A 57671-nucleotide genomic window follows, 5' to 3' on the forward strand; every position below is an offset into this window, starting at 1 on the left:
GAAGACATCGGCATCGCGCGGCGGGTCCAGCCACTGGGCGAATTCGATGAAGATACCGAACGCGAGGCAAGCCAGCGCTGCCCATAGCCGTGCACGACGATTCCGATAGACATTCCCCCACCAGCCCATCAGGCAGGTGAAGGTAGTTGCGTGCAGCAGCTTGTCGCCGTACGGAAAGGCCAGCGTGATATCCGGATTCGGCGTCAGCGCCATCCACAGCGTCCAGCCCATGATCAGCGCACCCAAGGCAGCCCAGGCAGCATGCCAGCGCAGCCGTCCAGACGGCTGAACGCCTGCGCCGTTCTTCAAAGCCGGCCGCCCTGGTCCGCTGCCAGCAACTCGACCGGCAGGGGTAACGCATCCAGCCCACGTGCCAGCAACATCGCCTGGAAACGCTCGCCCATCTGGTCGGGCAGCATCAGGCGCTTCACCTGCTGGGACAGCCGGTAGCGGGCGTGTTCGTCGCTCGCCTGCTCGTGGGCATTCTCGAACACCTGCTGCAAACCGGCGCCGATCAGGAACTGCGCCTGCGGCAGATACGCCGCCACCGCGAAGTCGGCGCTGTTGCCCGCCTCGGCCAGCGCGGTGAAATCCACTGACGCGGTCAGGTCATTCAAGCCGGGCAGGAACAATGGATCGTTGTGCGCGTGGTGGCGGTAGTGCGCCATCAAGGTACCGTCCTCGCGCTCGGGCAGGTAGAACTCGCGGCGCACATAGCCATAGTCAATGAACAGCATCACGCCAGCCGTGAGGGAACCGGCCACCGCCTGAATCCAGTACGGCAATTGCGGCAGGACTTCCGAACGGTAGCCATCGGCGAACTCGGCACCCAGATCGCGCTCGACGTGACGCACGGCGCCGGATACCAGCGCGTCGGCGGGTCGATCGGCACGCTTCAGTCGACCCTCGCCGTCCAGCACCACGTATTCCTCATAGATTTCGCCGTCGCGCACGCTGAAGCGCGTGGCCGGCAGCGCGTCGATCACCTCGTTGGCGAACAGCACGCCGTGCCAGTCCTGCTCCGGCGGACGATCCAGCCACTGCACCCGGGCGTTGAGTTCGGCAGGCAAGTTCGCCTGCAGCCGTTCGCGCTGACGTTCGCGCAGGTCGGCGCTCGGCTCCAGGATCAGGTAGTGCCGCGGCAGCGTGCCGGCGGCAGCAAGCGCTTTCAGTGCGGATTCTGCAAACGCACCACTGCCACCACCGAGTTCGAGGAAGTCCGCCTGTTCACCCAGCATCGCCAGCACCGGCTGCACCGCATTCACCACGCAACCGGCGAACAGCTCGCCGAGTTCCGGTGCGGTGACAAAATCGCCGGCCTCACCAAATTTGGTGCGGCCGGCGCTGTAATAGCCCAGGCCTGGGGCGTACAGACAACGCTCCATGTACTGCGCAAACGGCATCGGACCGTGCGAGGCGATCTGCTCGCGCAGCAATTGCAGCAGATGGTTGGAGTGCGCGCGCTCGTCGGCGCTGGCTTCGGGTAAACGGCTTTTCATGCTTGCGGCTCTGGATTTCAGCGCCGCAAGGATAACGGATGAGGCCAGGGAACCCGCGTGATGGTTGCGGCAACCATCACGCGGGCTTGGTCAGAAGTTCTTTTGCAGGCTCAGGTAAAGCCCACGGCGCGGACCGAATTGCGGCGCGCCAACACCGATGCCGCTGCCGTCGCGCAATTCATAGGTGCGATCCAGTGCGTTGATCATCGCCAGTTGGGTATGCAGTTTGCCGAAGCCGTCGAATACAAAGTCGTGCGAGACGTTGAGATTCAACTGGAAGTACGCCGGCAGCGACGCGCCGTTCGGTACCGCGCCGTCCTTGCGCAGACCGCTGCCAAACAGGGAGTCGGCACCAACCCGTGTGCTATCGCTCAACGCGTAGTTCAAGCCGCCGGACGCGGTCAGCTTCTGGTCGTGATCAAGGAAGATGTAGTGATCGTTGACCCACGCGAGGTCGTCCGGGGCGAAGTTGTACTGGCTGGTGATGATGCGCTTGCCGATGGCCTTGCCCAGCGAGGCGTTGAAGTATGCCGACAATGGGCCCTGCTCATAGTTGGCCGTGAACTCCACGCCCTTCACCCGACCCGCTGCGTAGTTGAACGTGGCATAGACCAGCGCGGAGCCGAACTGACCTTCATCCTGCAGGCGCTGCACCTTGCGGTAGTAGGCATCCACGCCGACTGTCCAGGCCGAGCCGAGGTTCTGCGAGATACCGGCGTCGAAATAGTCCGAGCGTTCGGCCAGCGGCGTGTTGTTGCCGGTATCCGCCACCGCATTGGTGGTGCCATCGAACTTCGCGATGTTGGTGCTGGGGATCATCTCGGTCGCCGGCGGCGTGAAGTAGCGCGAGTAACCGGCATGCACCACGGTACTCGCGGTGGCCTGCCAGACCAGGCCCATGCGCGGACTCAGTTGACTCTCGCTGCGCGCCAGCTGGTAGCGATCGCCGCGCAGGCCTGAGTTCAGCGTCCAGTTCTCACCGATGCTCCACTCGTCCTGCACATAGGCCGACCAGGTTTTCGCGGTGAGCCGACTGGCGTCGCGAATATTGATCGGTGTGGTGCTGACCTGCGCGCCGCCGGCGTCGGCCGGAAATACCCAGGCATTGTTGCCGCTGGCAGCACGCTCGAAGCTGCCGTAAACACCGTAGCGCAAGGTGTGGCGAGCGCCCATCGGCGTGGCGAAATCCGCCTGCAGGGTGCTGGCGCGGTTGCGGCGGGCGATGTCGGAAGCGACACCGTTGAACATCAACTCGCCGATCCGGTCCGGCGTGTAGGTCAGGCTGCTGTAGCGCTGGCCAAGCGACACTTGATAGTCCGTCGCCCCCAGCTTGCCTTGCAGCGCGAGCACGCCAAAGCGGGTGTTCTCGCGCTGGCGCTCGTCGAGCGTGGCAGAGTTGAAATCGACCGTGTCGAGGTAGCCGAACGCGGGCGTCTGGCCAGGGTTGTCAGGAATCTGGAAACGGTTGTTGGCCATGCCGAACAGCAAGCTCAGCCGTGTGTCATAGTCGATCAGGTAACTGATGTCGCCGAAGCCCTTCACCTGATTGGTGTGGTCGTGGATCGGTTTCTTGCTGGCGGTGGGATTCTCGATGCCGGCATCGTTCTGCATGGTGTTGCCGGTAAGAAACCAGCTCCAGCGATCGTTGCTGCCCCAGATCGACGCATTCGGATTCAGCGTAGCGTTGCTGCCGCCGATGATGCCCACGCTGCCGCCATTGCCAAGCTCATGGCCGCTCCTGGTGGTGATGTCGACCACCGCGGCCGTGCGCAAGCCGTACTGTGCCGGCAGGGCACCATCAAGCAGCTTCACCGTATGGATCGTGCGTGCATCGAGGCTTTGCCCGAAGCCGCCGATCGACTCGGGGATGATCACGCCGTTAATGCGGTACTGCAGGTTCGCGTGATCGCCACGCACGTGCAGGCCGCCATAGGAATCCTGCACCACACCCGGCGCCTGCAGCAGCACCTGATTGAGCGGTGTGGAGGCGCCCAACGGCAACTGGGCGATCGCCTTGTGATCGATCACGTACTGGCTGCTGCCGGTACCCGGTGACAGCGCGTTGCGCGCCTGATCGAGCGTACCTGAGACCGAGATGGCGTCCAGATTCTGCACCTGGGGCGGCTGGTTGCCGCTGTCGCCGTCAGTCGGATCGTTGCCGTTTACGACGCGCGCAGCGTCCCTGATGGAGGGCACCTCGGCGGCATGAGCGATCGGCGTGGCCAGCGCGACGGCAAGGCTCAGGGCAAGCAGGGAGTGTTTCATCGGCAGTTCCAACATCGGCAGTTCGGTTATATCGTTATGTTATAATATATCATATCGAGCGTCGATTCAGCGGCATGTGACGCCATGTCCTGGTCGGGAGGGCTGACGCATTGAGCCCCGCTTCACACGCACTGCCTAGACTGGCGAGGATGCAAGCGGCGCGTCTGCGCCTGGTCCACCGGGAGTGCACATGAGCAAGTCACCCAGCCAGCAGGTTCCCGCGGTCATCGTTCCGGTCGAACCGGGACGGATCACCGCAGCGATTCTGGATTTCGTCAGCGAAGTGCCCGACAGCAAGGTCGGCAGCAGCAAGGAGCCCGCCAACGAAGCGCGAAGGCTGGCCAACCGCGCCGCCCAGCGTGCCGCGTTGACCGCCGGCTCACTGGCGTTGCCGCCAGGCCCGCTGGGCTGGCTGACCCTGCTGCCCGAGTTGATCGCGATCTGGAAGATTCAGGGCCAGATGGTCAGCGACATTTCCGCCGCCTACGGTCGCCACGCCACGCTGGGCCGCGAGCAGATGATGTGGTGTCTGTTCCGGCATACCGCCGCACAGGCGTTCCGCGATCTGGTGGTGCGCATGGGCGACCGGCTGATTTTCCGCCGGATGTCGTTCGGTGTGGCCGAACGCGTAGCGAAGCAGGTCGGCATCAAGATTACCCAGCGCACACTGAGCAAAGGCATCTCGCGCTGGCTGCCGGTGATCGGCGCGCTCGGCGTCGGTGCCTATGCCTATTACGACACCGGACAAGTCGCCAGCACCGCGATCGAGCTGTTCGAAAGCGAGGTGACGATGGCCGAAGAAGGCGATGCCGCCATGGCGGAAGCCGACCAGCCCAGACCCAAACCGAAGACCAAACCGAAATCCAGTAAACGGATCGTGGACAAACTGGTCGACAAGGCGGTAACCGGCGCAGCCCATAAGGTCGCCGGCGCGGCCCGCAAGATTGCCACCAGGAAGCGCACCAAGAAGCCGGAATAACCACGCCGCGCGGGTGACGCTGGCGCAACTTTGCGGCAAGCTGCGGGCTGGATATCTGCCGGAGCCGCCGCATGTCACTGTCACATGATCACCACGGCGCGAGATCAAACAGCGCGGGTCGACCGGTTGCGCTGATCACCGGCGCCGGCCGCCGGGTTGGCGCGGTGATTGCGCGCAGCCTGCATGCAGCAGGCTATGACCTGGCGTTGCACTATCGCCAATCCGCCAGTGACGCGCAGGCGCTGGCCAGCGAGCTGGAAGCACAACGTAGCGGCAGCACCTTGCTGCTGCAGGCCGAACTCGCCGACCTGCCGGCACTGCCGCGTTTGATCGAGCAGCTGCTGGCGCACTACGGTCGGCTCGACGCGCTGGTCAACAACGCCTCGGCGTTCTTCCCCACACCGCTGGGCACGGCCACCGCCGAGCAGTGGAACGAGCTGTTCGCCTCCAACGCACAGGCGCCGTTCTTCCTCAGTCAGGCAGCCATCCCGGCGCTGCGCGCAGCGCGCGGTGGCATCGTCAACCTGATCGACATCTACGCCGAGCGTCCGTTGGCCAACCATCCGATCTATTGCATGGCCAAGGCGGCGCTGGCCGCGATGACGCGGTCGCTGGCGCTGGATCTGGGCCCGGAGATTCGCGTCAACGGCGTCGCCCCCGGCGCGGTACTGTGGCCGGGAGAAGGCAAGGCCTATGCCGACCAGCAGGCGATGCTGGCGCGCACGCCGCTGCAGCGCGCTGGCTCACCGGACGACGTAGCCAGCGCCGTGCTGTGGTTGTTGCGCGATGCGCCGTTTGTGACCGGGCAAATCCTCAACGTGGACGGCGGCAGAACGCTGTCGGTGTGAGTTTCCTGCAGCGTTCCGCAACGGCCGGCTACTTCCGCTTCGGCGCAAACGCCTGCTGCAGCAGCGACTGATCGAAGCCGACACTGGCATCGCCGGCTTCGGCGTAGCGGTACAGCGCGGCGGCGTAAATACCCTGCAAAGACGCCTGAATCAGCGCAAGCAGGATGAAACCCAGCACCACGATCACCGCAGCCACCACGATGGCGGGCACCGATTGCATCGCCACGGCGCCGCCGATCAGAACCGCACTCAGCACCACGGCCAGGAACATCAGCAGGCCGAACACCACCCCAAGGCCACCGTTGCCGATCAGGTTCTCACCCCAGCTGCGTTTGAGCAGCTCCACGCTTTCCTTCACCGCGTCGATCGGGCCGACCTCTTTGCTGGCCAGCACCGGTACCACCAGGAAGGTGGCCACCGTCCACGCCAGGCCGATGAAACCGACCACCAATCGACCGATCAGGCCCAGGCGTTCCTGCACCATGCGCAGCAACAGGCCAACCGTGGCGGCGATCAACGCGTAGCCGAAGATCTGCGGCAATCGCGCCCGCGCCAGTGCCAGCCCGGCGCTGACGCTGGTCGGCTCGCCACGCAGGTGCATCAGCGCCACGCCGGTCAGCGCGGTCTGGAAAAAGATGATCACGAAGTACTGCACCAGATAGAACGCGAACGTCAGCAGGTAGGTGCCGACCGACATGCGCTCATGGAAATTCTCGCCGGCATGGTTGCCGCCGATCAGCATTAAGCCCACCGGCACCAGGAAGCTGGCCGCCACCAGCAGCGTACAAACTCCGGACAACAGCGGAAACAGCAACAGCGACTTGTCCGAGCGCAACACCGCTGCGCTTGCCTTCATCAACGCCCAGCTGCGGGCAAATTTTCCGGCCATGATGGTTTTCCCCTGTGCGCGATGCGCGACTGCGTTATTTCTAGCATCCACCAGCTCGGCGCGAAAGTGCGCATCGTCTGGTGGTGCAAACCTAGCCCGCCAATGACTCCACCTGCAGCGGTTCGGCATCCGCCGGAAAGGCTGCCCACAACTCGGCCATGCTGGCTCCACTGACCGGATGGCGAAAGTCGGGCGCGATGTCGGCGATCGGCTGCAATACGAACGCATGCTGCAGTTCGTTGCGCGGAATCTGCAGGTGGCCGGGGCCCGCCATCACGAGATCGTCGTAGAACACGATGTCGATGTCCAATGTGCGGTCGGAGTAGCGGGGCACATCGCGGCGACGGCCGTGGCGATCTTCCAGCGCATGCAGCCAGTCGTTCAGCGCTTCAGGCGACAGCTCCGTATCCAGCCCCACGGCGAGGTTGACGAAGACGGCGCCGTCGAAACCCACCGAAGCGCTGCGATAGGCCGGCGAGACGATCAACTCACCAAAGCGCTGACGCAACTCGGCCAACGCCGCAGCAAGGTATCGATGTGGCTCAAGGTTGGAGCCCAGACTCAGGTAGACACGCGCCACGGATTTCATGCCTCTTCGAATTCGAGCACTCGTTGATCAGTGGCCGATTCTGCCGGCTCACCCCTGCGAAACGCCAGCGCCGCGCGTACATCGCCGCCTGATGGCTGTTGATACAACGCCAGTCCGAATTCCGGCAACAACGCGAACAGATGATCGAAGATGTCCGCCTGAATGCCCTCGTATTCCGCCCACGCCACGGTGCTGGTGAAGCAATACAACTCCAGCGGAATTCCCTGCGCACCGCTGGCCAGTTGGCGCACCATGCAGCTCAGTTCGCGGTGAATCTGTGGATGCTGATCCAGATATGCCTGCACGTAGGCGCGGAAGGTACCCAGGTTGGTCAGCCGGCGCCGATTGGCCGGCAGTTCGGCAGCCTTGCCCAGCGACTGATTCCACTGCGCCACATCGCGTTCTTTCGACGGCAGGTAGTCGGCCAGCAGGCGCAAGTGTGATAGCCGCCGAATTTCGCCCTCGTCAAGAAAGTGCACGCTGGCGGCATCGAGATAGAGCGCGCGCTTGATCCTTCGCCCGCCGACTTCCTGCATGCCGCGCCAGTTCTTGTACGAATCAGAGATCAATCGCCAGCTGGGAATCGTGGTGATCGTCTTGTCCCAGTTGCGCACCTTGACCGTGTGCAGCGCAATGTCGATCACGTCGCCGTCGGCATTCAACTGCGGCATCTCGATCCAGTCGCCGACCCGCAGCATGTCATTCGAAGACAACTGCACGCCAGCCACAAACCCGAGAATGGTGTCCTTGAAAATCAGCATCAGTACCGCCGACATCGCACCCACGCCGGACAGCAACAGGCCTACCTGCTTGCCGGTAACGGTGGCAATGATGATCAACGCGGCAACGATGAACAGGCCGATCTTGATCAGCTGCAGCAAACCCTTGATCGGCCGCTGCTGACCGCGCGGCGTTTGCTGGTACACGTCATCACTGGCTGACAGCGCGCCACTGATGGCCATCACGATGCAGAACACCACCAGCGCCGTCATCAGGTTGCCAAGCATGGCCTCGATGTTCGCCGGTACGCCCGGCACCAGCACCATGCCGTACTGGATGATCAATGCCGGCAAGGCGCGCGCCAGCCAGCGGAAGGTTCCGCGAGCCAGCAGGGCATCGTCCCAATGGGTGGCGGTTCGCCGCGCAATGCTGCCAACCAGCCGGCGCGACAGGCGGTGCACGAGATGCCCGGCAAGCCATGCCAGCGCCAGCAGGGCCAGCACGCCCAGCACTGTTTGCATCGATGGATAATCGAGGAGGTCTTGCAGTGGTCGCATGAGGGCTTCCTGTCGGCGCGTGCGCCCGCTCGCAAGCGGTCGCGCGGATCGTGGCGGCATGCAGCGCGTAACCGCGCATCAGCCTGAAACAATGGGGATCGCACCCCGCCGATGCAACCGTGCAGCGATTGCTGCAACAGGATTACTGCGGGCGCGTACCGCGTTCGATGCATACACCGACGGACTTCGCCCCACGCACCGCGCCGGGTTTGGACAGCTTCAAACGCACCCAGCCCACGCCGAATTCCTCACGGATAATTGCCGCACAGCGCTCAGCCAGCGTCTCCACCAGGCCGAAGCTGGACGCTCCGACGTAGTCGATCAGCCGTTTGGAAACGTCCTTGTAGTTCAGCGTCAGCGCGATGTCGTCACGGGCCGCCGGCACGCTGTTGTCAAATGCCATCTCGATATCGAACGCCAACGTCTGCCGCACCCGACGCTCCCAGTCGTAGATGCCGATGACGGCATCAATGCGCAAATCTTCGATGAAAACGATATCCATGGCGGTAGTCGGCAAGAGTCGATAGCCGTACAGAATCAGCGAGCTGGCGTGCGGATGCAAGTCGCCGGGTCGGCCGCGTGCGATCATTAGGCCCATGACTGCCTTCAACACACTCCCGCTCAAGCCCGCCCTGCTCGCCAGCGTGGAAACCCTTGGCTACACCGAGATGACCCCGGTGCAGGCGCAAAGCCTGCCGCCGATGCTGGAAGGTCGCGACGTGATCGCGCAGGCGCAGACTGGCAGCGGCAAGACCGCCGCGTTCGGGCTGAGCCTGCTGCAGTCGATTGATGCGGACGTGATCCGGCTGCAGGCGTTGGTGCTGTGTCCGACCCGCGAGCTGGCCGATCAGGTGAGCAAGGCGATCCGCAAGTTGGCGGCGAACATCCCCAACGTGAAGCTGCTGACCTTGTGCGGCGGCATGCCACTCGGCCCGCAGCTGGCCTCGCTCACCCATGATCCGCACATCGTGGTCGGCACGCCCGGCCGCGTGCAGGAACATTTGAAGCGGCAAAGCCTGCATGGCGGCGGTATCAAGGTGCTGGTGCTGGACGAAGCCGACCGCATGCTCGACATGGGTTTCTCCGAGGCCATCGACGACATCATCGGTCGCATCGCCAAACATCATCAGACCTTGCTGTTCTCGGCCACGTACCCGGACGAAATTCGCGCCGTGAGCGAGCGCGTGCAGAACGACCCGGTGGTGGTGACGGTGGATGCCCCGGCGGACGAACAGCCGGCCATCGAGCAGCGCTTCCATGAAGTGGAGCCGGCGCAAAAGCCCGACGCACTGGCGCAGCTGCTGGGCGGCGCGCAGGTCGAGCAGGCGCTGGTGTTCTGCAATATGCGCCGCGAAGTGGATGCGGTGGCGCAGGAACTCGATCGCCGCGGCTTCTCCGCACTGGCCCTGCATGGCGACATGGACCAGCGCGACCGCGACGAAGTGCTGGTGCGTTTTGCCAACCACAGTTGCGCCGTGCTGGTGGCCACCGACGTGGCCGCACGCGGGCTGGATATCGTGGCGCTGCCGCTGGTGGTCAGCTACGACATCGCGCACGACCCGGAAACCCACACCCATCGCATCGGCCGCACCGGCCGCGCCGGCCAGGCTGGCCTGGCGATTACCTTGTGCGCGCCGCGCGAGCGGCCCAAGGCGGCAAACATCGAAGAACTGAACGGCACGCCGATACCGTGGCGGCCGTTGAAAGTCGCGCCAGCCCGCGGCAAGACCTTGCATCTGGCACCGATGAAGACGCTGGTGATCGATGCTGGCCGACAGGACAAGCTGCGTCCCGGCGACATTCTTGGCGCGCTCACCGGCGATGCCGGGCTGGCGGCGAAGGACATCGGCAAGATCGACGTGTTCGCCACCCGCGCCTACGTGGCGATCAGCCGCGAACTGGCCAACAAGGCACTGGAACGATTGCGTGCCGGCAAGATCAAAGGTCGGAACTTCCGCGTGCGGCCGTTAGGCTGAGCGCCCCGACCCCGCTGGAGGCCCCTGCCATGTCGCGCTGGTTCCATCGAAGCCTTGTCTTGATCCTGCTCGCCTCGGTCGCACCCGCGTGGGCCGCGATTCCCGTCTATGGCTTCAAGGTGGTGCATACCTATCCGCACGATACCGCTGCCTATACCGAAGGCCTGTTCTTCAAGGACGGTCAGTTGTACGAAAGCACCGGTCAGCTCGGCATATCCACCGTGCGCAAGGTGGATCTGGAGAGCGGCGAAGTACTGCAGCGCCAGCGCGTGCCGAAGCAGTACTTCGGCGAGGGCATCGTCGACTGGAAGGATCGGATGATTCAGCTCACCTGGCAAAGCCAGACCGGCTTCGTCTACGACCTGGCCAGCCTCACGCCGAAGAAAACCTTCAGCTACCCCGGCGAAGGCTGGGCGCTGACCCGCGACGACCACCAGCTGTACATGAGCGACGGCAGCGCCGAGCTGCGCGTACTCGATCCGGAAACCCTGGCCGAAATCCGCCGCATCAAGGTCACCGCCGATGGCGTGCCGGTGACCAACCTCAACGAGCTGGAGTGGGTCGATGGCGAGATCTACGCAAACGTCTGGTTGACCAGCCGCATCGCGCGGATCAATCCGACCAGCGGTCACGTCGTTGGCTGGATCGATCTGACTGGCCTGTTCGACAACAGCCAGCTGCCGAATCCGGTCGACGATGTACTCAACGGCATCGCCTGGGATGCCGCGCACAAGCGCCTGTTCGTCACCGGCAAATGCTGGCCGCAGCTGTTCGAGGTCACGCTGGTGCCGCGCACCGGCAAGTAACGAGGGCTGCGCGTCAGCTCAGCGCTGCAACCAGCTGGCCGCGCCGCGACCGGCCAACAGCCCGCTGGCCAAACTTGCGGTGAGCAAATAGCCACCGGTGGGCGCTTCCCAATCCAGCATCTCGCCCGCGCAGAACACGCCGGGACGATCGCGCAGCATCAATTGTTCATCGAGTACTTCCAGTCGCACGCCACCGGCCGTGCTGATCGCTTCGGCCACCGGCCGCGGTGCACGCAGACGCAGTGGCAACGACTTGAGCCGAGCGGCCAGCGCCTGCGGATCAGCCAGCGTGGCCTTTTCGATCAGCTCGAAAGCCAGCGCGCACTTGGCATGATCCAGCCCGGCGCGGCGGCGCAGCCAGTCACCGATGCTGTGTTTTCCGCGTGGCGCGGCGAGCCGTTCTGCCAGCACCGCCCGGGTGTAGCCCGGCACAATATCCAGCAGCACGGTGGCCTCGCCCTGCGCCGCAATCTGCTCGCGCAAGCCCGCGCCGATCGCATAGATCAGGCTGCCTTCGATGCCGTACTCGCTGAGTACGAATTCACCCTGGCGCGAATGGCTGACACCACGACCATCCACCCAGTGCGCCACCACCGGCTTTAACGGTGCACCGGCGAAGCGGCTGGACAGGTGTTCGCTCCAGTTGATTTCAAAACCACAGTTCGCTGGCTGCAGCGGCGCAATGTCGATGCCTGCCTGTTGCAGCGGCGTCACCCACGCGCCGTCGGAACCCAGTTGCGGCCAACTTGCACCGCCGAGGGCAAGCACCACGGCGTCGGCTGACACCGCTTGCTGACCCTGGGGCGTGGCGAAATGCAGCGCAGAGTGCGCCTGCCAACCCAGCCAGCGGTGATTCATGTGGAAAGTCACCCCGGATTCGCGCAAGCGTCGCAACCAGCCGCGCAGCAGCGGCGCCGCCTTCAGGTCGCGCGGAAACACCCGACCGGAGCTGCCGACGAAAGTCTCCACGCCCAGCCCGGCCGCCCAGCCACGCAGCGCATCTGCGTCGAAGGTATCGAGCCAGCGCGCCACATCCTCGCGACGCGCGCCATAGCGCTCGACGAAAGCTGCGCGGGGTTCGCCATGGGTTAGGTTCAGTCCGCCCTTGCCGGCCAGCAGGAACTTCCGTCCAACCGAACCCTTGGCGTCATACAGATCGACCGCCACCCCCGCAGCGCACGCCGCCTCGGCCGCCATCAGGCCCGCCGGGCCGCCACCAATGATGGCCAGTCGTGGAAATTTCGTCGGGTTCATTCACGCATGGTCGCACGCCCTCTGGGTGGAGTGAACCGTCGAGCGGCGGGTGCGCAGCGCTTCCACTGTGCAGGGCGCATCCCGTTGACGGTAATAACAGGGTACCGAAGCTCGTTCCAAATGAACCGGAAATAACTGGACACCACGGTATCCACACACCGATACGCAGGGCCTGCGCCAGAAATTGAGTGGCAGCCAGAGGCGCCAAACAAGGATCTTGCGTAAAGCGTAATTAGTTACGCCAGCTGATTCGCACGAATGGCCGATAGATTCAAAACCACAACTACATCCAGATAATCAACGACAAGCGGATGGTCGCCAGCATGCTTGCTGCAAGAGCGGTTATATCCAGACGTCCTTGATCGCCGAAACGCCCGTCTGACAGGGCCTGCGCACGTAATGCATTATCAGCCTGGCCTATGACAAAACCGCAAGCAATTACGGTGAAACGATATTCTGGTAGCACACCGATAATGTGATGCCAATCACCTGACCCGTGAAAAAATCCTATTGACGGTTTTCATTCGAAAATCCTACCGTCAATCGGTTCGTCAACTACAAGTCTGACGAATGATTCCGTGAATGCGTCCTGTCATGGACGTTTATCTGCTCGGGTTAAAAGCGGCCCATCATCGGGGGATGCAGAAGAGCCGGCCGAAGCAGGCACGAAGTCGCTGGGCAGTCCAGAAAACCGATGGCGTCGTGAATTTCACGGCGCTCACTTGATGAGGTCAACGCGGCCCCAGCGGCTTCGCTCGCCTCGAAGAAACTTCCGGGAGCTCTAAATGCCAAACCACTTTCGTCTCACCCTGCTGACCGCCGCCATCAGCATGGCTGCCATCACCTCAGCCAACGCTACCTTGGCCAGCAGCAACGCCTTTGTCGCACTGAGCCAACACGCCACCCAGCTGCGTCGTGGTGACGTCATCAGCGGTCCGCTGGCGACTTCCCAGCCCATCCACATCGAGGTGGCGCTGAAACTGCGCAACCCCAGCCAGCTGCAAAGCTTCATCGCCACCGCCAGAACGTCGACGTTGTCGATGGCTCGGCATTCAATGCCGGCACCCGAGTTCGTTTCCAGCTATGCGCCGACGGCGACTCAGGCCAATAAAGTAGCCGCGTGGCTCAGGTCGGTCGGTTTCACCAACGTGCAGATCGCGCCCAACCGCATGCTGGTGTCGGCCGACGGTCGCGCCGACACCGCGCAAGCCGCCTTCAAGACCACGTTTGCCCAGGTGCGCACCCGCGAAGGCCGCATGGCCTTCATGCACAACGGTGATGTGCAGATCCCGGCCGCGTTGCAGGACAGCGTGCTGTCGGTGATCGGTTTGCAGAGCGTCCATCAGGCGCACACCTTTGCAGTGCCGATGCAGGCCAGCTACACCACCCAGGCGGTGACCGGCCACAACCCGACGGAATTCGCCTCGATCTACGGCGGCAGCGGCGTGGCCACGGCTGCGGGCGTGCCGGTAGGTATCGTCACCCAGGGCAAGATCACCCAGACCATCACCGACCTCAACACCTTCACCGACAACGCCGGCCTGGCCCGGGTCACCACGCAGACGATCAACACCAACGGCACCAGCACCGACACCAGCGGCCTGGGCGAGTGGAGCCTGGACAGCCAGGACGTTGTCGGCATGGCGGGTGGCCAGGTAGGCAGCCTGATCTTCTACAACATCCCGACTCTGTCCAACGCCAACCTCACGGCTGACTTCAACACCATCGTCAGCGCCAACGCGACCAAGATCATCAACGTGTCGCTGGGCGAATGCGAAACCAGTGCGCAGAGTGATGGCTCGGCCGCCGCACAGGACCAGATCTTCCAGCAGGCGGTGGCGCAGGGGCAGACCTTCTCGATCTCCACCGGCGACTCCGGCGCGGACGAATGCAGCGACGGCGGCGTGACGCCCAGCTGGCCATCTGCGTCGCAGTACGTGGTTGCCGTAGGCGGCACCACGCTGAATGCGTCAACCACCACCTGGAACAGCGCCACCGTGTGGGCCAGCGGCGGCGGCAGCTCCAGTACCTTCGAAGCACAGCCGAGCTGGCAGAACGGGGTGGCCCCGGGCAACAAGCGCGGCCTGCCGGATATCGCCTATGACGCCGATCCCAATTCGGGCTCGAAGATCATTGTCAGCGGCGCTACCCAGCAGTACGGCGGCACCAGCCTTGCCGCACCACTGTTCGCGGGTGCGTGGGCGCGCATGATCGCCATCAAGGGTTCCAGCATTGGCTTTGCCGCACCGCTGCTGTACCAGTTGCCGGCCTCCGCCTTCCACGACATCACGTCAGGCAACAACGGCGGCGAGACCGCCAGCGCCGGATATGACCTGGCCACCGGCCGCGGCGAGCTGATCATCAGTGCTGCCGCCAACGGCCTCGGCGGCGGCAGCAGCAACGTTCCACCGGTCGCCAACTTCGGTGACGTGGTCAACGGGCTTGCGGTGAGCTTCACCGATAGCTCCACCGACAGCGACGGCAATATTGCGTCACGCTCGTGGAACTTCGGCGACGGCAGCACCTCGACCGCTACCAATCCAAGCCACACCTACGCCGCCGCGGGTACGTATACGGTGTCGCTGCAGGTGACCGACAACGCCGGCGCCAGCAACACCAAGACGGCATCGGTGACGGTCGCTTCCGCCGGTGGCGGTGGTGGCAACGTGTTGCAGAACGGCGTGGCACTCACCGGCCAGGCCGCTGGCACGGGTGCACAGCTTGCCTACACCGTGGTGATTCCAGCGGGCGCCAGCAACCTGGTGATTTCCGAGTCCGGCGGCACCGGCGATGCGGATCTGTACACGAAGTTCGGTTCCGCGCCGACCCTGTCCAGCTACGACTGCCGCCCGTATATCACCGGCAACAATGAGAGCTGCAGTGTGGCCGCACCGCAGGCAGGCACCTACTACGTCATGTTGAATGGGTATGCCGCGTTCTCCGGCGTCAGCGTCAAGGCGACCTGGACAACGGGTAGCGGCGGCGGCACCGGTGGCACCGTGCTGCAGAACGGTGTGCCGGTAACCGGCCTGCACGCCACCAAGAACAACGCCGTGAACTACACCATGGTGGTGCCGGCTGGCGCCACCAACGTGCACTTCGCACTCTCAGGCGGCACCGGCGATGCCGACATGTATGTGAAGCTCGGCTCGGCACCGACCACCAGCAGCTATGACTGCCGTCCGTACGTGGCCGGCAACAGCGAAACCTGCAACTTCTCATCGTCCACCGGTGGCACGTACTACATCATGGTCCGTGCCTACAGTTCTTACACCGGCGTCACCCTGTCCGGCAGCTACACGCCGTAGTCCAGCAGAAACCTGCGGTGCGCACGGATGCGCACCGGCAATGCAGGCATGGACGGGCCCGGTCGGCAACGACCGGGCCTCTTTGCATCTGGACGTCCATTTCCCCGCGAGACCCGAGCGGCGAACGGAAGCCATCCCGCCGAAAGCCGAAGCTGTCGAGCGACGCAAGCAACACGCCAGACCCGGCCGCGAGCTGACACCAGCCACGACGTTGTATGGTTGGCCTTCCGACCGAAGGATATTCGCGATGCGCCGAACCACGCCCATGCTTTCCCTGTTGCTGCTGGCGACAAGCAGTGCCGCCGCCGCTGCTCCACCGGCAGAGCCACGCGAACAACCGGCACTGCACGCGCTGGCCAGCGCTCCGAGTGAAGCCGAGCTGCGCAACACGATCACCCATCTGGTCGGCTTCGGCACCCGGCATACCCTTTCCGATACCAAGTCAGACAGCCGTGGCATCGGCGCCGCGCGACGCTGGGTGAAGGCGCGTTTCGAAACCATTTCACGCGAATGTGGCGGCTGCATCGAAGTCATCACGCCGGCACAGACCTTCACCGGCAAGCGCATACCGACGCCGACCGAAGTGATGGATGTCGTAGCGATCAAGCGCGGGAAACGAGATCCGCAACGGGTGATTGCGATGACCGGACATCTTGATTCCCGAGTCACCGATGTGATGAATATTCACAGTGACGCACCCGGCGCGAATGACGATGCTTCCGGTGTGGCGGCGCTGATCGAGGCGGCACGGCTGCTGTCGAAACAGGACAACGACGCCACCCTCGTGTTCGCCGCACTTTCGGGCGAGGAACAGGGGCTGTACGGCGGCAAGGTGCTGGCCGACTACGCCGTTGCCCAGGGCTGGCAGGTCGAGGCCGAGTTGAACAACGATATCGTGGGCAACAGCCGCGGCCAGAATGGCGTGCGCGACAACACCGTGGTGCGGGTCTTCTCCGAAGGTACCAAGAGCAACGAGACGCCGGCACAAGCGAACTACCGCCGCTATCACGGCGGCGAAGTGGACTCGCCCTCGCGCAACCTGGCCCGAATGATGGCCAGCCTGGCCGATCAATACCTGCCGGATTTTCGCGTACGGATGGTTTACCGTACCGACCGCTACGCGCGCGGTGGTGATCAGGTGCCGTTTCTGGAAGCCGGCTTTCCCGCCGTACGGGTCACCGAACCACACGAAGATTACACACGCCAGCATCAGGACCTGCGCACCGGAACCACGGCACTGGATCGGGATGTGCATTACGGCGACACCATCGATGGCATCGACTTCCGCTACCTGGCCCGGGTTGTCGCACTGAACAGCGTGACCATGGCGGCGCTCAGCCGGGCGCCGGCGCCACCGACTGGCGTGGACAGCGAGGGTGCGCTGGCCACCGACACCACGCTGCGCTGGAACAAGGTTCCCGGTGCCGCGGGCTATCGCGTGCACTGGCGTGACACCACCGCCCCGCAGTGGCAGTACGCGCGCGCCGTCGGTGATGTCGATCAAGCGGTGCTCAAGGATGTGGTGATCGACGACTGGTACTTCGGCGTGTCGGCACTATCCGCCGACGGCTACGAAAGTCCGGTGGTGTTTCCGGGTTTCGCCGGCAGCTTCGAGCGCTCGCCGGCCATGCCGGCCTCCACCGACAAGCCGTAGCTGTGCCGCGATTTGCCAAAGCGTTGCATCCGGGACGGGTCAGTCACTCAGCCGCGATGAAACAGTGCCGGCTCCGGTCGGTGCAAGCTGAAACCCTGCACCCAGTCCACACCCAACTCGGTCAGTGCCTGCACGGTTTGTTCGTCGGCCACCCATTCGGCGATCACTTCAAGCCCGAGTCGGTGACCGATGTCCGTAACCGCCTTGACCATCAGATGGCTGACCGGATCGGTGAGCATGTCGCGCACGAAACTGCCGTCAATCTTGATGAAGTCCAATGGCAAGTGCTTCAAATAGGTGAACGAGGACATGCCTGCGCCGAAGTCGTCCAGCGCGATGCGGCAGCCGGCCTTGCGCAACCGGTTCATGCAGGGTGTCACCTGGGCCAGATTGCGGATCGCCACAGTCTCGGTGATCTCGAAGCAAACACGTGACGGCTCGACCTGGTAGCGATCCAGCAGCTCGATGATCCAGTCGGTCAGCGCCTCGTCTTCAACACTGGCACCAGACAAGTTGATCGCCACCAGATCAGACAGGCGACCGCTGACATGCAGTCGATCAAAATTGGCCAGCGTGGTTTCGATCACCCAGCGATCCACCAGCGGCATCATGCCGTAGCGCTCGGCCGCAGGCAGGAAGACGCCTGGCAACAGCAGCTCACCGGATTCCTCGCGAAAGCGCAGCAGCACTTCGATGGCGGGCTCGCCGGCGCTCAGCGGCAACGGCCAGACTTCCTGGTAAGACAGCTCCAGGCGATGTTCGTCGACCGCCCAGCGCAGGCGGTTGGCCCACTCCATCTCACTGCGTCGACGCATGGTCTGGTCGTTGCTGGCGGAATAGAAACACACTCGATTGCGGCCCGCATCCTTGGCCATGTAGCAGGCGGTATCGGCCTGGCTCAGCAGGTCCTTGGCCAGCACGCCAGGGCCTTCGGAAATCACCCCGCCAATGCTGGCGCTGATCATGTAGCTATGCTCTTCCCAGATGAACACATAGCCATCGATGCAACGGCGCAGGCTCTCGGCAGCGCGCTCGGCCTCCGCTCGATCCGACATCCCGGTCAGCAGCACGCCAAATTCGTCTCCGCCCAGGCGGGCCAGCACATCGATATCGCCCAGCTGGCGGCTCATCACGGCCGACAGCTGGGCCAGCAACTGATCGCCGGCCAGATGGCCGGAGGTGTCATTGATCAACTTGAACTGGTCGAGGTCGACATACAACACGGTAACCGCCGGAGCACCCGCGGAAACGGTCGCCAGCGCCTCATGCAGACGGCGCTCGAATTCGCGGCGATTGAACAGGTCGGTCAGCGCGTCGTGACTGGCCTGATGGCATAGCAATTCCGTCAGCTGACGTTGTTCGCTGGTGTCGCTGGCAACCATCAACAGTTTGCCGCGTCCGTTCAGATCGATCCGCAAAATTGCCACGCTGGCCCAGAACGACGCGCCCACGAGGCCGCGCAGGCGCACCTCGATCCGTTCGCAACCGCCGACATCGGTATGCTGCAGTTGCTGGCACAGGCTGGCATCCTCAAACAGATCCGACAATTGCCGCGCGGTCAGTGGGTCGCCCAAGCGGTCGCGCGCGGCATGGTTGGCGTACGTAATTCGACCACTTTCGACATCGGCAAGCAGCACCAGCGCGGGCAGCAATTCGTTCAATGCGCGGAAGCGCTCCTCGCTCTCGCGATAGCGCCGACTCATCTGCCAGCCCAGCTTCAGGGCCCGTTGCCGCGTGCTGACGATGGAATACACCAGCATGGCAAGCATCAAGCTAGCCAACACGCCTGCCGGTAAAACGGACTCGGACCAGTCGATCGCCGACTTGCCTGCAGCGCGCTCCTGCATCACCACGTCCCACACTCGCCCGCCGTAAAGCAGGCGACGTTCGAAGTGAAAGCCACCGGATATTTCGGCCCTGCCCAACAGCGAGTCGTACAGTGGCAAGGGCGCACCGGGGTCGGTGATATCGCTGAGCTGCAAGCGCAACTGTCGGCTCACGTCCGCGGACAACACACTATCGACGAGTCTGCTGGCGCGAAAGGACACTGCAATCGAACCAAGCGTGCGTTGGCGACGTTGCTCCGTGGTTTGCGGAGGATCGCCTGTGCTGAATACCGGCAGCCTGAGAGTAATTCCGTCATTCCCGCGGCTTGGCTCCCTTTGCTGCATGGGCCGGAACGGTGCGGACAAAGTGGCCTGGTCGCTATCTCGCGAGGCCAGCAAGCCGGCAAGATTTGGGGGCTGCGCACTGACATCCAGACCCACTACCGCGTCGTTACCGGCCTGGGGCTCGACCCAATACGTCATGAAGTGGTCTTTACCCGCCCTTGTCTCGCGCTTCGCGTAAGCCAACGCGAGCAGACTGGGAAATTGCTTACGCGGGTGCAGGTTGAGATAGAAATTGGCGAATTCCTGCCGCGTCACTTCATCCGAGGCAAGAAACAAGGTTTGTACCGAGCGCAGAAGCGATTCTGCCGAGAGCAGCTTGTTCTGCAGGGCCACATAAGTCTTGTCGGCCAACTCACCTGCTACAAGGGCCCGCTCGGCCCGATGACGCTGCTGCTGCTGCTGATATACCGCAGCCACCAGTGCCAACCCAACGATCAGCGCCAGCAGACTCCACAGCCATGCGGCCAGACGCCACGGCTCGGGCATGCTGATCGGCTCACTGCCGTCGTCGCCAATTCGATTACGCTCCTGTGTCGGTTGAGGCTGGTGAAGATCCATGTTTTTCGCCAGATCGCCGTCGTTGTGAATCGTGGAAACGATGTGCGTGAAAGGGTCGACAAATAAATTGCCCGTCCTGCAACTCCCAAACCGTCAGCGCCGTTCGCGCGGCTTCGCCCGGTGCGTCGGCGTGGCGGTCCAGGGATCGTCGGGCCAGGGATGCCGGGGATAGCGCCCTTTCAGTTCGTTCTTTACCTCGGGATATGTACGCTCCCAGAAACCTTTCAGATCCTGGGTTACCTGGATGGGCCGACCCGCGGGTGACAACAGATGCAGGGTTACCGGGATACGGCCGCCCCCAATGCAAGGTGTATCGGCCAGACCGAACAATTCCTGTAGTTTCACCGCCAGCACCGGCGGCGCGCCTTCGGCATATTCCAGCCGACGGCTCTGCCCGCTGGGCACCAGCAGGCTTTCTGGTGCCTGAGCATCCAGCGTGCGGCGCTGGGTGTAGTCAAGACGTGAGGCCAGCGCCTGCGACAGCGCTTCAGGTTCCAGTGCATCGAGTCGATGACGGCCCTGCAGACACGGCGCCAGCCAATCCTCCAGCGACGCCAGCAGCGCGGCGTCGGCGACATCCGGCAGGCCAAGTTCGGGCATCCAGTTACGCAACGCCTGCATCCGCGCGCGCAGGCGCCGAGCCTGTTCGCTCCACGGCAACGTATCGAGACCGCGCGCACGCACGGCGGCCAGCATCGCCGGCAAGGCATCGGCCGGCTTCACCGGCACGCTGCGGCGCTCCAGCACGATGCCACCGAAACGCGATTCATCAAATGCTTCGGCGGCGCCACGCTGCTCGTTCCAGCGCAGGCTGCGTTCGCGGGTGAATTGCGCTGGAAAGTCACGTTCCAGCACACGCGGGTCCAGTGGCGCGGCCGCCAGGATCAGACTGTCACGACTGTCGCGGCGCAACTCGACGACCACCAGCCACGGTTCGCCCAGCAAGGCGGTGTTTTCATGCAGACGCGCACCACGGCCGTTGGCCAGCGTATAGCGGTTGGCATTGTTCTCGTCGCGATGCGCAATGCGGTCGGGAAACGCGTGCGCCAGCAAGTCGCCCACACTGTGACTGTGCGGTACGCCGCTGGCGGCGGTGTTGACTTCAAGCCGCCGACGCCAGCCCTTGCTGGCCTGCTCGATCGCCGCCAGCGCGCCAGCATCGGCGTCCCGCGTTGACGCGCCCCGACGGTCACGCCATGCCTGCAGCGCACTCAATCGCACACGCAGGTCGTCATTGCGCGACTGCTCGCCACGCATTGGCGAGCGCGCGTCCAGCAGCGCCAGCAGGTCAGCCACCAGCGCACGCAGCGGCAACGGCGCGCGCAACGCCGCCGCGGCCAGCCGCGGGCTGGCGCCAAGTTCCAGCATGCGCTGACCCAGTGCAGTGATGCGGCCATCGTCAGCCAGTGCGCCGAGTTGCTGGAGCAACTCGCGCGCCTGCGCCAGCGCACCCACAGGCGGCGCATCCAGCCACGGCAAATCGACATTGCTGCTGGCGGTGATGCCCCACGCGGCCAGTTCCAGCGCCAGCGAGGACAACTCGGCCTGCGCGATTTCCGCCGTGCGCGCCAGCTCCAGCCGTCGACTCTGCGGCCACAGGCGATACGCCGTGCCCGCCGCCACGCGCCCGGCGCGGCCCGCACGCTGGTCCGCCGAAGCCTGCGAAATGGTCACCGTTTCCAGCCGCGTGAAGCCGGAGTTCGGATCGAAACGCGGCTCCCGCGCCAGCCCGCTGTCGACCACCGCACGAATACCCGGCAACGTGATGCTGGACTCAGCCACATTGGTCGCCAGCACGACTCGTCGCCGACCCGCTTCCGCCGGTGCCAGTGCGGTTTGCTGATCGATCAGCGAGAGCTCGCCATGCAAGGCCAGCACGTCGACATCGTTGCGCGTGAGCGTCTGTGCCAGCAGCGCTTGCGTGCGTGCGATCTCGCGGCGACCCGGCAGGAACGCCAGCACGTCGCCTTCGTTTTCCTCCAGCGCTTGCCGCACCACGCGCGCCAACTGATGTTCGATCGCTTCCTGCGTGCGTGCTGGCGGATGTTCGATCCGTACCGCGTAGCTGCGGCCGGGACTGGACAGCCGCGGCGCATCCAGCCACTTCGCGATGCGCTCGCCATCCAGCGTGGCCGACATCAGCAGCAGGCGCAGTTCGGGGCGCAAGGTCGCCTGCAGGTCCAGTGCCAGCGCGGCACCAAGATCACCGGCGAGATGACGCTCGTGGAATTCGTCGAACACGATCACGCCGATGCCGGAAAGCTCGGGGTCGTGCTGAATCAGGCGGGTGAGGATGCCTTCGGTGACCACCTCGATGCGAGTGGCCGCGCTGACCTTCGACTCGAATCGGATGCGGTAGCCAACCGTCTGGCCGACCGACTCACCGAGCTGCTGGGCCATGAATTGTGCGGCCGAGCGCGCGGCAATACGGCGCGGCTCCAGCATCACGATCTTCTGCCCGGCCAGCCAGTCGGCATCGAGCAAGGCCAATGGCACCTGGGTGGTTTTACCCGCACCCGGCGGCGCCTCCAGCACCAGCCGCGGATGCGTCGCCAGCGAGGCGACGATCTGCGGCAGCAGTTCGGTGATCGGAAAGATTGGCGTGGATGCAGTCATCCGCGCCAATGATAGTGGCTGCAGCCCAAGTCACCCTGGTCTACAGCGCGACTCCACCCCACTACGGCGAGGTTGCCGGCGCGCGGCAACCGGCCAGACGCTTGCGGGCAAGATCTGCACCTTTCGGGTCTTTTGCATGCTGCCGCACCTGCAGTACGAGCTGCCAGTTGCGTTCGCACAACGCGCCACGCTGGGCGCCTTGCTGCCACGACTGGATCGCCAGGTTTTGCGCATTCAGATCGTCACCCTTGCCCAGTGCGATTTCCGCATGATGCTGCATTTGCTCGGGCCAGCCAAGAGCGGGCGCGGGCGGCGGCGCAACCGGCATCGTCGCAGCGGCAGCAGCCGTGCCCGACGCACGCAACGGCGCCAGTGACTCGAACTTGCTCTGGTAGTCATCCGTAATCTGCTTGGCATCGGCGCCGCCACGAATGACTCGTGGCGTGATCAGCACGATCAGCTCGGTGCGGTTGCGGCTGCGATTGGTGCTGCCAAACAATCGACCCAGCACGGGAATCCGGTTGAGACCGGGAATGCCGGTATCCGTATTGCCTTCGGCTTGTTCGATCAGGCCGCCGAGCAGCACCGTCTGGCCGCTTTGCACGGCCACCTGGGTCGCCAGCTTGCGCTGCGAAATGGCCGGGTTGCCATTGACCAGTTGCACCGTGCGATCGGCCTGGCTCACTTCCTGGCTGATGTTCATGTAGACCAGGCCACCGGGATTGATCCGCGGCTGCACGTTGAGGATCACACCGGTGTTGAGGTAGCTGACCTGGCTGTAAGTACTGGCCGTGCCGATGCCGGTGTTGACGCTGGTCTGGTTGATCGGGATCTTGTTGCCGACCTCGATGCTCGCGGTCTGGTTGTTCATCACCACCATCGACGGCGCCGACAGTGTCTTGGTGTTGCCGCTGGTCTCCATCGCACGCACGGCAACTTGCAGATTGCTGTTGAGGAAGGAGTAGAAGAACGGCTCGCCACCAAACGCGTTGCCGCCCTTGCCCAGACCAATCTGGCGAGGGTTGTTGGGTTGGCCCGGAACGAGGTTGCCGCTGCTGTCCGTGGTGCTGCCGGTCAGGCCTTCCAGATACCACTGCACGCCGAACTGGAATTCGCCGGTGAGGTTCACTTCCAGAATGCGCGTCTCGATCTGCACCTGCATCGGCACGTTGTCGAGCTGGCTGATCGCCGACTTGATCTCTTCCCACTGCGCGGGCCGCGCCCGCACCAGCAACTGGTTGTTGCTGTCGACCGAACTGATCCGCACGCTGCCATCGCTGGAGCTGTATTGCTGGTCGTTGGCGGCTGCACTGGCACCGGCGGTGTTACCGCCGAAGCTGCCCGAACTGCTGCCGAAGCCGCCACCGGCCGCGCTGCCGCCGGCATCACGACCGCCGCCGCTGTTGAAACCACCGCTGCTGTCGGTACCCGTGACGCCGCCGTCGCGCGCACCTTCGGACGGATTGCCGAAGCTGCTGGTCGCGCCACTCATGCCACCGGCACCATTACTGCTGCCCAGCGTGGCACTGGTCAGGCCCGGCCCGACCTGACCACCATTGTCGCCACCACCGCTGCTGCCGCCACCGTTGGTATAGATGTTGGCCAGATACTTGGCCAGATCCGAAGCCTTGATGTTGCGCACATCGTAGACGAACAGCTGCGGCTCGTTGCCGCCGCCGCGATCAATGCGCGCGATCCAGTCGCCCACTTCCTGCAGATAGTCGGGTTGCGTACTGATCACCACCAGCGCATTGGTGCGCTCGATCGGTATGAAGCGCAGCATCCCGGCCAGCGGCGTGTCACCGTGCACACCGAACATGCCATCCAGCTTGGGCATCAGTTCGCCGACCTTGGCGTACTGCAGATTGAACACGCCCACCGACATGCCGCGCAGCCAGTCGACGTCGAAGGTCCGCACCATGCTCTGATAGTTGGCCAGTTCCTGCGGCGTGCCCGACATCACCAGCAGGTTGCGCGCCGGATCGGCCAGCAAGGTGGCGTCCGTTCGCGCAAAGGGCTTGATCAGCTTCTGCATTTCGGTGGCCGAGATATAGCGCAACGGAAACAGTCGCGCCTGCAGGCCGCCTTGCGGCGCGGTGGCGCCGAGGCTCGGTACCAGGTTGCCGGCCACCGCGTCTTTCTGCGGCATCACCACGTAGCCGCCGTCGCGATGCACCAGCGCGTTGCCGGTCCAGCCCAGCAGGGTTTCCAGTATCGGCAGGGCCTGGCCGGAATCCACCGGCTCGGAGGTGGAGAACGAAATATTGCCCTGTACGCCGGGCACGATCGTGTAGTTCTGCTTCAGCAGGTCGCCGAGGATCGCCTTGACCACCGCCTGCACCGGCTGGTTCTCGAAGTTGAAGGTCACCGCGCCACTGCCACTGGCCGCTCGCCTCGGCGTGGCCAGTGCATGGGGGTGAATGAACTGGCCACTGCCGCGGCTGATTTCGGGAGCCGCCGCGGCATCAACACCGGTTCCCACATCGGTGTTCAGCGGCAAGGGAGCGGGCACCGGGTTATGCGTGCCGGCCATCGCCTCACGCTGCAAGGCACCATCGTCATGCGGTTTGGGCAGGCTGGCGCAACCGGACAAGCCGACCACAAAGGCAAGCGTGGCCACGCGCAGGGTTTGCTGAGTGAGCGTGCGAAACATGGATCAACGTACTCCTTCGGTGGCCGCGGCGGCGCGTTCGGCCCGACGTTTCTGGATGTTTTGGCGCAGACGTTCGGCTGGCGATTCACGCCGCGCAGCGGGATCGGCGCGTGGCGGTGGTGGTGGCAACGGTTGCATCACCGGGCCACCCTGCTCGGGATCGACGGCATCGCTTTTTGCTCTGGCGGCAACCATGTCAATCGGCGCACCGGCCGGAAGCTTCAATTCTGAACGGCCACCTGAAGCGTCGAAGATGGCCGAGCGCGCACGTACTTCCAGCAACGTCACGCTGCCATCGGGCAGTGACTGGCCCTCGCGCAGCCGTACTTCGCGATTGGCCTGACGATCATGCAGCAAGGCCATGTGCAAGCTCGGCGTTAGGATCACTCCGGTGAGTTCGAGATCACCCAGCTGACTGCCGCCATCGGCGGCGGCACTGACAGGCTTGCGATCCGGTGAAAACAACGGCTTCTGCCAGACCAGCGCGAACTGTTGCAGCGGAATCGGTTGCGGCAGATTGGCCGGATTGCCGGCGGGTGGCAGCGGCGCGCGCGGCCTGGCCGCGTCCCAATGCACACCGGCACCCGTGCCCAGCAGCAGCAACAGCAGCAACCCGCCCAGCGCGATCGCCGTCACCATCAACCAGGGCGTCAGGCGCCGCTGACCCGCCGCGTTCATCGAGCCTCTCCAGCAGTCATGGCAGTCGCCACCGGTGTCGCCGGCTGTGCGCGTGGTGGCCGCACGTAGCCCGACAAGGTGAATTGCACCTCAAGCGGAGTAGCACCACCTTCCCTGGCCGCAACCGGGTTGCGGTAGATGCTGAGATCATCGATGAACAGATACGGCGTGCCCTGTTCCAATGCCTGCATCACCGTGGCCAGCGGCTCGATATCGCAGCTCAGGCTGATGCTCACCGCGGCCTTGCGATAAGGCTCGCCCGGGGCTGCCGCTGGACTGGGCAACGGCATTTTCTGACTCACCGTGCAGCGGCCGCTACCGGCACGCGCGGCGACCACGTCGACCACGCGCTGCATCAGATCGGCCGCTGCCGTGTTTGGATCATCGGTCGAAAGGAACGCGTTACTCGCCGCCTGACCGGCGCCGAGCGTGGCCAGGCGCTGTTGCAGTGCCGGCTTCTCGGCGATGGCGGCGGCGTAACGGCTCTGCGTGTCACGCAGGTCGCTCATCTCGCTGCGGATCTGCTGCAACGGCGCAACGAACCACCAATGCAGCAAGACGAAGTAGGCCAGCAGCAGCGTGACCAGCAGCAAAAGCACAGCCGCGATACGACTGTCGCGCCGACTCATCGCAGCCAGCTTCATGGCGTGCCTCCCGCATTGGCCGCATCCGCCACCGGCGATTTTGGCTGATTCACGCGGGCGGTGAGATAGAAGCGTTCCTTGCCGGTGGTCGGATCGGGCTGGATGCTGCCCTGAAAACTGGCGTCGGTGATCAGGTGTGAATCCTTCAAGGCATCAAGCAATTTTGCCGCCTGCTGGCTTTGCCCCTGGAAGCCGATCTGGCCGGTGTTGTCCACGCTGAAACGTTCCAGCCACGCGCTGTCGGGCAGGCGCGCGGTGGCGTCTTCAAGCACACTGAGCATGGCTACGCTGTTTTTCTTGCGCTGGGCCAGAAACCCGGCAGCGCCGGCGTTGTCCTGCAATTGCTGACGCAACGCCGCCACCTGTTGCGCTTCGCCACGCATCGCTTCGACCTCCGTGCGCATCTGCTGCAGCGCCAGTTGCCGGTTGTGCAGCCACTCGCCAAACACGAATACCAGCAACAACACGCAGGTCGCAGCAAGCAACAGGTTGAGGCGGCGACGCGGATGCGCATGCCGCGGTACACGCTCTTGCGGCAACAGATTTACCCCAAGACGACTAGCGCCAGCGGCCACATCCACCGCATCCACGCCGACGGACTGCGTCTGCAATCGTGCCAGCAGTGGATCGACATGGTCGCGGGTGACCACGACCAACTCTGCATTGAAGCGACCCGGCGGCGCTGCGGTGGGCAGTTCGCGCACGCTGTAATACACCTGCGCGAGGGTGAACGGAGTCTGCCGATCCAGCTCGAAACCGGCCACCTGGAACAGGTTGTCGCGGGCTGCCAGCGGCAGGCTCACGCTACGCCGCAAGACCAGCGCCGGCGACAGCAGCAAGGCCACGCGAAGATCCTCGCGATCAACGCGCTGCAGCGCATCGCGCAGTGCCAGCGGGGGCTTGCCCGAGCCATCGACCTGTTCTGCTTCGTGCCAACTCGCCAGCACCTCGGCGTGGCTGTTGCGGCGCAGGCTCCACGTTGCCGCCTCGGCTTGCAGCAGATACCAGTCGGCACCGCTGCTGAAAAAACCGCGCCAATGTACCGGCAGCAAACCGCGCAACTCCCCAGCCCACCAATGCAGGAATGCCGGCAACGGCGAAGCCCGCCAACTGCGGCGTATCCCATCGACCAACGGCTGCAGTGACTGCGTCGCCGAACTCATTCCGCTTCCCCTTCTTGCCAGCGCAGCACGACATACGGTTGCACCTGCCCCGCCTGCAGGCGAATCGTTGCGCGCAGAATCGCGCGCGTGCCGTCGGCCAGCTTAGCCTCGGACCGAATACTATGCGTTGTTCCAGCGCCCAGAACCAGCCGCGGGTCCTTCGCATTTCGCTGCCGTGCAGCCTCGATCTGCTGGCGTTGCTCCGGCGTCATGCCGGGAATCGCCGCCAGCGCCAGTGGCGGCGCCGTATTCGGGTCAGGGCTGGTACTACCTGACCAGATCGTCAGCACCGGCGCCAACTGTCGGTACAGCGCGGGCGTGATACCCAACACCATCTGCAATTCCTCGACACTGGCGAACGGTGCGTGGCGCGGAGCGTAATTTCTTCCGGCTGCCAGGTAGTCGCCGCGGCCGCTGCTGGCGTCGGCATCGGCGACGGGTAGCGTACGCCAGTCGACCACATGATCAGCCACCACTTGCGCCGGCACCGGCTGCAGACCGGCCGCCTCGAACAAGGTCAGCAAGACCTCCGGCGAGGCGGTGTTGAGATCCACCTTGCCACCTTCGTCGATCGCCCGCACGGTGACCGTCGCGTCGTTGTAATGAAAACTGTAAAGACGGCCATCGGCCATCCAGCGCTGCTTCGGCTGCGGGTCCTGCAAGGCATAAGCTGCCCGCATCAGACCGGCCTCGGCGGCATAGTGCGCTTGCGTCTGGGCAAACTGGTAACGCGCCTGCAGACCCTCGGTGCGCGCCAGCGCGGCATAACCACCCAGCAGAATCGCCAGCAAAGTGCAGGCCCACAGCACCAGCAGCAGGGCCACGCCGCGCTGCTCGTCACGTCCGTTCATGCGTGCGCGCTTCATGGGCGGTTCCCGCCGCGCATGCCGGTGCGCGGCAAGCCGCCGGTGGTGGCCAGGACACGCAGCGGCACCTCCAGCTGCGGCCATTCGACGGTGCCATTCACCTGCAGCTCAACACGCACCAGTTGCGGCAACAGCCGGCCGTCCGCCCAGGTCGACGACCACGCCACGGCGGCGCCTTTCGCATCGACGCCGCGATAACTGAAGCTGCCGTCCTTGATGTGATCGAGCAACACCTGTGGATCACCCAGCGCCTGCGGCGGTTGCCCGTCGGGCGGCAACAGCGCCAGGCTGAGTTCCAACCGCTGGCTGCCGTTGCCATCATCGACCAGGCGCAACTGCTGCAACTGCGGACCCAGCTTGCCCAGATACCCGGGCAACGGCGCCACGTAGCGCATCTCGCGTGCCGTGCCGACAAAGTAGACCGGCTCGCCGTGATCGGTGTGCTCGATTGGCTGGGTCAGGCTTTGCGCCAGTTCGCGTCGCAAAAATTGCTGGGCCGAGCGCACCTGATCCATGCGCTCGATGGCTGCGGTGCCGGAATGCACACTGTGCGTCGCCGTGCGAATGCCCGAGTAGACGCCGACCAGCAACAACGCCAGCAGCACCAGCGCGGCGAGTACCTCCAGCAAGGTGAAGCCGGCCTGGCGTTTCATCGGCTGGCCCGGGTCAGGTTGGAGACCAGCGGAGTGCCCAGCCGCAACGTGCGGAAATGGGCCGCGCGCGGATGAGCCTGCGGCCCCCATGTCACGGTGAGATCCAGCTGGTAAAGCTGCACCGGTGCACCCGGCGTCACCGGGCCACCGGGATTCCATGGCGTCACAGCAAGTTGCCAGCGGTATTGCTCATCGAAGCGACCGGAGCGATTGCCCGGCTGTACCGCTTCGCCGACGAAAGCACTGTCGAGCAGGCTGCGCGCACGCATCGCCGCCTGACTGTATTGGGCAGCATTGTGGGTCAGGTTGATCGACGCGCCGGCTACTTTCATCAGCGCCGTAAATGCAATCGCCAGCAACATGATCGCGGCGATCACTTCGAGCAGGCTGAAACCGGCGGCGCGCGAAGGGCCTTTCATCGTGCTGCCACCGTATCGACCACGCGTACCTCGCCAGTCAGCCATGACACGTTGACGTGCCACTCGCGCTGCCCGCTGTGCAGGGTGATGCGCCCGCCGGTGGAGCTGCCATCGGGGAAGAAGCGGATACGCCCGGTGTGATTGTTCGGCTGATCTTCTTTCGCACTGGTGATGCTGACGCGCAGTCCCTTCGGCAGTTGCACGTCATGATGCTTCGCATCGTCGTAACTGTTCGCGCGGGTATCTACATCGAAGTGCTGCTCCTGCCCCCGCACGATGGCTTGCGCCCGGGTGGCCCGCAGCGCGCCAGCAAGTTCACCACTGGCCGCACGCACGCGGGCGCTGGCCAGACCCTGCGTCACCGAAACCGATACGGCTGCCACGGCAATGCCGATCAACAGGATCACCGCCAGCATTTCCAGCAGGGTGAAACCATGGGCGCGCAAGGTCGGCATGACTTACTGCCAGTTGCCCACGTCCTTGCTGTAACCGTCGCCACCGGGCTTGCCGTCTTGACCGTAGAAGATCAGGTCGAAGCTGCCGTGCTGGCCCGGATACTGGTAGCCGAAGGCATGGCCCCAAGGGTCTTTCATTTCGGAGCCCTTGGCGTAGGGACCCTGCCAGTTGGTGGCATTTGCCGGCTTGGTCACCAGTGCGTCCAGCTGTTGCGGTGGCGTGCCGTTGTCCAGCGCGTAGTTCTCGATTTTCTGGCTCAACGTCATGAGCTGGGATTTGCCGGCGCCGTACTTGCCCTTGTCGACGTTCTTGCCGACCTGAGTCACCACCACCGCACCGATGATGCCGATCAGAACGATCACCGCGAGCATTTCGAGCAGGGTGAAGCCGGCGTTCGCGCCGTGTCGTTGTGGTTGTCTGTAGTGCATGGGGCTCACCTCGGATGACAAAAGTTGTGGTGTTACTGGATATTGCTGGTCAGGCTGAGCAGCGGCAGCAGGATGGCGGCCATGATGATTGCCACCATCACGGTCATCACGATGGTCAGCGCCGGTACCAGTGCGGCCAATAGACGATCGATCGCGCGTTTGGACTCAAGTTCAAAGGTGTCGGCAACTTTCAGCAGCATGACGTCTAGCTGACCGGCTTCTTCACCGACCTGCACCATCTGCATCGCCAGTCGCGGAAACAATTTCGATTGTGCCAACGCAAGACTCAGTCCCGCGCCGCCCTTGACCTGTTCATGCGCTGCCGCCAGTGCCGCATCGAGTGCGCGATTGGCAGTGACCTGACGCGCGATACTCAGCGCGCTCAGCAGCGGCACACCATTCTTCAATAGTGTGCCCAGCGTGCGCGCAATGCGCGCCGTCTCGACCTTGAGCAGCAACGGGCCAATCAGCCGCATCTGCAGCAGACGGGTATGCCAGGCTTGCAACGCCGCCGGCTCACGCAGATGCGCGCGCCAGGCGAACAAGCCACCACCCAGCAACAGCAGAATCAACCACCACCACGCCTGCAACAGGTTGCCAACACTCAGCACCGCCTGGGTGATCCACGGAATCGGCACCTGCATGTCTTCGAAGATCGGCACGAACTGCGGCACCACGTAAGCCAGCAGCAAGACCAGCGAGCCAAGCACGCCAACCATCAGGAACGCCGGGTAGATCAAGGCATTGACGATGCTGCCGCGCAGCGCCTGCGCGCGCTCCAGATAGTCGGCCAGCCGGCGCAGGGTTTCTTCCAGCGAGCCGCCCGCCTCACCAGCGCGCACCAGACTGACGTAGAGCTTGGGGAATACGCCGTGCTCTTCGTCCAATGCCGAGGACAGCGTATTGCCGCCGCGCACGCGATCGCGCACGCGCTCGATCAGCTTCTTGGCCTGCTCGCTCTCAGGTAGATCAAGCAGGATGCCGAGCGCACGATCCAGCGGCTGACCCGCGCCAAGCAGGGTAGCCAGTTGATGAGTGAACTGGGCTAATTGGTCGCCACTGAACGGGCCGCGCTTGAACCACCCCGCCACGCCACTGCCACCGACTGCACCATCGGCTGGCTGCGCTTCCAGTGGCGTGTGACCCTGATCCTGCAGGCGCCCGATCACTTCCTCGACGCTGGCCGCTTCCATCACACCGTGGAGTGCCTCGCCCACGTCGCTGACCGCCTTGTAACGGAACTGCGCCACCTCAGCCTTCCTGCGTGACGCGCAGGACCTCTTCCAGTGTGGTGATGCCGGCCACCGCCTTGGCAATGCCGTCTTCATACATGGTGCGCATGCCTTCGGCGCGCGCCTGCTTTTCGATGTCGCCTTCGTTGGCACGCTGCATCACCAGTCGGCGCAGCGGATCGCTCATGGTCAGGAACTCCATGATCGCGCGACGCCCGCGATAGCCGCTCGGATTGGCCGCGCTGCTGCCCGGCTTCCACAAGCGGATCGGGCGTTCGTCCGTGTACTTGTGCAGTTCGAACTGCTCGATCACCTCGGGCAGGGCCTCGTAGGCAATCGCGGTTTCCGGGTCGAGCCGACGCACCAGTCGCTGCGCCAGGATGCCGTTGATGGTGGAGCCGAGCAGGTAGTCTTCCACGCCCATGTCGAGCAGGCGGGTAACGCCGCCGGCGGCACTGTTGGTGTGCAGCGTCGACAACACCAGATGGCCGGTAAGTGCGGACTGGATCGCGATGCGGCAGGTTTCCAGGTCGCGCATTTCGCCGATCATGATCACGTCCGGGTCCTGCCGCATGATCGAACGCAGCGCGCCGGAGAAATCCAGCCCGATCTGCGGCTTGACCTGGATCTGGTTGATCCCTTCCAGCTGGTATTCGACCGGGTCCTCGACGGTGATGATCTTCACGTCGTTGGTGTTGATCTGACTCAGTGCGGTGTACAGCGTGGTGGTCTTGCCCGAACCGGTCGGACCGGTGACCAGCAGGATGCCGTGCGGTTTTTGCAGCACGTCGACGAAGCGCTGCTTGAAACTGTCGGTGAAGCCCAGCGATTCGAAATCAAAGACTACCGATTCGCGATCCAGAATACGCATCACCACCGACTCGCCGAAACTGGTCGGCACGGTGGACACGCGCAGGTCGAGTTCCTTGCCCTGCACGCGCAACTGGATGCGGCCGTCTTGCGGCAAACGGCGCTCGGCGATGTTCAGCCGCGCCATGATCTTCACCCGCGATATCACCGCCGCGGTCGATGAGGATGGCGGCGCTTCCACTTCATGCAGTACACCGTCGATGCGGTAACGCACCTTCAGGCGATTCTCGAATGGCTCGATGTGCACGTCCGACGCGCGCTGTTCGACTGCGCGCTGCAGAATCAGGTTGACCAGCCGGATCACCGGCGCCTCGGAGGCGAGGTCGCGCAGGTGTTCGACGTCATCCTCTTCGGCGGCGCTGCCGTCGAGGTTTTCCACGATGGTGCCCATCGCCGAACGGCCGCTGCCGTAATACCGTTCGATCAGCCCATCGATTTCCGAACGCAAGCCCACGCGCAACGCGACCGGCCGGCCGGCGGCCAGTTGCACCGCCTGCAACGGATAAGGATCGGCCGGGTCGGCCACGATCAAGGCCAGCCCGTGCGTTTCATCCTGCACCGGCACGACATGTTGTTGCTTGAGGAAACGCAGTGAGAGATCAAGGTCCGCTGGCGGCAATTCCGGCGCATCCCGTGCGGATAGCAACGGCACCTGCAGCAGGTCGGCCCAGGCTTCCGCCAGGTCACGCTCGGAGACCAACCCAAGACGGGCCATCAGCGTGGTCAACGTGCCTTCGACCGACTCTTCGTGCAGCCGTCGCGCCCGCAGCAGATCGCCGTCTTTCAGACGACCCCGTGCCACCAGCCACGCGCAGACTTCCGTCTCGCGATCCTCTACGGCCAGGCCCCCCTCGCCGATGGCCGGCTCAAAAACTGCCGACATGTTCCACTCCACTCAACGCGTGCGATAGCGTCAACGCCGTCTGCGGCGCATCAGTAAACGGCATTGGTATCACATCACGCCGACAACTTGCGAGCACAACACTCACGCTCGCCTGAACTGCTGGCCGGGTCGGCGCCCTCAAGGTGCCGACCCGGCGTTTTCGTTGACGGCTGTTACCAGCCAATCCCCAGACCCACGCCACCGGATGTCTCGTTGCCGGTAACCGCTGCACCAAAGGTCAGATTCGCCTTCGGTGACACCTGCCGCGAGTAGCCCACCGCCAGCGCAGCGCGGTCGCCGTAGCCGCCTACACCAACGCCCAGACGATTGGTGGTGTTGATGCCCTGCGTACTGAACGCCATCTGCGCCATCGCCGTGCCCATCGCACCGACCTGGTCCAGCCGCTTGTCCACGGCATGGAACTGCCTGTTCATGTCGCTGCGCAGCGAACTGACATCCGCCGTGCTCGCCAGCGTACCGAACTTCTGATCGGTGTAGGCATTCGCGCTCTGCAAGGTCTGCTGTGCGTTCGCATCGCTATAGTCTTTTGCGGTCACCAGCGCCTGTTGTACCTGCCCGTAGTTGGAGGCGTCAGATGCCTGGGTACCGGCGGCCACATTGGTGATCTGTCGACCTTGAGCTGCCGTACCCACCGACACCGTATTGGCGCGATCAGCGAGTGAACCTTGCCCGAGGGCCACGGCATCCGCAGCGGTCACCGAAGCGCCTTCACCCACAGCCACTGCATTGGTCGCCGCCACCGCTATCACGGTATTCGCACCTACCGCGGTGCTGCCGTCTGCGTTGACCTGCGCGTTGCCGCCAAGCGCCGTATCGTTGGGACCGGCGGCATAACTGTCGGCGCCAATCGCGGTGCCATGATCACCGCCCACCGTCGCGTGGGCGCCGATCGCCACACCCTGCGAACCCGCCGCCACGGATGCATCGTCGTGGCCATCACCAGCGGTGTCGATTGCCACGGCTCCCAGTTCCATCGTGTTCTGCTGCAAGTCGCCAATCTGACCTTCGATGGTGCCGACGCGGCCATCCAGTGCGCTGATGGCGGAGGTATTGGTGGAAATCGCCGCCGTGTTGATCGAAATGGCGTCAGTATTCGTTGCAATGGCCGCCGTGTTGGTGGCGATCGCGTCAGTGTTGGTCGAAATCGCCGCGGTATTGGTGGCGATTGCTGCGGTGTTTCCGCTCACATCCGAACCCGTCTGGATGATCTGCGACTGCACGTCCTGCAACTGGCCAAGGTTCACCGCATCGGTGAGTTCCGTGCCTGCCGCAACATTGGTGATCTGTCGCTCGTAACCGGCGCTGCCGACCGAAACCGTGTTCGCGCGATCAGCCAGCGATTGGGCACCCAAGGCCACTGAATTGGTAGCGACCGCCTGAACCCATGCGCCAGAGCCCAACGCCGTTCCGTTTTGCGCATCGGAACCCGCCAACCAGCCGATCGCCGACGCGTAGTCGGCGGTGGCAAAGCTGCCTGCACCGAGCGCCACCGAACCTGTACCGGTAGCTTCGGTGGCAAAACTGCGTCCAGCAGCGGAGCCGCCCAGCGCCACGCTCTCAGCGCCGCTGGCCGTGCTGCTCTCACCCAGAGCCACACTGCTCAGGCCCGCCGATGCCGCGAACGCACCCGCAGCCAGCGAGTACTTCCCATCGGCCTCGGTGCCATAGCCCATGGCGGAGGACAGCAACCCTTGGGCCAGGCTGTATGCACCCACGGCAATGGCGCCCGAGTTGAGCGCACCGCTGTTGAAACCCAACGCCACCGACTGTTGTGCAACCGCGCCACCGTAGCCGTTGGAGGTCTGCGAACCCATCGCAATGGCGTAGGCCCCATCGGCGGAGCTATCCGCACCGATCGCGGTGGCACTGTTGCCTTTGGCAGAAGCATTGGCACCCAGCGCTGCGGAACTGGTGCCCTGCGCCACCGAATTGCTACCTACGGCAGTCGCCGAGTCGGCACCGGTATACGCTGCACCACCCAGTGAGGTGGAACCCGCGCCGATCGCGAATGCACCATTGCCGACAGCGGTTGAATTCTCACCCATGCCAGCGGCCTGATAACCCAAGGCCATCGCACCACGCCCCTCGGCGGCGGCAATCGAGCCCAGGGCAATCGAACCTTCACCCTGCGCTTCGGTGGCGAGGTAGTTGTTGTTCGGATCAGGGTCACCACCGCCAATGGCGATGCTGCCGCGGTCGGTAGCCTGCGCGTTCGCACCCAGTGCCACGCTGTTATAGCCGTCGGCGCCGGCATTGACGCCACCGGCGAACGAACCCTGACCGGTGGCATAGGACAACGCGCCCACCGCCGTACTGTCGGCGCCATCGGCGCCGGCACCCGCACCCACCGCAGTGGCACCAAAGCCACTCGCCTCGGTGGTATAGACAGTACCGTCAGTGTCGGTATAGGCGCCGCCTACGGCTGTTGCCGACTCGGCTGTGGCGCTGGCATTGGAACCGATCGCGCTGGCGTTGTCACCGGTGGCCGTTGCATCAACTCCGCAGACGAAACTGCCATCACCGACCGGAGTCGCCGGCACGGTGGTGGTGGTTCCGTCCGTCGTATAGGTGCAGCCAGCGGCGGCCGTCTGAGCGTGCACGGTGAACGGCGTCAGGCCCAACATCAGTGCACCGGCGATCAATTTGCGGCGGGTACCCCGACTGCGGCTGTGCGCCAGTTCCGAGGCCACCACCATCGCGCCCAGCGCGGCATTCCATATTTTGCTGTGAATCTTGTTCATTGCCACTCTCCCAGATGCCTCGCCACCGTCACGGCAGAGCGCACGGCAGGGCAGGCGTTGTCTTTTCGGATTGCTTCAAAGGGCGCCATCCACGAAGGATCTGGCGACCCGTCTCCGCACAAGCGGAGTCGCGCAACGACCGCACGGTCGCTGCGCGGGTTGAGCGCGGCTTACCTCGGCGCGCTGTCGCAGGTCACGCCCACTTCGGCGAAGGCGGCGGCCACGTCAGCCTCGGCGTAGCTGCGATCCACCGCAGCCTGTTCGACGCCACAGGCACCGCCGTTGAAGGTCTCGTTCGGCGCCCAGTACAGTGCATTGGCGTCATGGAAGACCTCGAAGGCCATCTTCGTATCCCAACCATGGGACGTGGCCAGGTTGCAGAACGCGCGATTGTAGACACCGCTGGTGTAGTGCACGTCGAGGCTGTCGTTGTACTGCGCGGCGTTGTCGATCGAGGCGCCATCGTTGCTGGGCGTGCACATGTCACGCAGCGCCGCCATACCCAGCAGCGGAACCGTTGCCGGCTTGACGATGTCGGCTCCGACCATGAAGTCGTTGCTGCCGCGGTCATAGAATTTGACGGCCTCGCCTGCCATGTCCGAGAACGCCTCGTTCATGCCGCCGGACTGGCCGGTGTATTCCAGACCCGAATGCTGTTCGGTGAAACCGTGACTGATTTCATGACCGGTGATGTCCAGCACCACGAACGGATAGAAGTACTCGTCGCCGTCGCCAAAGACCATTTCGCTGCCGTCCCAGAACGCGTTCTCGTAATGGGTGCCGTAATGCACCCACATCGACAAGCGCATCGGTGAACCATCACCATTCTGCAGCGGCGGGGTACCGAACCAGTTGTTGTACATGTCGTACACCACACCACCGAAATGGTGAGCGTCGTTGATCGGCGAGAACGCACCGTTGATCGCGTCGCCAAAGCTGTTCCACTGCGCCGGATTGCTACCCGCGCAACCGAATGCCCACTGCGTGACACGCTGGCCACCGGCGAGGTTGTAGGTTGCCACTTCGTCGTTCTGCAGGTAGCAGGTGTTGCCCACACGCTGCGCGCTGAGCAGCTCGCGGCCCGGGCCGGAGTTGTCGTAGTGATAAAGCCCGGTCAACTCGTTGCCGCCGGGGCCGGTGGCCGCAACCGCCACCGGCATGGTGCTGCCGCCCGGCGGACGACGACCATCGGTCAGACCATTCCACTGCTTGAGCACCGCGCCGGTGTTGGCGTCGATGATGGCGGTGGGTCGCGACAGACGACCGTGGTTGTCCACCACGTACGAAACCCGATAGACCAACCGCGCCACGCCACCATCTTGCGGATAGACGAACAGCTTGCTGTCGACGTTGCGCGTCTGCAGCGCCGCATCACCCATATGCTGATGCAGCGCGCGCTGCGCGAGTACCGCGGAAAGCCGCGGCTGCACCGATGCAAGCGAGGCGCCAAGGTCACGCTCTGCCGCACCCGTTACCGAGAGCACTGAGCCACGCGTATTGCGCTCCACCACCAGGCTGCGACCGTAAACCGGTACCCCGCGATAGTCCTGGCGTTCGCGCGATTTGAGCGTGCCGCGCGCTGTCCGATGCTGGCGTTCGGCGACAAAGGTCGAGCCGGAACCCAGGCCCAGGCGACTGGCCAGCGCCGAAGAAGCGACCGGCCCCAGCGCACGCGCCTGGATGTCGACTTTTGCTGCCGCCATGCACAGCGGCGCGGCGGCGCCACCCAGAATAGCCAGCAGCGCACCCGCGAGTTTCTTGTTGAGCATTCTTGAACCCCCAAAATACAGACAAACGATTCGCCCGCGTCGATGCCGGGGCCTCGACGTTCAAGCGACTTGAATTCACCATCCCCCCGGATTGGCGAGTGCCTGAAACTAGAGCCCCGTCACAGACCTGTCTATGGGAAAATTTCCGAGATCGCTTCCAGCCCAACAGGGTTGACGAACTTCATCTCTCGCAGGTCTGTCATGCAGCTCATTGATATCGGCGCCAACCTCGGCCACGAATCCTTCCAGCACGATTTCGACGACATGCTGTTGCGCGCGCGGCGCCACGGGGTCGAACGGTTGATCGTCACCGGTGCTTCGGCGGAAGGTAGCCGACACGCGCTGGCTATCGCGCACGCGCAGCCACTGCGACTGTTTGCCACAGCCGGCGTGCATCCCCACCACGCGATCGACTACGACGACGCAACCGACTCCTTGCTGCGCGAACTGGCGGGTGATCCATCGGTGCGTGCCGTGGGTGAAACCGGGCTCGACTACAACCGCAACTACTCGCCGCGCGATGTGCAGTTGCAGGTATTCGAACGTCAACTGCAGATCGCGGTGGACCTGCGGATGCCGCTGTTCCTGCACCAGCGCGACGCCCACGACGATTTCGTCGCACTGTTGCGCCGTTATCGCGAAAATATTCCCGGCGCGGTCGTCCATTGCTTCACCGACACCGGCGAAGCCTTGCGTGACTACCTGGCGCTGGACTGCCATATCGGCATCACCGGCTGGATCTGCGATGAGCGGCGCGGCACCCATTTGCGCGAACTTGTGCGCGAGATTCCAGCCAACCGATTGATGATCGAAACCGATGCACCGTACCTGTTGCCGCGCACGGTACGACCCCAGCCGGCGCACCGACGCAACGAGCCGATGTACCTGAAACATATCTGCGAAGAGGTCGCCCGCGATCGCGGCGAGAGCGTGGAGGTCACGGCGGCAAACAGCACGGCGACGGCCGTGGCGTTCTTTGGCCTAGGGACGCAGGACATCAAGTAGCAACTTAATGCCCTCCGTCCCTCATCGCCCCAGCTGGCGGGTTTCACCCGGCAACAAGCCATCCAGCACATGCTCGCCAATCTGCACGCGAATCAGCCGCAGCGTGGGGAAGCCCACCGCCGCGGTCATCCGGCGCACCTGGCGATTGCGCCCTTCACGCAAGGTGAGCGTGATCCAGCTGGTCGGAATGGCCTTGCGGAAACGCACGGGCGGATCGCGCGGCCACAGCCACGCCGGCTCATCGACACGGGCTGCCTCGGCTGGCAGCGTCGGGCCATCGCTCAATAGCAGCCCGCAGGAAAGCGCTTGCAAGGCCACCGCATCGACGTTGCCATCCAGCTGCGCCAGATAGGTCTTGGCCTGCTTGTGGCGCGGATCGGTAAGCCGGTGCGCCAGCTTCCCGTCGTCGGTCAGCAGCAGCAGGCCTTCGCTGTCTTGATCGAGACGTCCAGCCGCATACACGTCCTTCTCTCGCACGTAGTCGGCCAGCGTACGCCGGCCACGATCGTCGGTGAACTGACAGAGCACGCCAAACGGCTTGTTGAGGGCAATCAGCATGGCTAGATCGGGACGGAGAGCGTCAAATTGCTACTTGATGCCCTGCGTCCCCGCCGCCGAAGCTTCCGGCTTGACGAATTTCAGCGTCATCCGATCTGACTCGCCAATGGCCTGGTACCTGGCCTTGTCCTGGTCACCCAGACTCAATGTCGGCGGCAGCGTCCACACGCCCTTCGGATAGTCGCGCGTGTCCTTCGGATTCGCATTGACCTCGCTGCTCGCGGCCAGCACGAAACCCGCGTCCGTCGCCAGCTTCACCACGTACGCCACGGGTAGATAGCCGCTTTCTTTCACCGCTTCCAGCGCGGCATCGTCGGCCGCGCGGTGATCGACCACGCCGAGCACACCGCCGGGCTTGAGCACGCTGAAGAACGCCTTGAACATGGCCGGTGCCGAGTTGGCCATCACCCAGTTGTGCACATTGCGGAAAGTAAGCACTGCGTCGGCTGAGCCGGGTGGACCGAAGACCGGCGCAGCCGGGTCGAACTGGACGATGCGTGCCTTGCCGTAATGGCCCGGGTCGGCCGCAAACTTGCGCCGCAAGGCGCTGTCATCGGCGCGAGATTCGGCGTCTTTTGCCGGTGCATTTTCCGCGCCGATATAGTGGCCGTTGTCGTTCAGCAGGGGAGCGAGGATTTCCGCGTACCAGCCACCCGCCGGGGTAATTTCAATGACCGTCTGGTCGGGATGCAGGCCAAAGAACTGCAAGGTTTCCTTGGGATGACGATAGGTGTCACGCGCCTTGTGGGCAGCAGAGCGCCAACTGCCGGCGAGTACGTTGTCGAGCTGCAACGCAGTGAAATCACGGGCACTGGTCGGCGGTACCAAGTCATCCACCGGCTGATCCGCACCCGTTGCTGCCGGCTGTGCCTGTTGGGTCGCGGCAAATACCGGCATGCCTATCGACGAGCCCATCAGCAGGGCAGCGGCCATGGCTAACCAGGACTTGCTTGTCTTTGCGTTTGTACGAATCACCGTTGACTCCTAGGCATGCTGACGACCGGGCAGATTGCAATATCGCGAAGAGCATGTGCAGACGAGGTAGACGGCCCGGAGCGCGCGCAGGCAAGTCGCAAGCTTCTCATCAATGAAGAGGGCGGCGCGGTTGCGGGAATGGCTTTGGGCATGACGCGTCTGCAGGCAGCGAAGCAACCAACGCCGCCAACATCACCCGATGTTGGCGGCTGCGGCTCATTCTACGTCAGTAGTGGATCACCGAGCGGATCACCTTGCCCTGGTGCATCAGCTCGAAGGCCTCGTTGATGCGCTCCAGCGGCAGCACCTCGCTGATCATCTCGTCGATGCGGATTTCGCCGGCCATGTAGCGGTCGACATAGCCCGGCAATTGCGAGCGGCCCTTCACCCCACCGAACGCCGCGCCACGCCAAACGCGACCGGTGACCAGCTGGAATGGCCGCGTGCTGATTTCCTGCCCTGCGCCGGCCACGCCGATGATGATCGACTCGCCCCAGCCCTTGTGGCAGCACTCCAGCGCCGCGCGCATCACGTGCACGTTGCCGATGCACTCGAATGAGTAATCCACGCCGCCGTCGGTGAGGTCGACAATCACTTGCTGGATCGGCGTATCCGGATAGTCCTTCGGATTGATGAAGTCGGTGGCGCCGAGCAGCTTCGCCATCTCGAACTTGGCCGGATTGGTGTCGATCACCACGATGCGCCCGGCTTTCGCCATCACCGCACCTTGCACCACCGACAAGCCGATACCACCCATGCCGAACACAGCCACCGAAGCGCCCGGCTCGACCTTGGCCGTGTTCAACACCGCACCAATGCCGGTGGTGATGCCGCAACCGAGCAGGCAGACCTTCTCCAGCGGCGCCGCCTTGTTGATCTTCGCCAGCGAAATTTCCGGCAGCACGGTGTATTCGCTGAACGTGCTGGTGCCCATGTAGTGCAGCAGCGGCTTGCCATTCAAGGAGAAACGCGAGGTGCCATCCGGCATCAGTCCCTGGCCTTGGGTGACACGGATTTTCTGGCACAGGTTGGTCTTGCCCGAAAGGCAGAATTTGCACTCGCCACACTCGGGTGTGTACAGCGGAATCACGTGATCGCCGACCTGCAGCGAGGTAACGCCCTCACCGATCTCCTCGACGATGCCGCCACCCTCGTGGCCCAGAATTACCGGAAACAGGCCTTCGGGATCCTCACCGGACAAGGTGAACGCGTCGGTGTGGCAGACGCCGGTGGCCACGATGCGCACCAGTACTTCACCAGCCTTCGGTCCGGCCACGTCAATCTGTTCGATGCTCAGGGGCTTGCCTGCTTCCCAGGCGACGGCGGCGCGTGACTTCATGGTGAACTCCTCGAGGATGCGGGCTTTGGCTTTGACCTCGCATGATGACCCGATACGTCGAGTTTCGAAACCGCCGCGCTTGATTCACACCCCCGTGGCAACCACTGTTGGAAGGTAGCCCACCACTGTCGGGTAGCCATCAAGGTCATCGCCATGCAACGTCGCCCACTGGGTCAGTCCGCCCTGTCCGTCACCCCGCTCGCGCTTGGCGGCAACGTCTTCGGCTGGACCGCCGATGAAAAGCGCTCTTTCGAGTTACTCGATGCCTTTGTCGCCGCCGGCGGCAACCTGATCGACACGGCCGACATGTACTCGTCGTGGGTGCCGGGCAATGGCGGTGGCGAATCGGAAACGATCATTGGCAAATGGCTGAAGCGCAGCGGCAAGCGCGACCAGGTGGTGCTCGCGACCAAGGTGGCCAAATGGGGCGAACACCCGGGCCTGTCGCCGGTGAACATTCGCAGTGCGGTAGACGGCTCGCTGCAGCGGCTGCAGGTGGACTGCATCGACTTGTACCAAGCCCACCAGGACGACGCCAGCGTGCTGATGGTGGATACGCTGGGCGAGTTTTCCCGACTGATCGAAGCGGGCAAGGTCCGGGTGATCGGCGCCTCCAACTTCAGCGCCGCCCGCTTCGCCGATGCGCTGGCCGTATCGAAGGAACATGGGCTGCCACGCTACGAGAGCCTGCAACCGGAATACAACCTGGTCAGTCGTGCCGACTATGAGTCGGAGCTGGAACCACTGATCCGTCGCGAGAACATCGGCGTGATCAGTTACTACGCGCTGGCCAGCGGCTTTCTCAGCGGCAAGTATCGCAGCGCCGCGGATCTGGCCAAGAGCCCGGCGCGCAGTGGCTCGGTGAAGAAGCATCTGGACGCACGCGGCCTGCAGGTGTTGGCTGCGCTGGATACGATAGCGGCCGCGCACGCCGCCACGCCGGCCCAAGTGGCACTGGCGTGGTTGATTGCACGGCCGGGCATCACCGCACCCATCGTCAGCGCCACCAGCGTGGTTCAGTTGAATGAGTTGCTGGGCGCGCTTGACTGCACGCTGACACTGGACGAGATCAGCATGCTGAATCAGGCGAGTGCTGGCGGCGCTGCCACGCACGGCCGGCTCAACCACTGATCTCGCATCGCGAAAATGACTACGCGGCGCACGCCGCGGCTTCGCCGCGAGACTTCATTCCGGCTGATCCACCTGATAGCCCCGCGCCTGCAGCGCGGCCAGGTAGCCGTCCGGCCTGATCAGGTTACCGATCGGCAAGGTGGCGAAGCTGACCTTGTTTTCGGTCAGCGCTGCTTCGGCCGTTTTCAACCACAGCGCCTTGACCTGTGCGTCCATGTCGGTCCAGTGATATTTGCGCAGCAGCTCGGGGGCCATGTGCTGCAAATCGCACGTGTCCGTGTCGACCAGCGGCAGCTTGCGCAAGGCATCCACGTCGCCGATGGCCCAGGCATTGGCGCGCGATTTCATGATGCCCAGGTCCGTATCGACCAGGGTCAGCACGTGGTCAAAACAGCTGGAATCCTGCATCGACTCACGCTTGAAGTCCTTGATGAAGGCATGCAGGTTGTCCAGCGGCAGCTTATAGACGACTTGCTGCACCTTGAGCCCATGCTGTTTGGCTGCCTTGCCGACCGCGTCGCCCAACAGCCGTTTGTTGGTCAGCCCCGACTGATCGGTCGCCGCGGCATACAACTCACCCGCCACGATGGATGGACGCCGCTTCTCCACCGCCTTGCCGTTACCCATGTAACGGGCTTTCAGCGGCAGCCAGCGCGCATACACCTCAGCCGGCAACTCCTGCTGCAAGGTCTGGTGATCGGGATTATTACGCACGCCGATCAGTGACGGCAGCACCGAAAGGCTCCTGAAGAAGCCGACATCCACCGTCGCGTAAGGCGACCCCAGCACAACTTGCGACTGGGCGATGGCGGCCTCCACCGCATCCGACTTCCACACCATGTTCTTGGGCAGTGGCGACAGACTGCCAAGTATCCACAACACATGATCGCCCTTGCTCACCCGCCACAAGCTGGGCCCCGGCTGCGAACCGGTGACACTCACGACGGCCAGCTCGGTAGCCGTGGCCGGCCTGGCGGCAGCAGTCGATACTGACTGCGCCCCTGTCGCTGACACACACAGCAGCATGCCTGCCATGAAACCGCCCATTTGCCGCAGACGCAACGTGCTTCGCCTCATCGTTCAACTTCCCTTTGCCGGTGATGGAATCCATTTGTCTTCATGAGACGAACCACTGACCCGCCCGTGCGCAGCAAGTTCACCCACCGCCAGGGCTGACCACCCGACGGAAAGCCGAAACGAAGACGGGACGCCGTAGCGTCCCGTCTTCGTCTTGCCGCACGGCGTATGACTTACGCCTTCAATGCCGACAACGCCGCGTTGAGTGTGCTGCTTGGGCGCATCGCCTTGCTGACCATCTGCAGGTTCGGGTGATAGTAGCCACCGATGTCGACAGCATGCCCCTGCACCGCGGCGAGCTCGGCAACGATCTTGTCCTCGTTGTCGGTCAACGCCTTGGCCAGCGGTGCAAACTTTGCCTTCAGCGCGGGATGGATGTCCTGCGCGGCCAGCGCCTGCGCCCAGTACATGGCGAGGTAGAAATGGCTGCCGCGATTGTCGATGCCGCCGACCTTGCGCGAAGGCGACTTGTCGGTGTCGAGGAACTTGCCGTTGGCCTGGTCCAGCGTCTTCGCCAGCACGTCCACCTCGACGCTGCCGTAGCGGCTGCCCAGGTGTTCCAGCGACGCGGCCAGTGCCAGGAATTCACCCAGCGAATCCCAGCGCAGATAGTTTTCTTCGAGGAACTGCTGCACATGCTTCGGTGCCGAACCGCCCGCACCGGTTTCGAACAGGCCGCCACCGGCCATCAGCGGCACGATCGACAGCATCTTCGCGCTGGTGCCCAGTTCCATGATCGGAAACAGGTCGGTGAGGTAGTCGCGCAGCACATTGCCGGTGACCGAGATGGTGTCCAGCCCCTGGCGGATACGCTCCAGCGAGAACCGGGTAGCAGCGACCGGGTCCATGATGCGGATGTCCAGGCCGCTGATGTCGTAAGCCTTCAGGTACTGCTCGACCTTCTTGATCACCTGCGCATCGTGTGCACGCTGCGGATCAAGCCAGAACACCGCCGGCGTGTGGCGGGCACGGCTGACCGCCAGTTTCACCCAATCCTGGATCGGCGCGTCCTTGGTCTGGCACAGGCGCCAGATGTCACCGGCTTCCACGTCGTGCTGCAGCAGCACCGTGCCGGCTTCGTCAATCACCTTGACCACGCCGTCGCCGGCGATCTGGAAGGTCTTGTCGTGCGAACCGTATTCCTCGGCGGCCTGCGCCATCAGGCCCACGTTCGGCACGCTGCCCATGGTCGCCGGATCGAATGCGCCATGCTCACGGCAATCGTCGATGGTGGCTTGATACACGCCCGCATAGCTGCGATCGGGGATCAGCGCCTTGATGTCCTGCAGCTTGCCTTCGGCGTTCCACATTTTGCCGGAGTCGCGAATCATCGCCGGCATCGAGGCGTCGATGATCACGTCGCTGGGCACGTGCAGGTTGGTGATGCCCTTGTCGGAATTGACCATCGCCACGCCCGGACGCTGCGCGTACTCGGCGTCCAGATCGGCCTTGATCGCCGCCTGCGTTGCTTCCGGCAACGCGCCCAGGCGCGAGTACAGGTCGCCAATGCCGTTGTTCGGGTTGAAGCCGACCTGCTTCAGCACGTCGGCATATTTGCTCAGTACGTCCTTGTAGAACTCACTCACCACCACGCCGAACATGATCGGGTCGGAGACCTTCATCATGGTGGCCTTCAGGTGCACCGAGAACAGCACGCCCTGCTTCCTGGCGTCGGCGATTTGCGCGTCCACAAAGTTGGCCAGCGCCTTGCGGCTCATCACCGACGCGTCGATGATCTCGCCAGCCAGCAGCGCGGTCTTCGGCTTCAACACCACATGGCTGCCGTCCTTGCCGAACCATTCGATGCTGACGTTGCCAGCCGCATCGATCACGGTGGACTTTTCGCTGCCGTAAAAATCACCACCGTCCATGTGCGCGACGTGGGTTTGCGAATCCTTGCTCCAGGCGCCCATCTTGTGCGGGTGCTTGCGCGCATAATTTTTCACCGACACCGGCGCGCGGCGGTCGGAATTGCCCTCGCGCAGCACGGGGTTCACCGCGCTGCCCTTGACCCGGTCGTAGCGGGTCTTGATGTCTTTCTCGTCCGCATTCTTCGGCTCGTCCGGATAGTCCGGCAAGGCGTAGCCCTGGCTTTGCAGTTCCTTGATCGCGGCTTTCAGTTGCGGCATCGAGGCGCTGATGTTGGGCAACTTGATGATGTTCGCTTCCGGCGTGGTGGCCAGCTGGCCCAGTTCGGCAAGATCGTCGGCAATGCGCTGATCGTCCCGCAGACGCTCCGGAAACAGCGCAATGATGCGGCCCGCCAGCGAAATATCGCGGGTTTCCAGGCGAATGCCCGCGGTGCCGGCAAAGGCGGCAACGATCGGCAGCAACGACTGGGTGGCCAGAAACGGCGCTTCATCGGTCAGCGTGTAGATGATCTTCGGGGTCTGGGACATGGCGAACGGGGATTCCCTGGCAGGGGCGGCGTAACCGCGGAAGGAGACTGCCCATTGTCGCGCGAATGCCCGGGTCCGGCCACCGCACCCTCCACAGATGCCCCGGACCATGCAAGAATGGAGGGGTTGCATGCGTCTGATGGGGGGGCCCTCAGCGCAACCAGCTTGCTGCCAAGCGATGTCCCTGCGGGCACCGCCTTCGTGTGCAGGCACAGTCTTGCTGCCAACGATCTGTCGATCCGATCAGCGCCGCCACGAGGAGGAACGGTAATGAGTTCACTGAGTCAGTCCATCGTAGACTTCATCGCCAGCCTGCAGCCGTTGTATACGTGCCAGCACGCCGACGGCCGCGAATGCGCCCTGTCCCTGCTGGACGGCACGCTGATTCTGCCGATCGATGAGACCCATTCCGAAGAAGAGGGTTGGGTGGCCGTGTATTGGCAGGGCGACTGTCAGCGCCACTCCGAAGTACCCGGTTCGCAGCTCGCCAGTGTCGCTATCTGGCGTTACATCGAGCTGCACGCCACCTACGCCGACGCGGCTGAACGCGCCGAGCTGCGCGAACAGCTGTCGTTGCGATTTATGGAATCCACCGGCATCTCGCTGGGCCGCCAGCTCGCACTGGCCGCCTAATTCCGTGCCGGGACCGGCTGTACTCGCAGCCGGTCCCGGCACGCGTCACTTGATTGAGAAGTCTTTGCTGGCGACCTGTCGGTTGTCCAGTGAAATTTCGACTTTGTAATCTCCGGCGGGGAAGCCGCTGGGCCGACTGATCATGAACACGGTGGTTTCCGAACCGCTGCCCTCGAGCAGCTTGCTGTCCGCGTGCACGGTCTGACCATCCTGATAGGTCCATCTGGCCCCAAGCGTGCCGCGGCCGCTGGTCTCCACCGACGCATAGATGCTGTCCCTGGGTGCGAACGTGTCGCCGCCGGGCGTGACCTCATTGTTTGCATTGATACTGGTTCCCAACTGCAGCGTGGCTGCGCTCGGGCGGTCGACGGCCAGGCTTGCGTCGGCACCGGCGGCGGGAGCCGGTGCCATGGCCGAGGCTGACGTACCCGGCAAGGTAGACGTAGCATCAGCGGACACCGCTGGCGGCGCCTGTTGTTTGCCACAGCCGCCCAGCACAACCAGCGCAACCAGCGATGCCGCAAGAATCAACGGCTGGCGAATGCTCTTCATGGCGTGTCTCCGCTTTGGTGTAGCTGCCATTGCTGCCAACCCGGTCAGTGTCGGGCAGGTATCTTCAGCATTTGACCGGCCCTGATGTGGTCCGGATCAACCAGTTGGTCGCGGTTTGCATCGAAGATCGGCCTCCACGCATTGCCGTTGCCGTAAAAACGCTTGGCAATCTTCGACAGGCTGTCACCGCTCATCACTTCGTAGATGGTGGTCTCGTCAGCCACCGAGCTGACATGCGAATTGGCGTCACTGAAATCCGCCTTGGCTGCCGGCGGCATCCGCGCCGCCTGACTACGCACTTCGCTGCGCACATCGGAAAAGTCCGGCTTGCCGGTGTCGTTGCCCATGAACCGTGCCTCCATCGCAAAACAGGGCACCATTGGTAACGACCACGCGGTTAACGCCTTGTGAGCATGTCGGCCCGGTGTTCAGTCTGCCAACATGCGGCAGCAAGACTGGCCATCACGCTCGGGCCAACCGGCCTTCGCGTCGTGCCTGCTTGCGCGCGCGGCGGCGCGCCGACCACGCCTTTCGCCGTGCCGCCAGGCACGAGAAGATCACGTACAGCGCCGGCGTGCTGAGCAGGGTCAGCGTCTGCGAAATCAGCAACCCGCCGATCAGTGCAATGCCGAGCGGGCGACGCAGTTCGCTGCCTTCACCCAGGCCAATCGCAATCGGCATGGCGGCGAGAATGGCCACCATGGTGGTCATCATGATCGGACGGAAACGCACGGTGCATGCTTCACGCGCCGCTTCCAGCGGACTCTTGCCGTGTTCGCGCTCGGCGACCAGGGCGAAGTCGATCATCATGATCGCGTTCTTCTTGACTATGCCGATCAACAACACCAGTGCGATCTGCGCCACCACCGACAATTCCGTACCGGTGATCCACAGGGCGAGCAACGCGCCGACGCCGGCTGCGGGCAAGGTGGAAAGAATGGTCACCGGGTGGATCAGGTTCTCGTACAGCATGCCGAGCACGATGTAGACCGTCAGTACCGCGGCCAGCACCAGCCAGCCCATGCCGCTCTGCGACTGCTCGAAACGGCGGAAATTGCCGCCCATCTGCACCTTGATGTCGCCGGGCATGCGCATGTTTTTCACGGTGCCCTGGATGATCGTCATCGCCTCGCCCATGCTCACGCCGGGCGCGAGATTGAAGCTGAGGTCCATCGTGGTGTACTGGTTTTCGTGGGTGATCTGCGACGGCGCCAGTCCCGGCTCCTGCCGGGTGAACGCGGTAATCGGAATCATCTTGCCGCTTTTGGATGCCACGTAAATGCGATTGAGTGCCGCGGGCGTGGCGGTCTGGTCGGGCAACGCGTTGACGACGACCTTGTACTGATTGATGTCGGAGTAGATGGTACTGACCTGGCGCTGACCGAACGCGTCGTACAGCGCGCCGTCGATCGCGCCGATCGATACGCCAAGGCGCGCGGCCTTGTCTCGGTCGATCACCATGTTCTGGCGCAGGCCGGCCTCATCGATATCGGTGCCCACGTCGCTCAACTTGGGATTCTTCTTCAGTTCGGTCTGCAGTTTCGGCAGCCACTCCTGCAGACTGGCCGAATCGTTGCCCTGCAGCGAGACCTGGTATTGCGCACCCTGACTGGTGCCACCACCGCCACCGCTGGGTAGGTCCTGCACCGGACGCAGGCGCAGGTTGAGGTCGGGATACTTGGCCGCCTTGGCACTGAGTCGCGCCAGCACGGCAAAGGTATCGTCCTTGCGCCCCTCATCGCGGGTCTTCAGGTCGATGTTGAATGAGCCGCTGGTACCTTGCCGGCTGCTGCCCAGACGCGAGCCGACCGTGGCCACATCAGGATCGGCCATCAGCATCGCGGTGAGTCGCTCCAGTCGCTGCCTGCTCTCGGCGAAGGATACGGTGGCACTGGAACTGGCACGTCCCCAGATCAGGCCGGTGTCCTGTTGCGGGAACAGCCCGGTCTTGACCACCCCGAACAGGAAGAACGTGGCAACGATCAACACCAGCGGGGTCAGCGCAAACAACAGCGCGTGGCGCAACGAGAAGTTCAGCGCGCGAGTGTAGAAGCGCAACATGCCCGCGTGGAAACCATCCAGCACCCGCGCCAGCCGCGACGGCGCGACCACCTCATGGTTGTCATGCCCGCTAAGGAAACGTCCACACAGGGCCGGCGTCAGGGTCAGCGATACCAGCGCGGAAACCACGATCGCCGAGACCAGGGTCATCGCGAATTCGTGCATGAACATACCGGTGACGCCACCGGCGAACAACAACGGAATGAACACCGCGATCAGCGAAGCGGTAATCGATACGATGGTGAAGCCGATTTCGCGCGCGCCGGCCAGGGTCGCCTGCATCCGCGTCATGCCGGCGTCGATATGGCGAATGATGTTCTCGATCACCACGATCGCGTCATCCACCACGAAGCCAATCGCGATCACCAGCGCGAGCAAGGTCAGGTTGTTCAGCGTATAGCCGAGGATGTACATCACCACGAACGCGCCGGCAAGTGACAGCGGCACGGCGACCGCCGCGATCAGGGTCGGTGCCAGCCGCCGCAGGAACAGCGCCATCGTCAGAATCACCATGGCCAGCGAAATCAGCAGGGTGATCTGCACTTCGGCCAGCGACGCGCGGATGGTTGGCGTGCCGTCGAAAAAAGGCGTCAGTTCGGTACCGGGCTGCAGGTAGCCACGCAACGTGGGCAACTGCGCCTTGACCATGTCCACCGTGGCAATCACGTTGGCATCGGCTTTCTTGTACACGTACATCAACACAGCTGGCTTGCCGTGAAACCAGGCCGCCTGGAAGGCATCCTGCTGGCCAGCGTAAACATTGGCCACGTCAGACAACCGCACCGGGGTACCGCTGCGGTTGGCAATCACCAGCCGCGCGAACTCTTCCGCCGTGTGCATCTGCGTGGTGGCGCTGACCGCCATGGTGGTCTTGCCGTTGGACAAGAAGCCCTCCGGCGAAGTGACGTTGGCTGCACTCAGCGCATTGCGCAGCTGATCGGGCGACAGCCCCATCGCGTTCAACGCGCGCAGGTTCACGTCAACCCGGATCGCCGGTGTCGCGGCACCGGCGATTTCCACCGACGACACACCGGGCAACTGGCGCAACCGCTGCGCCAGCAGTGAGTCGGCGGCGTTGTAGAGGTCGGCAGCCGACTGCGTGTCCGAGGTCATCGCCAGGGCAATGATCGGATCGTCGTTCGGGTTGGCCTTCTGATAGCTCGGCGCGCCATTGAGTCCGCTGGGCAGGTCCGGTGCCGCCGAGTTGATCGCCGCCTGCACGTCGCGCGCCGCCGAATCCAGATCGGTACCGTTCTGGAACATCATGAAGACGAAGGTGCTGCCCTCGGAGCTGGACGAGCGCATCGTCTCGATGCCGGGCACCTGACCCAGATGGCGTTCCAGCGGCGCGGCCACCGTGGAAGCCATCGTGCTGGCATCCGCACCGGCCTGACTGGCCTGCACGAAGATCGCCGGGAATTGCATGTTCGGCAGCGCGGCCACGCCGAGCAGGAAGTAGCAGATCGCGCCGGCTACAAACAGGCCAATCGCCAGCAGCGAGGTGCCAATCGGGCGGCGAATGAAGGTGCCGGAGATATTCATCGATTCAGCAGGACCAGGGAGTTTGCAGCAGCGTGACTGAGAGGTCGTGAAGGCACCATCCCACTCTCAACGTTTGAATCGGAAAAGGGTTGATCGAACGAGTTCAGTGACGCACCCGGCGTTGGCCGATCCTGCGGCACGGCAACGGGAGCGTGCCTCGCGGCGCGCTCCCGTGAAAACTGGCTGCTCCCCGCTGAATCGCCGCGGGGGCAGTGCGGTTGAACAACCCGAGTCACGCCGTGCGACTGGCCTGGTGATGCATCAGTGCGCGCTGCTCGCGACGTGCTGCGAGCCAGTCGGAGAAGCGCTCCATATAGAGATAGATCACCGGCGTCGTGTACAGCGTCACCAGTTGCGACAACAACAGGCCGCCGACGATGGACACGCCCAATGGACGCCGCAGTTCCGAACCGATGCCGGTGCCCAGGGCCAGCGGCAACGCTCCGAGCATCGCCGCCGCGGTGGTCATCATGATCGGGCGGAAACGCAGCAGGCAGGCGCGATGAATCGCATCGCGGGCGTTCAGCCCGGTACGCCGTGCCTCGATCGCGAAGTCGATCATCATGATGGCGTTTTTCTTGACGATGCCGATCAGCAGCACGATGCCGACGATGCCATCCACCGACAGGCTCATGCCGCACAGGATCAGTGCCAACAGCGCACCCACACCCGCCGGCGGCAGCGTGGAGATGATCGTCAGCGGATGGATGTAGCTCTCGTAAAGCACGCCCAGCACGATGTAGATCACCACGATGGCCGCCAGCAGCAACAACACTTCGTCACCGAGGGAAGAAGCAAACTCCGCGGCCTTGCCGACAAACTCGCCACGCACTTGCGGCGGGAAGTTCAGCTGCGTCTCGACCGCATGGATGGCCGACACCGCGTCGGACAACGAATAGCCCGGTGCCACGTTGAACGCCAGGGTCACCGCCGGGAGCTGCTGCTGATGACTGACCACCAGCGGTGCACTGGTCACCTCGGCGGTGGCCAGCGAGGACAGCGGAATATTGCCGCCACCGCCCAGCTGGAAGCCCACGTTGCCGGCATTGCCAATACCCGAGGGCGTTGCCGAGTTGCTCGACTTGACCTGGCCAAAGCTGGTTGCGTTGCTGCCGGTAAGTGCACCACTACCATTGCCGCGCACGGTCAGCTTGTTCAACAGGTCATCGCTGTTGCGGAATTCCGGCGCCACTTCCAGCACCACGCGGTACTGGTTCAGCTGGGTGAAGATGGTGGAAATCTGGCGCTGACCGAAGGCGTCGTACAAGGTGTCGTCGATGCTCTGCACCGGCACGCCCAGGCGGCTGGCCTTCTCGCGGTCGATGGTCAGCTTCAGCGCATTGCCGTTGTCGGCGAGGTTGTTGTCAACGTCGGTCAGCTCCGGTCGCTGCCGCATGGCTTCGGTCATTTTGGCGGCATAGCCGGACAGCTCGACCGAGTTCACATCAGACAGCGAGTACTGGTATTCGGTGGCGGAGATGCGGCTGTCCAAGGTGACGTCCTGCACCGGTTTCAGATACAGGGCCACACCCGGGATACCGGCCACCGCCTGCTGCAGACGCGGCAGCAACTTGTCCAGACCATCGCGATCACCGCGCTCCTTCAGCACGATGCTGAGCTGGCCTTGATTGAGCGTTGGGTTGATCGTGCCGGCACCGATGAAGGCCGCCACACCGACGACCGCCGGGTCCTTGCGCAAGGCCTCGGCCACGGCCTTGGTGCGTTCTTCCATCTGCGGGAAGGCAATGTTGTCGTCGGCCTGCACCACGCCGGTGATCAGGCCGGTGTCCTGCTCGGGCAACAGGCCTTTTGGAATCACCACGTAAAGGAATACGGTGAGCACCACGGCCGCGCCTGCCACCAGCATGGTCAGGCGCTGGTGATCGAGCACCAGATCCAGCGAGCGTTCGTACATGACCACAATGCGCGACCACACCGTACGCTGACCGGCAGCGGCATGACGCTCGTGCGCGTCGTCACCTTCAGGCAACTGGTCGGGCTTGAGCAGGTAGGCGCACATCATCGGCGTCAGCGTCAGCGACACCAGCATCGAGATGGTCACCGAGATCGTCAGCACCCACGCGAACTCATGAAACAGGCGACCGGTGACGCCCGGCATCAGCAGCAGCGGCAGGAATACCGCCACCAGCGACACGGTCAGCGACAACACGGTGAAGCCGATTTCCTTCGCGCCGATTTCAGCCGCCTCCTTGCCGTCCTTGCCCTGCTCGATGTAGCGCACGATGTTCTCGATCATCACGATCGCATCGTCGACCACGAAGCCGGTGGCCACGGTCAGCGCCATCAGCGACAGATTGTCCAGCGACATGCCGGTGAACGACATCACGCCGAACGTGCCGAGCAGCGACAGCGGCACCGCCGTGGCCGGAATGATGGTGGCCCACAGCCGGCGCAGGAACACGAAGATCACACCGATCACCAGGAACACGGTGAGGATCAGGGTGAACTCCACGTCATGCACCGAAGCGCGGATGGTTACCGTGCGGTCGGCGAACACGTCCAGGTGCACGTCGGCCGGCAGCGCGCTGCGCAATTCCGGCAGCACGTTGCGGATCTGTTCCACCGTCTGCACGATGTTGGCGCCGGGTTGGCGGCGCACGTCCAGCAACACCGCCGGCTGGCCGTTCGCCCACGCGGCGAGCTGGTCGTTCTCGACACCGTCGACCACCTTGGCCACGTCGGACAGCCGCACCGGCGAGTTGTTCTTGTAGCTGATGATGGTGTTCTTGTATTCGGCCGCGTCACTCAACTGGTCGTTGGTGCCGATCGAGTAGCTTTGCGTCTTGCCGTTCAAGGTGCCCTTGGGCGCATTGACGTTGGCCTGGGTCAACGCGCTGCGCACGTCTTCCATGGTCAGGCCGAGGTTCGACAGCTGCGCCGGGTTCACCTGCACGCGCACCGCAGGGCGCACGTTGCCGGCAATCGAGACCAGGCCCACGCCCTGCACCTGCGACAGCTTCTGCGCAATGATCGAGTCGGCCAGATCATTCACGTCGCGCAGCTGGCGGCTGTCGGAGGTGAGCTTGAGGGTGAGAATCGGCGCGTCTGCCGGATTGACCCGGTTGTACACCGGCGGGTACGGCAAGTTGCCGGGCAAGGTGCCCTTGGCCTGATTGATCGCCGCCTGCACATCCTGCGCGGCGATATCCACATCCCGATCCATCGAGAACTGCAGGATGATCGTGGACAGTCCGGCCGATGAGTCGGAACTCATCATGGTCAGGCCGGAAATCTGCCCGAGGTTGCGCTCCAGCGGCGTGGTGATCAGCGACGCCATGGTGTTGGCGCTGGCACCCGGGTACTGCGTGCTCACCACCAGGCTTGGCGCCTCGATTTCCGGCAAGGCGGATACCGGCAACTGGCGATAGCCCAGGATACCGAGCAGCAGCACCGCCACCATCAACAGCGAGGTGGCGATCGGCCGGCGAATGAAGAGGGTCGAAAATCCCATGGCTATCCGTAACGTCTAAATGCGGTTTCAGTCGCGATCGTGGCCGTGGCGGGAGCGCCGTGAAGCGCTCCCGGCATCGCCGGCCGGCCCAGGTCAGCCGCGGCGGCGACCACCACCGGTGTTGTTCTTCTTGGCCTTGTCCACTTCGCTGGCCGTTGGCACGGCCGGCACTTCGCCCGGCTTCAGCGCATTGACCTTGCTGCCCGGCTTCAGGCGGAACTGGCCTTCAGTGACCACGCTGTCGCCAACCTTCAGTCCACTGCCGATCATCACGTGGCTGTCGCCCACTTCACCGGCCACCACGATGGCCTGCATCTTGACCGTGCTGTCGCCCTGCACCTGATAAACATAGTCGCCATCCGGACCGCGCTGCACCGCTTGCGCCGGAATCACCAGACCGCCATCCACCGTGCTGACCAGCAGTTGCACGTTGACGAACTGGCCGGGCCACAACTCGTTCTTGGCGTTCGGGAACTCCGACTTCAGGCGGAAGGTGCCGGTGCTGGTATCGATCTGGTTGTCGATCACCTTGAGCACACCACCCGAGGCGATCGGATGGGCGTCGGTGCGATCCAGCGCGGTGACCTGCAGCGCCGCGCCATCCTGCGAAGCGGCCTTGCGCACGAGGTCGAGGTTCTGCTCGGGCAGGGTGAACATCACATTGATCGGATGCAGCTGGGTCAGTGTGACAATCGTGCTGCTGGCAGTCACCACGTTGCCCGGGTCCACGCCACGAATACCGGCCAGGCCATCGATCGGCGAAATCACCTTGGTGTAGTTCAGCTGCACCTGGGCATCACGCACGCTCGCCGCATCGGCCGACACCGCGGCCTGGTATTGGGCAGAGGTGTTGCGCAAGGTGTCCAGATCCTGCTTGGAGATATAGCCCTTGTTGGCCAGATCCTGACTGCGCTGGAGGTTGCTCTTCGCAGTGTCCAGCATCGCCTGATCCTGACGCTGGCGCGCCACGGCCTGGTCATAGGTGGCCTGATAAGTGCGCGGATCGATCTGCGCGAGCAACTGGCCCTTCTTGACCGGCTGGCCTTCGCTGAAATCCAGGCTGAGCAACTGGCCGGTCACCTGCGGACTCACGGTGACCGTGTTGAGTGCCTGCACGGTGCCCAGCGCTGTCAGGTAGACCGGCACGTTCTGCTTGACCACCGGCACCACGGTAACCGGCACTGGCGGGGTCTCGTCCTTGCCGTCTTTGCCACCACGAGCCTTGCTGGCACTCTGGCCCGACGCGGCGGAACCGGCCGGCGCCGGCTTGTGCAGCAGGCGGAAACCCAGCGCCGCCACCACAACCACGGCGAGGACGACCAACGCGATTTTCCAAAAACGCGACATGTAAAACTCCTGAACTGAACGGTGCGGCCCTGTGGCGCGCAGCAGCGTGGCATGCATGGGTGGCGCGGTGACGCCGTCGGACAACGCCGACGGCGACTCCCGAGGTGAAAGCATAGGGGCAGTCCAACAATATTGGACAATGCCGGTTGACATGGTTGGGCCATGACCGATGGCAGGGTAACGGCCATTTTCGTGCGTGCGCCGGCCTTTGAGCCGCCCACTTCGACAGATTACCGCAAGCCGCCGTCACGCAGGCCTGAAACTTGCCGCACGCTTCGTTTATAATCCCCCACTGGTTGCCTGTCCGACCCGCATCCGGGCCGGAGGCAAGCTTGATCCGCGTCGCAAACTGACGGCACACACCCTGGTCGGGCGTGTCACCCGTTGCTGCGACAGCAACAGGCAATCGAGGCAGGTCGGGGCAGCCATCGTGGCGTTCCGCCGCCCACTGACAGGAGTACGTGCGTGAGCGGTTCCATGAGCAAGTCGGACCAGAGCGTCCTGCGCCAGTTTTCGATCATGATCAGCGGCCTGGCCGTGTTGACCGTGGTTCTGGTCCTGGGGGCGCTCGCCATCCACGAACACGAGCCGCAGGAAACCAATCCAAACCAGCCGGCCCAGGTGGCCGCGCGGATTGCTCCTGCTGGCGCGGTGTATGCGGGCAATACCGGCCGCGCTGCCATGCAGGCTGCCGCCGATGCTGCCACCAAGGCAGCGGCCTCGCAGGTCGCCTACGGCGGCACCACCGACGGCAAGGAAATCTTCGATCACCTGTGCACCAGCTGCCACACCGCCGGTGTAGCCGGCGCACCGAAAGTGGGCGACAAGGCAGCCTGGGGCCCGCGCCTGGCGCAGGGCATCGACGTGCTGGTCAAGCACGCCATCGAGGGTTATCACGGCCCCGACGGCAACTACATGCCGGCGAAAGGTGGCAACCCGGCGCTCACCGACGAACAGGTCACCAATGCCGTGCACTGGATTGCCGACCAGGCGAAATAATTTCGCCTGACCCAACGATCTGTCGTCAAACGCCGCCCTCTGGGCGGCGTTTTCGTTTGCCCCTTCCTCTGCACAAGCAGGGGACAAATCGGCAGGACTGCCCGTCAGCCGCCCGAGGGGTGAGGGCCATGGATGGCCCGAGTGCAGGTTGGGATGGGATTACAAGCTGCAGGGAAGATCAAAAAGCACCCCACCCCAGCCCTCCCCTGCCTTGCAGGGGGGAGCAAGGCTGGAGAAGAAGGCGAATTGAACCCTCACCCCCCACGCGCCTCAATCCACTGGCGCGCGAACGCCCGCAACTCCGGAAAAAACACCTCAAAGCAGCGCTGCAGCTCCAGCTCATGCTCCACGAGCACCGGCAACGCCGAATCCAGCGGATTGGCCCGGCTCAGGCGCTGCCCGATCCCGGCCAGTGC

The 57671-nt window shown here is 63.8% G+C and carries 44 protein-coding genes (2 of these 44 cut by a window edge); 10 read left to right on the forward strand and 34 right to left on the reverse strand.

Going from position 1 to position 57671, the window contains the following annotated elements:
* The 3 genes from PY254_RS00965 to PY254_RS00975 all read right to left on the reverse strand — a co-directional run.
* Window positions 1-231, reverse strand: partial view of a VanZ family protein gene (locus PY254_RS00965; RefSeq protein ID WP_281015121.1) — the 5' portion only. 117 nt of this gene lie to the left of the window's left edge; only the first 231 of its 348 coding nucleotides appear in the window; its start codon is at window positions 229-231; its stop codon lies beyond the left edge, outside the window.
* Window positions 232-305: 74 nt separating this feature from the next.
* The gene (locus tag PY254_RS00970; protein ID WP_281013620.1) at window positions 306-1499 is read right to left on the reverse strand and encodes a class I SAM-dependent methyltransferase; all 1194 of its coding nucleotides are present in this window, start codon (window positions 1497-1499) and stop codon (window positions 306-308) included.
* A gap of 90 nt (window positions 1500-1589) precedes the next feature.
* On the reverse strand, window positions 1590-3764 hold the full coding sequence (locus PY254_RS00975) for a TonB-dependent receptor (RefSeq protein WP_281013621.1): 2175 nt from the start codon (window positions 3762-3764) through the stop codon (window positions 1590-1592).
* 190 nt (window positions 3765-3954) lie between these two features.
* Between PY254_RS00975 and PY254_RS00980 the strand changes: the two genes are divergently transcribed.
* Both PY254_RS00980 and PY254_RS00985 read left to right on the forward strand, forming a co-directional pair.
* Window positions 3955-4743, forward strand: coding sequence for a hypothetical protein (locus PY254_RS00980; protein ID WP_281013622.1), 789 nt, complete (start codon window positions 3955-3957; stop codon window positions 4741-4743).
* A 71-nt stretch (window positions 4744-4814) separates the two neighbouring features.
* On the forward strand, window positions 4815-5591 hold the full coding sequence (locus tag PY254_RS00985) for a pteridine reductase (RefSeq protein WP_281013623.1): 777 nt from the start codon (window positions 4815-4817) through the stop codon (window positions 5589-5591).
* Between the two features lie 28 nt (window positions 5592-5619).
* On the opposite strand, the gene PY254_RS00990 is transcribed toward PY254_RS00985, so the two are convergent.
* From PY254_RS00990 to folB, 4 genes are all read right to left on the reverse strand, one after another.
* The gene (locus PY254_RS00990) at window positions 5620-6480 is read right to left on the reverse strand and encodes a DUF6159 family protein (protein ID WP_281013624.1); all 861 of its coding nucleotides are present in this window, start codon (window positions 6478-6480) and stop codon (window positions 5620-5622) included.
* 91 nt (window positions 6481-6571) lie between these two features.
* A complete protein-coding gene (gene folK / locus PY254_RS00995) occupies window positions 6572-7060 on the reverse strand; it encodes a 2-amino-4-hydroxy-6-hydroxymethyldihydropteridine diphosphokinase (RefSeq protein ID WP_281015122.1) in 489 nt (162 codons plus the stop codon).
* 5 nt (window positions 7061-7065) lie between these two features.
* Entirely contained in the window at window positions 7066-8346 is a 1281-nt protein-coding gene (locus tag PY254_RS01000; protein ID WP_281013625.1) for a mechanosensitive ion channel family protein, read from the reverse strand.
* A 142-nt stretch (window positions 8347-8488) separates the two neighbouring features.
* The gene (gene folB / locus PY254_RS01005; RefSeq protein ID WP_281015123.1) at window positions 8489-8848 is read right to left on the reverse strand and encodes a dihydroneopterin aldolase; all 360 of its coding nucleotides are present in this window, start codon (window positions 8846-8848) and stop codon (window positions 8489-8491) included.
* 94 nt (window positions 8849-8942) lie between these two features.
* Between folB and dbpA the strand changes: the two genes are divergently transcribed.
* Together dbpA and PY254_RS01015 are read left to right on the forward strand one after the other, a co-directional pair.
* Window positions 8943-10322, forward strand: coding sequence for an ATP-dependent RNA helicase DbpA (gene dbpA, locus PY254_RS01010; protein WP_281013626.1), 1380 nt, complete (start codon window positions 8943-8945; stop codon window positions 10320-10322).
* A gap of 29 nt (window positions 10323-10351) precedes the next feature.
* A complete protein-coding gene (locus PY254_RS01015; RefSeq protein WP_281013627.1) occupies window positions 10352-11128 on the forward strand; it encodes a glutaminyl-peptide cyclotransferase in 777 nt (258 codons plus the stop codon).
* 18 nt (window positions 11129-11146) lie between these two features.
* Here PY254_RS01015 and PY254_RS01020 read toward each other — a convergent pair whose 3' ends face one another.
* Entirely contained in the window at window positions 11147-12382 is a 1236-nt protein-coding gene (locus PY254_RS01020; RefSeq protein ID WP_281013628.1) for a TIGR03862 family flavoprotein, read from the reverse strand.
* A gap of 785 nt (window positions 12383-13167) precedes the next feature.
* Here PY254_RS01020 and PY254_RS01025 point away from each other — a divergent pair.
* Together PY254_RS01025 and PY254_RS01030 are read left to right on the forward strand one after the other, a co-directional pair.
* Window positions 13168-15690, forward strand: coding sequence for a pre-peptidase C-terminal domain-containing protein (locus PY254_RS01025; protein ID WP_281013630.1), 2523 nt, complete (start codon window positions 13168-13170; stop codon window positions 15688-15690).
* A gap of 247 nt (window positions 15691-15937) precedes the next feature.
* Window positions 15938-17344, forward strand: a complete 1407-nt coding sequence (locus PY254_RS01030; protein ID WP_281013631.1) for a M20/M25/M40 family metallo-hydrolase — start codon at window positions 15938-15940, stop codon at window positions 17342-17344.
* A gap of 47 nt (window positions 17345-17391) precedes the next feature.
* On the opposite strand, the gene PY254_RS01035 is transcribed toward PY254_RS01030, so the two are convergent.
* From PY254_RS01035 to PY254_RS01105, 15 genes are all read right to left on the reverse strand, one after another.
* Window positions 17392-20073 carry a bifunctional diguanylate cyclase/phosphodiesterase gene (locus PY254_RS01035; RefSeq protein WP_281013632.1) on the reverse strand — a complete coding sequence of 894 codons (2682 nt, stop codon included), beginning with the start codon at window positions 20071-20073 and terminating at the stop codon, window positions 17392-17394.
* A 93-nt stretch (window positions 20074-20166) separates the two neighbouring features.
* Complete coding sequence (gene hrpB, locus PY254_RS01040) at window positions 20167-22689, reverse strand: ATP-dependent helicase HrpB (RefSeq protein WP_281013633.1); 2523 nt, start codon at window positions 22687-22689, stop codon at window positions 20167-20169.
* Between the two features lie 61 nt (window positions 22690-22750).
* Window positions 22751-25342, reverse strand: coding sequence for a type II secretion system secretin GspD (gene gspD, locus PY254_RS01045; protein WP_281013634.1), 2592 nt, complete (start codon window positions 25340-25342; stop codon window positions 22751-22753).
* Between the two features lie 3 nt (window positions 25343-25345).
* Window positions 25346-26020, reverse strand: coding sequence for a type II secretion system protein, XpsN-like (locus PY254_RS01050; protein ID WP_281013635.1), 675 nt, complete (start codon window positions 26018-26020; stop codon window positions 25346-25348).
* Window positions 26017-26664, reverse strand: a complete 648-nt coding sequence (gspM, locus tag PY254_RS01055; protein WP_281013636.1) for a type II secretion system protein GspM — start codon at window positions 26662-26664, stop codon at window positions 26017-26019. The genes PY254_RS01050 and gspM overlap by 4 nt, the downstream gene beginning before the upstream one ends.
* A complete protein-coding gene (locus tag PY254_RS01060) occupies window positions 26661-27827 on the reverse strand; it encodes a PilN domain-containing protein (RefSeq protein ID WP_281013637.1) in 1167 nt (388 codons plus the stop codon). Before PY254_RS01060 ends, gspM begins: the two co-directional genes overlap by 4 nt.
* Window positions 27824-28693: a type II secretion system minor pseudopilin gene (locus tag PY254_RS01065; RefSeq protein ID WP_281013638.1), complete on the reverse strand. Its 870-nt coding sequence runs from the start codon at window positions 28691-28693 to the stop codon at window positions 27824-27826. Before PY254_RS01065 ends, PY254_RS01060 begins: the two co-directional genes overlap by 4 nt.
* A complete protein-coding gene (locus tag PY254_RS01070) occupies window positions 28690-29346 on the reverse strand; it encodes a prepilin-type N-terminal cleavage/methylation domain-containing protein (protein ID WP_281013639.1) in 657 nt (218 codons plus the stop codon). Before PY254_RS01070 ends, PY254_RS01065 begins: the two co-directional genes overlap by 4 nt.
* Window positions 29343-29765, reverse strand: coding sequence for a type IV pilus modification PilV family protein (locus PY254_RS01075; protein ID WP_281013640.1), 423 nt, complete (start codon window positions 29763-29765; stop codon window positions 29343-29345). The genes PY254_RS01070 and PY254_RS01075 overlap by 4 nt, the downstream gene beginning before the upstream one ends.
* Window positions 29762-30220 carry a GspH/FimT family pseudopilin gene (locus PY254_RS01080; protein ID WP_281013641.1) on the reverse strand — a complete coding sequence of 153 codons (459 nt, stop codon included), beginning with the start codon at window positions 30218-30220 and terminating at the stop codon, window positions 29762-29764. The genes PY254_RS01075 and PY254_RS01080 overlap by 4 nt, the downstream gene beginning before the upstream one ends.
* A 3-nt stretch (window positions 30221-30223) precedes the next feature.
* On the reverse strand, window positions 30224-30649 hold the full coding sequence (gene gspG, locus PY254_RS01085) for a type II secretion system major pseudopilin GspG (protein WP_281013642.1): 426 nt from the start codon (window positions 30647-30649) through the stop codon (window positions 30224-30226).
* A 32-nt stretch (window positions 30650-30681) separates the two neighbouring features.
* Window positions 30682-31899, reverse strand: coding sequence for a type II secretion system inner membrane protein GspF (gene gspF / locus PY254_RS01090; RefSeq protein ID WP_281013644.1), 1218 nt, complete (start codon window positions 31897-31899; stop codon window positions 30682-30684).
* A gap of 1 nt (window position 31900) precedes the next feature.
* A complete protein-coding gene (gene gspE / locus PY254_RS01095; RefSeq protein ID WP_281013645.1) occupies window positions 31901-33634 on the reverse strand; it encodes a type II secretion system ATPase GspE in 1734 nt (577 codons plus the stop codon).
* Between the two features lie 173 nt (window positions 33635-33807).
* Window positions 33808-36396: an ESPR-type extended signal peptide-containing protein gene (locus tag PY254_RS01100; RefSeq protein ID WP_281013646.1), complete on the reverse strand. Its 2589-nt coding sequence runs from the start codon at window positions 36394-36396 to the stop codon at window positions 33808-33810.
* A 170-nt stretch (window positions 36397-36566) separates the two neighbouring features.
* The gene (locus PY254_RS01105; protein WP_281013647.1) at window positions 36567-38165 is read right to left on the reverse strand and encodes a M4 family metallopeptidase; all 1599 of its coding nucleotides are present in this window, start codon (window positions 38163-38165) and stop codon (window positions 36567-36569) included.
* Window positions 38166-38366: 201 nt separating this feature from the next.
* Here PY254_RS01105 and PY254_RS01110 point away from each other — a divergent pair, with 201 nt between their 5' ends.
* Window positions 38367-39170 (forward strand): TatD family hydrolase, encoded by an 804-nt coding sequence (locus tag PY254_RS01110; RefSeq protein ID WP_281013648.1) that lies wholly within the window; start codon window positions 38367-38369, stop codon window positions 39168-39170.
* 21 nt (window positions 39171-39191) lie between these two features.
* Here the strand turns inward: PY254_RS01110 and PY254_RS01115 are convergent, their stop codons facing one another.
* The 3 genes from PY254_RS01115 to PY254_RS01125 form a co-directional block, all read right to left on the reverse strand.
* Window positions 39192-39728 carry a pseudouridine synthase gene (locus PY254_RS01115; protein WP_281013649.1) on the reverse strand — a complete coding sequence of 179 codons (537 nt, stop codon included), beginning with the start codon at window positions 39726-39728 and terminating at the stop codon, window positions 39192-39194.
* A 30-nt stretch (window positions 39729-39758) separates the two neighbouring features.
* A complete protein-coding gene (locus PY254_RS01120) occupies window positions 39759-40661 on the reverse strand; it encodes a class I SAM-dependent methyltransferase (protein WP_281013650.1) in 903 nt (300 codons plus the stop codon).
* A 268-nt stretch (window positions 40662-40929) separates the two neighbouring features.
* Window positions 40930-42042 carry an S-(hydroxymethyl)glutathione dehydrogenase/class III alcohol dehydrogenase gene (locus tag PY254_RS01125; protein ID WP_281013651.1) on the reverse strand — a complete coding sequence of 371 codons (1113 nt, stop codon included), beginning with the start codon at window positions 42040-42042 and terminating at the stop codon, window positions 40930-40932.
* 153 nt (window positions 42043-42195) lie between these two features.
* On the opposite strand from PY254_RS01125, the gene PY254_RS01130 reads away from it, so the two are divergent.
* Window positions 42196-43173, forward strand: coding sequence for an aldo/keto reductase (locus PY254_RS01130; protein WP_281013652.1), 978 nt, complete (start codon window positions 42196-42198; stop codon window positions 43171-43173).
* A gap of 54 nt (window positions 43174-43227) precedes the next feature.
* Here PY254_RS01130 and PY254_RS01135 read toward each other — a convergent pair whose 3' ends face one another.
* Both PY254_RS01135 and PY254_RS01140 read right to left on the reverse strand, forming a co-directional pair.
* Window positions 43228-44250: a TraB/GumN family protein gene (locus PY254_RS01135; protein ID WP_281013653.1), complete on the reverse strand. Its 1023-nt coding sequence runs from the start codon at window positions 44248-44250 to the stop codon at window positions 43228-43230.
* 173 nt (window positions 44251-44423) lie between these two features.
* Entirely contained in the window at window positions 44424-46649 is a 2226-nt protein-coding gene (locus PY254_RS01140; RefSeq protein WP_281013654.1) for an NADP-dependent isocitrate dehydrogenase, read from the reverse strand.
* Window positions 46650-46919: 270 nt separating this feature from the next.
* Between PY254_RS01140 and PY254_RS01145 the strand changes: the two genes are divergently transcribed.
* A complete protein-coding gene (locus PY254_RS01145; protein ID WP_281013655.1) occupies window positions 46920-47282 on the forward strand; it encodes a hypothetical protein in 363 nt (120 codons plus the stop codon).
* A 45-nt stretch (window positions 47283-47327) separates the two neighbouring features.
* On the opposite strand, the gene PY254_RS01150 is transcribed toward PY254_RS01145, so the two are convergent.
* The 5 genes from PY254_RS01150 to PY254_RS01170 all read right to left on the reverse strand — a co-directional run bounded on the left by PY254_RS01150 (window position 47328) and on the right by PY254_RS01170 (window position 56256).
* On the reverse strand, window positions 47328-47834 hold the full coding sequence (locus tag PY254_RS01150; protein ID WP_281013656.1) for a hypothetical protein: 507 nt from the start codon (window positions 47832-47834) through the stop codon (window positions 47328-47330).
* A gap of 44 nt (window positions 47835-47878) precedes the next feature.
* Window positions 47879-48181: a LysM peptidoglycan-binding domain-containing protein gene (locus PY254_RS01155; RefSeq protein WP_281013657.1), complete on the reverse strand. Its 303-nt coding sequence runs from the start codon at window positions 48179-48181 to the stop codon at window positions 47879-47881.
* Between the two features lie 115 nt (window positions 48182-48296).
* Window positions 48297-51437 (reverse strand): efflux RND transporter permease subunit, encoded by a 3141-nt coding sequence (locus PY254_RS01160; protein ID WP_281013658.1) that lies wholly within the window; start codon window positions 51435-51437, stop codon window positions 48297-48299.
* A 232-nt stretch (window positions 51438-51669) separates the two neighbouring features.
* Window positions 51670-54909 (reverse strand): efflux RND transporter permease subunit, encoded by a 3240-nt coding sequence (locus tag PY254_RS01165; protein ID WP_281013659.1) that lies wholly within the window; start codon window positions 54907-54909, stop codon window positions 51670-51672.
* A gap of 93 nt (window positions 54910-55002) precedes the next feature.
* On the reverse strand, window positions 55003-56256 hold the full coding sequence (locus tag PY254_RS01170) for an efflux RND transporter periplasmic adaptor subunit (protein WP_281013660.1): 1254 nt from the start codon (window positions 56254-56256) through the stop codon (window positions 55003-55005).
* A gap of 477 nt (window positions 56257-56733) precedes the next feature.
* Here PY254_RS01170 and PY254_RS01175 point away from each other — a divergent pair, with 477 nt between their 5' ends.
* Window positions 56734-57255 (forward strand): c-type cytochrome, encoded by a 522-nt coding sequence (locus PY254_RS01175; protein WP_281015124.1) that lies wholly within the window; start codon window positions 56734-56736, stop codon window positions 57253-57255.
* A gap of 254 nt (window positions 57256-57509) precedes the next feature.
* On the opposite strand, the gene PY254_RS01180 is transcribed toward PY254_RS01175, so the two are convergent.
* Window positions 57510-57671 carry the 3' portion of an acyl carrier protein phosphodiesterase gene (locus tag PY254_RS01180; protein WP_281013661.1) on the reverse strand. Its footprint extends 432 nt past the window's final position, so 162 of the gene's 594 nt are visible here — the last part of the coding sequence; its start codon lies off the right edge, out of view; the stop codon is at window positions 57510-57512.

The sequence above is a fragment of the Rhodanobacter sp. AS-Z3 genome, from assembly GCF_029224025.1.
In the GTDB taxonomy this organism is placed as follows: domain Bacteria; phylum Pseudomonadota; class Gammaproteobacteria; order Xanthomonadales; family Rhodanobacteraceae; genus Rhodanobacter.

Coding starts and splice junctions, on each gene's coding strand:
- PY254_RS00970 (WP_281013620.1), bottom strand. CDS start 1,499: ATGAAAAGCCGTTTACCCGAAGCCAGCGCCGACGAGCGCGCGCACTCC.
- PY254_RS00975 (WP_281013621.1), bottom strand. CDS start 3,764: ATGAAACACTCCCTGCTTGCCCTGAGCCTTGCCGTCGCGCTGGCCACG.
- PY254_RS00980 (WP_281013622.1), top strand. CDS start 3,955: ATGAGCAAGTCACCCAGCCAGCAGGTTCCCGCGGTCATCGTTCCGGTC.
- PY254_RS00985 (WP_281013623.1), top strand. CDS start 4,815: ATGTCACTGTCACATGATCACCACGGCGCGAGATCAAACAGCGCGGGT.
- PY254_RS00990 (WP_281013624.1), bottom strand. CDS start 6,480: ATGGCCGGAAAATTTGCCCGCAGCTGGGCGTTGATGAAGGCAAGCGCA.
- PY254_RS01000 (WP_281013625.1), bottom strand. CDS start 8,346: ATGCGACCACTGCAAGACCTCCTCGATTATCCATCGATGCAAACAGTG.
- folB (WP_281015123.1), bottom strand. CDS start 8,848: ATGGATATCGTTTTCATCGAAGATTTGCGCATTGATGCCGTCATCGGC.
- dbpA (WP_281013626.1), top strand. CDS start 8,943: ATGACTGCCTTCAACACACTCCCGCTCAAGCCCGCCCTGCTCGCCAGC.
- PY254_RS01015 (WP_281013627.1), top strand. CDS start 10,352: ATGTCGCGCTGGTTCCATCGAAGCCTTGTCTTGATCCTGCTCGCCTCG.
- PY254_RS01020 (WP_281013628.1), bottom strand. CDS start 12,382: ATGAACCCGACGAAATTTCCACGACTGGCCATCATTGGTGGCGGCCCG.
- PY254_RS01025 (WP_281013630.1), top strand. CDS start 13,168: ATGCCAAACCACTTTCGTCTCACCCTGCTGACCGCCGCCATCAGCATG.
- PY254_RS01030 (WP_281013631.1), top strand. CDS start 15,938: ATGCGCCGAACCACGCCCATGCTTTCCCTGTTGCTGCTGGCGACAAGC.
- PY254_RS01035 (WP_281013632.1), bottom strand. CDS start 20,073: ATGGATCTTCACCAGCCTCAACCGACACAGGAGCGTAATCGAATTGGC.
- hrpB (WP_281013633.1), bottom strand. CDS start 22,689: ATGACTGCATCCACGCCAATCTTTCCGATCACCGAACTGCTGCCGCAG.
- gspD (WP_281013634.1), bottom strand. CDS start 25,342: ATGTTTCGCACGCTCACTCAGCAAACCCTGCGCGTGGCCACGCTTGCC.
- PY254_RS01050 (WP_281013635.1), bottom strand. CDS start 26,020: ATGAACGCGGCGGGTCAGCGGCGCCTGACGCCCTGGTTGATGGTGACG.
- gspM (WP_281013636.1), bottom strand. CDS start 26,664: ATGAAGCTGGCTGCGATGAGTCGGCGCGACAGTCGTATCGCGGCTGTG.
- PY254_RS01060 (WP_281013637.1), bottom strand. CDS start 27,827: ATGAGTTCGGCGACGCAGTCACTGCAGCCGTTGGTCGATGGGATACGC.
- PY254_RS01065 (WP_281013638.1), bottom strand. CDS start 28,693: ATGAAGCGCGCACGCATGAACGGACGTGACGAGCAGCGCGGCGTGGCC.
- PY254_RS01070 (WP_281013639.1), bottom strand. CDS start 29,346: ATGAAACGCCAGGCCGGCTTCACCTTGCTGGAGGTACTCGCCGCGCTG.
- PY254_RS01075 (WP_281013640.1), bottom strand. CDS start 29,765: ATGAAAGGCCCTTCGCGCGCCGCCGGTTTCAGCCTGCTCGAAGTGATC.
- PY254_RS01080 (WP_281013641.1), bottom strand. CDS start 30,220: ATGCCGACCTTGCGCGCCCATGGTTTCACCCTGCTGGAAATGCTGGCG.
- gspG (WP_281013642.1), bottom strand. CDS start 30,649: ATGCACTACAGACAACCACAACGACACGGCGCGAACGCCGGCTTCACC.
- gspE (WP_281013645.1), bottom strand. CDS start 33,634: ATGTCGGCAGTTTTTGAGCCGGCCATCGGCGAGGGGGGCCTGGCCGTA.
- PY254_RS01100 (WP_281013646.1), bottom strand. CDS start 36,396: ATGAACAAGATTCACAGCAAAATATGGAATGCCGCGCTGGGCGCGATG.
- PY254_RS01105 (WP_281013647.1), bottom strand. CDS start 38,165: ATGCTCAACAAGAAACTCGCGGGTGCGCTGCTGGCTATTCTGGGTGGC.
- PY254_RS01110 (WP_281013648.1), top strand. CDS start 38,367: ATGCAGCTCATTGATATCGGCGCCAACCTCGGCCACGAATCCTTCCAG.
- PY254_RS01115 (WP_281013649.1), bottom strand. CDS start 39,728: ATGCTGATTGCCCTCAACAAGCCGTTTGGCGTGCTCTGTCAGTTCACC.
- PY254_RS01120 (WP_281013650.1), bottom strand. CDS start 40,661: ATGGCCGCTGCCCTGCTGATGGGCTCGTCGATAGGCATGCCGGTATTT.
- PY254_RS01125 (WP_281013651.1), bottom strand. CDS start 42,042: ATGAAGTCACGCGCCGCCGTCGCCTGGGAAGCAGGCAAGCCCCTGAGC.
- PY254_RS01130 (WP_281013652.1), top strand. CDS start 42,196: ATGCAACGTCGCCCACTGGGTCAGTCCGCCCTGTCCGTCACCCCGCTC.
- PY254_RS01135 (WP_281013653.1), bottom strand. CDS start 44,250: ATGAGGCGAAGCACGTTGCGTCTGCGGCAAATGGGCGGTTTCATGGCA.
- PY254_RS01140 (WP_281013654.1), bottom strand. CDS start 46,649: ATGTCCCAGACCCCGAAGATCATCTACACGCTGACCGATGAAGCGCCG.
- PY254_RS01145 (WP_281013655.1), top strand. CDS start 46,920: ATGAGTTCACTGAGTCAGTCCATCGTAGACTTCATCGCCAGCCTGCAG.
- PY254_RS01150 (WP_281013656.1), bottom strand. CDS start 47,834: ATGAAGAGCATTCGCCAGCCGTTGATTCTTGCGGCATCGCTGGTTGCG.
- PY254_RS01155 (WP_281013657.1), bottom strand. CDS start 48,181: ATGGGCAACGACACCGGCAAGCCGGACTTTTCCGATGTGCGCAGCGAA.
- PY254_RS01160 (WP_281013658.1), bottom strand. CDS start 51,437: ATGAATATCTCCGGCACCTTCATTCGCCGCCCGATTGGCACCTCGCTG.
- PY254_RS01165 (WP_281013659.1), bottom strand. CDS start 54,909: ATGGGATTTTCGACCCTCTTCATTCGCCGGCCGATCGCCACCTCGCTG.
- PY254_RS01170 (WP_281013660.1), bottom strand. CDS start 56,256: ATGTCGCGTTTTTGGAAAATCGCGTTGGTCGTCCTCGCCGTGGTTGTG.
- PY254_RS01175 (WP_281015124.1), top strand. CDS start 56,734: ATGAGCAAGTCGGACCAGAGCGTCCTGCGCCAGTTTTCGATCATGATC.